The organism is Aquipseudomonas alcaligenes (assembly GCF_003205495.1).
GTDB lineage: Bacteria > Pseudomonadota > Gammaproteobacteria > Pseudomonadales > Pseudomonadaceae > Aquipseudomonas > Aquipseudomonas alcaligenes_B.
In genome coordinates, this window is sequence record NZ_QJRX01000010.1 from 54,487 (window position 1) to 109,287 (window position 54,801).

The following is a 54,801-nucleotide window of genomic DNA, read 5'->3' on the forward strand; positions in this document are numbered from 1 at the left end:
GCCATGCCCAGGCCGACACGGCGAATCACCGGCAGGTCGGGCAGGTCGTCGCCGAGGTAGGCGACCTGGTCGTAGGTGAGGCCCAGTTCGCCGAGCAGTTCGTCCAGAACGACAAGCTTGTCCTCGCGGCCCTGGTACAGGTGCTGGATGCCGAGGTTCTGTGCGCGGCGCTCGACCACCGGGGTCTTGCGCCCGCTGATGATGGCGGTGCGCACCCCGGAGTTGATCAGCATCTTGATGCCGTGGCCGTCCAGGGTGTTGAAGGTCTTGAATTCACTGCCGTCCGTGAGGAAGTACAGGCGGCCGTCGGTGAGTACGCCGTCGACGTCGAAGATGGCCAGCTTGATGGCCTTGGCGCGTTGCAGCAGGTCGGTGGTCATTTACATCACTCCGGCGCGCAGCAGGTCGTGCATGTTGAGGGCGCCGATCGGGCGGTCGTCGTCGTCGACGACGGTCAGGGCGTTGATCTTGTGATCCTCCATGATCTTCAGGGCTTCGGCCGCGAGCATCTCGGCGCGGGCGGTCTTGCCGTGGATGGTCATCACCTGGTCGATGCTGGCCTCGCGCACATCGATGCCCTTGTCCAGGGTGCGGCGCAGGTCGCCGTCGGTGAAGATGCCGGCCAGCTTGCCGTCGGCCTCGACGATCACGGTCATGCCCAGGCCCTTGCGGGTCATCTCCAGCAGCGCCTCGCGCAGCGGGGTGCCGCGCTTGACCAGGGGCAGGCGCTCGCCTGCGTGCATCACGTTCTCCACCTTGAGCAGCAGGCGTCGGCCGAGGGCGCCACCCGGGTGGGAGAAGGCAAAGTCTTCGGCAGTGAAACCGCGCGCCTCCAGCAGTGCGATGGCCAGGGCGTCGCCGAGCACCAGGGATACGGTGGTGGACGAGGTCGGTGCCAGGTTCAGCGGGCAGGCTTCCTGGGCGACGCGGGCATCCAGGTTGACTTCGGCGGCCTTGGCCAGCGGCGATTCGGGGTTGCCGGTCATGCTGATCAACTGGATGCCGAGGCGCTTGATCAGCGGCAGCAGGGTGACGATCTCGGCGGTGGAGCCGGAGTTGGACAGGGCCAGCACCACGTCGTCCTTGGTGATCATGCCCATGTCGCCATGGCTGGCTTCGGCCGGGTGGACGAAGAACGCCGGGGTGCCGGTGCTGGCCAGGGTGGCGGCGATCTTGTTGCCGATATGCCCGGACTTGCCCATGCCGACCACCACCACGCGGCCCTTGCAGGCCAGGATCATCTCGCAGGCGCGGAGGAAATCGGCGTCGATGCGGTTCAGCAGGCTCCCCACGGCTTCGGCTTCGAGGCGAATGGTGCGCTGTGCGGACTGGATCAGGTCGCTGGTCTGGCTCATGGCGAAAGGTGCGATGCTCGACATAAAAAGAGAGGAAGTATAACGACAAAGCGGCTCGGGCTCACCTCTGTGGGTGCGGGGATGACGCCAGTTGTGAGCAATTGTTGTGAAAAGGTTACGGTGTCTTGGGTCGCAAGCCCCGCCAATGCTATATTCCGCGCCCTGTTCGGCCTGACCGCGGGGCGAAGTGCCCCTGCCGCAGGAGCCTGCGTCTGTCCATGGAGAAGGGCCGCATCACAAGGAGTTTGGATGAGCGCCGAGAATGCCTATGCCGTCGAATTGAAGGGGCTGACCTTCAAGCGTGGCGCGCGCAACATCTTCGATAATGTCGACATTCGCATCCCGCGCGGCAAGGTCACCGGCATCATGGGGCCGTCCGGCTGCGGCAAGACCACCCTGCTGCGCCTGATCGCCGCCCAGCTCAAGCCGTCCGGCGGCGAAGTCTGGGTCAACGGGCAGAACCTGCCGAGCCTGTCGCGTAGCGAGCTGTTCGACATGCGCAAGCAGTTTGGCGTGCTGTTCCAGAGCGGCGCGCTGTTCACCGATCTCGACGTGTTCGAGAACGTGGCCTTTCCGCTGCGGGTACATACCCGTCTGCCCGACGAGATGATCCGCGACATCGTGCTGATGAAGTTGCAGGCCGTGGGCCTGCGCGGTGCCGTGGAATTGATGCCGGACGAGCTGTCGGGCGGCATGAAGCGCCGCGTGGCACTGGCCCGGGCGATCGCCCTGGATCCGCAGATCCTGATGTACGACGAGCCGTTCGTCGGCCAGGACCCCATCGCCATGGGTGTGCTGGTGCGCCTGATCCGCCTGCTCAACGACGCGCTCGGTATCACCAGCATCGTGGTCTCCCACGACCTGGCCGAGACCGCCAGCATCGCCGACTACCTCTATGTGGTGGGCGATGGCCAGGTACTGGGCCAGGGTACCCCGGACGAACTGATGCACTCGGATAATCCGCGCATCCAGCAATTCATGCAGGGCATCCCGGACGGCCCGGTGCCCTTCCACTATCCGGCGCCGGATTACCTCGACGATCTGCTGGGAGCGCGCTGATGCGTAGGAAGTCCCCTCTCGAACGCATCGCCCTGCTGGGGCGCGCCGGTATCGACGTGGTACAGGCCATGGGTCGCTCGACCCTGTTCCTGCTCAGCTCGCTGTTCGGCCGCAGCGGCCTGCGCAATGGCGGCCAGCTGCTGATTCGCCAGCTGTATTCGGTGGGCGTGCTATCGCTGCCGATCATCGTGGTGGCCGGCCTGTTCATCGGCATGGTGCTGGCCCTGCAGGGCTACAACATCCTGACCAGCTACGGTTCCGAGCAGGCGGTGGGGCAGATGGTCGCCCTGACCCTGCTGCGCGAGCTGGGGCCGGTGGTCACCGGCCTGCTGTTCGCCGGGCGTGCCGGCTCGGCGCTGACTGCCGAGATCGGCAACATGAAATCCACCGAGCAGCTGTCCAGCCTGGAAATGATCGGTGTCGACCCGCTCAAGTACATCATCGCCCCGCGCCTGTGGGCCGGCTTCATCTCCATGCCGCTGCTCGCCGCCATCTTCAGCGTGGTCGGCATCTGGGGCGGGGCCATGGTGGCGGTCGACTGGCTGGGGGTGTACGAAGGCTCGTTCTGGGCCAACATGCAGAACAGCGTGGAATTTCGCGAGGACGTGCTCAACGGCGTGATCAAGAGCATCGTCTTCGCCTTCGTGGTGACCTGGATCGCCGTGTTCCAGGGCTATGACTGCGAGCCGACCTCGGAAGGCATCAGTCGCGCCACCACCAAGACCGTGGTTTATGCCTCCCTGGCCGTGCTCGGCCTCGACTTTATTCTGACCGCCCTGATGTTTGGAGATCTCTGATGCAAAGCCGCTCCCTGGAAATCGGCGTCGGCCTGTTCCTGCTGGCCGGACTGCTGGCGCTGCTGCTGCTCGCCCTGCGGGTCAGCGGCCTCTCGGCTGCCAGCTCGGGCGATACTTACAAGCTGTATGCGAACTTCGACAATATTGCCGGTCTTACCGTCAGGGCCAAGGTGACCATGGCCGGGGTGACGATCGGCAAGGTCACCGCCATCGATCTGGATCGTGACAGCTACACCGGTCGCGTGACCATGGAGATCGAGAAGCGGGTGGACAACCTGCCGCTGGACTCCACCGCCTCGATCCTCACCGCCGGCCTGCTGGGCGAGAAGTACATCGGCATCAGCGTCGGTGGCGAGGAAGAGCTGCTGGCAGACGGCAGCACCATCCACGACACCCAGTCGGCCCTGGTGCTGGAAGACCTGATCGGCAAGTTCCTGATGAACTCGGTAAACAAGGAAAGCAAATGAGCCTGTTGCATACCCTGCGTCGCGGCCTGTTGATTGCGCTGGCGAGTTTGCCGCTGCTGGCGGTCGCCACGCCCAGTGCGCATGAGGTGGTGAAGAGCACCACCGACCAGTTGCTCGGTGACCTCAAGGCCAACAAGGCTGCCTACCAGCAGAACCCGCAGTCCTTCTACGACACCCTGGAGCGCATCCTCGGTCCGGTGGTGGACAGCGAGGGCATCTCGCGCAGCATCATGACCGTGAAATATTCGCGCGGCGCCAGCGATGCCCAGCTCAAGCGCTTCGAGGAAAACTTCAAGCGCAGTCTGATGCAGTTCTACGGCAATGCCCTGCTGGAGTACGACAACCAGGGCATTCGCGTGCTGCCGGCCAAGGCCGAGGGCGCCGAGCGTGCCAGCGTCGGCATGGAAGTGACCGACAACAAGGGCGTCGTCTACCCGGTGTCCTACACCATGGTGCAGCTGGACGGGCAGTGGAAGCTGCGCAACGTGATCATCAACGGCATCAACGTCGGCAAGCTGTTCCGCGATCAGTTCGCCGACAGCATGCAGCGCAACGGCAATAACCTGGACAAGACCATCGACGGCTGGGCCGAAGTGGTGGCCAAGGCCAAGGACAGCGCCGAAGGTCAGCAGGCGAGCGGCCAATGACGGATGGCGCCATTCGGGTCGGCCCGGCCGGCGAGCTGCTGCTCAGTGGCGTGCTCGACCATCGTAGCGGCCCGCCGCTGCGCGAGGCCGGGCGCAAGCTGATCCAGGACGCGGCCGGCAGCAGCCTGGTGCTGGATTGCGCGGGGGTGGAGAAGTCCAGCAGTGTCGGCCTGTCGCTGCTGCTGGCTTTCATGCGCGACGCCAGGGCGGCCGGCAAGGGCCTGGTCGTACGCGGGCTGCCGCAGGACATGCGCGAGATCGCCAAGGTCTCCGGCCTGTGCGAGCTGCTCGAAGCCCGGGCCTGAGTCCGCGCCGAGCCCTCCGTCCTGCCGGGCTTCGCAGGCGGGGGGCTTTTTTGTATGATTGCCGGCCCGCGAGCCCTGGCCCGCCATTGAATCCTATTTGCGCCGATCGAGGTTGAGCATGCAGGCCGTAGAAGTTAAGAACCTCCTGGAGGCCAAGCTGCCCAACACCCGCGTCGAGGTGGAGGGCGAAGGCTGCAACTTCCAGCTGAATCTGATCAGCGACGAGCTGGCCGCGCTGAGCCCGGTCAAGCGCCAGCAACAGATCTATGCCCACCTCAACGCCTGGATCGCCGATGGCAGCATCCACGCCGTGACCATGAAATTCTTCAGCCAGGCCGCCTGGGCCGAGCGTTCCTGAGCCTGCGGGCAGCGAGATTGCGAATGGACAAACTGATCATTACCGGCGGCGTGCGCCTCGATGGCGAAATCCGCATTTCCGGCGCGAAGAACTCGGCCCTGCCGATCCTCGCCGCCACCCTGCTGGCCGATACCCCGGTCACCGTGTGCAACCTGCCGCACCTGCACGACATCACCACCATGATCGAACTGTTCGGCCGCATGGGCGTGCAGCCGATCATCGACGAGAAACTCTCCGTCGAAGTGGATGCCAGCACCATCAAGACGCTGGTCGCACCCTACGAGCTGGTCAAGACCATGCGCGCCTCGATCCTGGTGCTCGGCCCGATGGTCGCCCGTTTCGGCGAGGCCGAGGTGGCGCTGCCCGGCGGCTGCGCCATCGGCTCGCGACCGGTCGACCTGCACATCCGCGGTCTCGAGGCGATGGGCGCCAAGATCGACGTCGAAGGTGGCTACATCAAGGCCAAGGCACCGGAAGGCGGCCTGCGCGGCGCGCACTTCTTCTTCGATATCGTCAGCGTGACCGGTACCGAGAACATCATGATGGCTGCCGCCCTGGCCAAGGGCCGCACCGTGCTGGAAAACGCCGCACGTGAGCCGGAAGTGGTCGACCTGGCCAACTTCATCAACGCCATGGGCGGCAAGGTCAGTGGCGCCGGCACCGATACCATCGTCATCGACGGCGTCGAGCGCCTCGGTGGTGGTCGCTACAGCGTGATGCCCGACCGCATCGAGACCGGCACTTACCTGGTGGCCGCGGCTGCCACCGGCGGCCGGGTCAAGCTGAAGGACACCGACCCGACCATCCTCGAGGCCGTGCTGGCCAAGCTGCAGGAGGCCGGCGCCGAGATCACCACCGGTCCGGACTGGATCGAGCTGGACATGAAGGGCAAGCGTCCCAAGGCGGTCAATGTGCGCACCGCGCCGTACCCGGCTTTCCCGACCGACATGCAGGCCCAGTTCATCTCCCTCAACGCCATCGCCGAGGGCACCGGCACCGTCATCGAGACAGTGTTCGAGAACCGCTTCATGCACGTCTACGAGATGAACCGCATGGGCGCGCAGATCCTGGTCGAAGGCAACACCGCCATCGTCACCGGCGTGCCGGCGCTCAAGGGCGCCCCGGTGATGGCCACCGACCTGCGTGCTTCTGCCAGCCTGGTGATCGCCGCGCTGGTGGCCGAGGGCGAGACCCTGATTGACCGCATCTACCACATCGACCGTGGTTACGAGTGCATCGAGGAGAAGCTCCAGCTGCTCGGCGCCAAGATCCGCCGCGTGCCGGGCTAGTAGGGGCATCGCATGCTGACCATCGCGCTGTCCAAGGGTCGCATCCTCGACGACACCCTGCCGCTGCTCGCCGCAGCCGGCATCGAGCCGACCGAGAATCCGGAGAAGAGCCGCAAGCTGATCATCCCCACCACCCAGGATGACGTGCAGCTGCTGATCGTGCGCGCCACCGACGTGCCGACCTACGTCGAGCACGGCGCCGCCGACCTCGGCGTGGCCGGCAAGGACGTGCTGATGGAGTACGGCGGCCAGGGCCTGTACGAGCCGCTGGACCTGCAGATCGCCAACTGCAAGCTGATGACCGCCGGCAAGGTCGGCGCGCCGGAGCCCAAGGGCCGCCTGCGCGTGGCCACCAAGTTCGTCAACGTGGCCAAGCGCTATTACGCCGAGCAGGGCCGTCAGGTCGATATCATCAAGCTGTACGGCTCCATGGAGCTGGCGCCGCTGGTCGGCCTGGCCGACAAGATCATCGACGTGGTCGACACCGGCAACACCCTGCGTGCCAACGGCCTGGAGCCCCAGGAGCTGATCGCCCACATCAGTTCGCGGCTGATCGTCAACAAGGCCTCGATGAAGATGCAGCACGGTCGCATCCAGGCGCTGATCGACACCCTGCGGGGCGCCGTCGAGGCGCGACACCGCAGCTGATACCACCTCGATGCGGTGTTACGCCGCATCTGCCTATCCGTGTCATAGCCAGAATTCTCAGGTGCCCGCGCGGAGCGGCTGGTACTCTACGGGCGCCTGAGCAATAGCCAAATATGAGGCCCGCTATGACCGCTCCCGTTGCCATCCGCCGACTCGATGCCGCTGACCAGGACTTCGCCAGGCACCTGGATCATCTGCTGAGCTGGGAAAGCGTGTCCGACGACGCGGTCAACCAGCGCGTGCTGGACATCATCCAGGCCGTGCGCGAGCGCGGCGATGCCGCCGTGGTGGAGTTCACCCAGCGTTTCGACGGCGTCGAGGCGCAGTCCATGGCCGAGCTGATCCTGCCGCGCGCGCGCCTGGAGCTGGCCCTGACCCGCATCAGCGTCGAGCAGCGCGCCGCCCTGGAAAAAGCCGCCGAGCGCGTGCGCCTGTACCACGAGCGGCAGAAGCAGGACTCTTGGAGCTACACCGAGGCCGACGGCACGGTGCTGGGGCAGAAGGTCACCCCGCTGGACCGCGCCGGCCTCTACGTGCCGGGCGGCAAGGCCTCGTACCCCTCGTCGGTATTGATGAACGCCATCCCGGCCAAGGTCGCCGGCGTGCCGGAAGTGGTGATGGTGGTGCCGACCCCGCGCGGCGAGATCAACGAGATCGTCCTCGCCGCCGCCTGCGTGGCCGGGGTCGACCGCGTGTTCACCATCGGCGGCGCCCAGGCCGTGGCCGCGCTGGCCTACGGTACCGAGAGCGTGCCGCCGGTGGACAAGATCGTCGGCCCGGGCAACATCTATGTCGCCACCGCCAAGCGCCACGTATTCGGCAAGGTCGGCATCGACATGATCGCCGGTCCTTCGGAAATCCTCGTGGTCTGCGACGGCCAGACCGACCCGGACTGGATCGCCATGGACCTGTTCTCCCAGGCCGAGCACGACGAGGACGCGCAGTCCATCCTGGTCAGCCCGGACGCCGCCTTCCTCGACCGCGTGGCCGAGAGCATCGCCCGTCTGCTGCCGACCCTGGAGCGTGAGACCATCGCGCGTACCTCGCTGGAGGGCCGTGGCGCGCTGATCCAGGTCGCCGACATGGCCCAGGCCATCGAAGTGGCCAACCGCATCGCGCCGGAGCACCTGGAGCTGTCGGTGGAAAACCCCGAGCAGTACCTGCCGCAGATTCGCCACGCCGGCGCCATCTTCATGGGCCGCTACACCGCGGAAGCGCTGGGCGACTACTGCGCCGGCCCCAACCACGTGCTGCCGACCTCCGGCACCGCGCGCTTCTCCTCGCCGCTGGGCGTGTACGACTTCCAGAAGCGCTCGTCGATCATCCACTGCTCGGCCGAAGGTGCTTCCGAGCTGGGCAAGGTCGCCTCCGTGCTGGCCCGTGGCGAGTCGCTGACCGCCCACGCGCGCAGCGCCGAGTATCGCATCAAGAACTGAGGGCTTTTGTAGGGTGGACAACGCTTTGCTTGTCCACCGCCAGGCCCGGTGGAAAACGCTTCGCGGTTTTCCACCCTACGCAAACCGAACGATTTCGAGGAGAGAAGGGCAGATGAGCAAGTTCTGGAGCCCCTTCGTCAAGGACCTGGTGCCCTACGTGCCGGGTGAGCAGCCGAAACTGGCCAAGCTGGTCAAGCTCAACACCAACGAGAACCCCTATGGTCCGTCGCCCAAGGCGATCGCTGCCATGCAGGCCGAACTGGGCGACAGCCTGCGCCTGTACCCGGACCCCAACAGCGATCGCCTCAAGCAGGCGGTGGCCGATTATTACGGTGTGAGCACTGCCGAGGTGTTCGTCGGCAACGGTTCCGACGAGGTGCTGGCGCACGCCTTCCACGGCCTGTTCCAGCACGGTAAGCCGCTGCTGTTCCCCGACGTGACCTACAGCTTCTACCCGGTCTACTGCGGCCTGTACGGCATCCAGCATGAAGCGCTGGCGCTGGACGAGCAGTTCCAGATCCGTGTCGAGGACTACGCGCGGCCCAATGGCGGCATCATCTTCCCCAACCCCAACGCGCCGACCGGCTGCCTGCTGGCGCTGGAAGCCATCGAGCAGATGCTCAAGGCCAGCCCGGACAGCGTGGTGGTGGTGGACGAGGCGTATGTCGACTTCGGCGGCGAGACGGCGATCAAGCTGGTGGATAAGTATCCGAACCTGCTGGTGACCCAGACCCTGTCCAAGTCTCGCTCGTTGGCCGGGCTGCGGGTCGGCATCGCGGTCGGCCATCCGGACCTGATCGAGGCGCTGGAGCGGATCAAGAACAGCTTCAACTCCTACCCGCTGGACCGCATGGCCATCGCCGGCGCGGCGGCGGCCTTCGAGGACGAGGACTATTTCCGCGCGACCTGCCAGAAGGTGATCGACAGCCGCGAGGCGGTGGTCGCCGGCCTGCAGCGCCTGGGTTTCGAGGTGCTGCCCTCGGCGGCCAACTTCGTCTTCGCCCGCCACCCGCAGAAGGATGCGGCGACCCTGGCCGCGGGCCTGCGCGAGCAGGGCGTGATCGTGCGCCACTTCAAGCAGGCGCGCATCGCCCAGTTCCTGCGCATCACCATCGGCGCGCCGGAGCAGAACCAGGCACTGCTGGACGCCCTGGGCTCGTTGCTCTGAGTCGGGCCGGAAACAAAAAAGGCGCCCCGCGGGGCGCCTTTTTCATTGTTCCTGTACTTCCGCAGGGGGCCTGAGGCCGATCTCGGTGGTCAGCTCCAGCAGCTCGCCGGCGCGTAGTACCTCGACCACCACCTGTTCGCCAGGCTGGGTGCGCGCCACCTGGTTCATCGAGCGCCGGCCATCGACGGCGGGCTCGCCGTCGATCCGCAGGATCAGGTCGCCGGGCTGCAGGCCGGCCTTCTGCGCCGGGCCGCCGCGGTAGATGCCGGCGACCAGGATGCCGGCACGCCCCTGCAGGCCGAAGGATTCGGCCAGTTCGGGGGTCAGCGGCTGTACTTCGATGCCCAGCCAGCCGCGGATCACCTGGCCGTGCTCGATGATCGCCTTCATCACCTCGCGGGCCAGCTTGACCGGGATGGCGAAGCCGATGCCCTGGGAGCCGCCGGACTTGGAGAAGATCGCCGTGTTGATGCCGATCAGGTTGCCGTGGGCATCGACCAGGGCGCCGCCGGAGTTGCCCGGGTTGATCGCCGCGTCGGTCTGGATGAAGTCCTCGTAGGTATTGAGGCCCAGCTGGTTGCGTCCGGTGGCGCTGATGATGCCCATGGTCACGGTCTGGCCGACGCCGAAGGGGTTGCCGATGGCCAGGGTGACGTCGCCGATCTGGATCTGGTCGGAGCGGCCCAGGGTCATGGCCGGCAGGTTCTGCAGATCGATCTTGAGTACCGCCAGGTCGGTTTCCGGGTCGCTGCCGATCAGGCGGGCCAGGGTTTCGCGGCCGTCCTTGAGCGCCACCACGATCTGGTCGGCGCCGGCCACCACATGGTTATTGGTCAGCAGGTAGCCTTCCGGGCTCATGATCACCGCCGACCCCAGGCTCGACTCCATGCGCCGCTGCTTGGGCAGGTTGTCGCCGAAGAAGCGGCGGAATACCGGGTCTTCCAGCAGCGGATGGCTGGACTTGCTGACCATCTTGGTGGTGTACAGGTTGGCCACTGCCGGTGCCGCGCGGCCGACGGCCTCGGCGTAGGACACCGGGCCCTCCTGGGCGATGCCGTACTGCGGCGCCTGCTGCAGGTTGACCTCGTTGGCCGGCAGGCCGACCCATTGCGGGTAGCGCTGGATCAGCAGCAGTGCCAGCAGCAGGCCGGCCAGCAGCGGCCAGCCAAGGAAGCGCAGGGCCTTGAGCATCGATGAGAAATCCTGAGGGTTGCGAGGGCCCGAGGCGGCCCTTAAGGTGGCGGCATTATAGAGGTGCGCCCGGCAGGAAGGGCAGCACCGGCAACAGTTTGACGAGGAATTCCCATGGCCATCGCCCTGAGCACCCTGGTGGAGGAAGCCGACCGCTTTCTCAATGCCGCCCGCATCGCTGACTACTGCCCCAATGGCCTGCAGGTCGAGGGGCGGCCGCAGGTGCGCCGCATCGTCAGCGGCGTGACCGCCAGCCAGGCGTTGCTGGACGCCGCGGTGGAGGCCGAGGCCGACGTGGTGCTGGTGCACCACGGCTACTTCTGGAAGGGCGAGGATGCGCGCGTCACCGGGATGAAGCGGCGCCGCCTGCAGACCCTGCTGGGTCACGACATCAGCCTGCTGGCCTACCACCTGCCGCTGGACCTGCACCCGGAAGTCGGCAACAACGTGCAGCTGGCGCGGCAGCTGGAGATTACCGTGGAAGGCCCGCTCGATCCGGAAAACCCCAAGGTGGTCGGCCTGCTCGGCTCGCTGGCCGAGCCCATGACCGCCCGCGATTTTGCCCGTCGGGTGCAGGAGGTGCTGGGGCGCGAGCCGCTGCTGGTGGAAGGGGCGAGCATGGTACGGCGCATCGGCTGGTGCACCGGGGGCGGTCAGGGCTATATCGACGATGCCATCGCCGCCGGGGTCGACCTGTTCCTCACCGGCGAGGCCTCCGAGCAGACCTTCCACAGCGCCCGCGAGAGCGGCGTCAGCTTCATCGCCGCCGGCCATCACGCCACCGAGCGCTACGGCGTGCAGGCCCTGGGTGACTACCTGGCGCGGCGCTTCGCTATCGAGCACCTGTTCATCGACTGCCCGAACCCCGTCTGAGGGATCTTGCGGGGCTCCGCTGCGGCGGTCCCTCAGGCCCGGAAGGCACTGATTTTTGGGCATAAATCTAGATCGTTTCGATCTAAAAGGCCTCCTCAATAGAATAGGGTGCTGTGCTAGAGTGCGCCCTCGTCCACGGCCCGCCGGCCGTCCATTCCTGATTCGTGAATAGCCATGCTCGACAAACTGACGCACCTGAAACAGCTCGAGGCGGAAAGTATCCACATCATTCGTGAAGTGGCCGCCGAGTTCGACAACCCGGTGATGCTGTATTCCATCGGCAAGGATTCCGCCGTGATGCTGCATCTGGCGCGCAAGGCGTTCTTCCCCGGCAAGCTGCCGTTCCCGGTGCTGCATGTGGATACCCGCTGGAAATTCCAGGAGATGTATCGCTTCCGCGAGAAGATGGTCAGCGAATACGGCCTCGACCTGCTCACCCACATCAACCCGGATGGCGTGGCGCAGGACATGAACCCCTTCACCTACGGCAGTGCCAAGCACACCGACGTGATGAAGACCGAGGGTCTCAAGCAGGCGCTGGACAAGTACGGCTTCGACGCCGCCTTCGGTGGCGCGCGCCGCGACGAAGAGAAATCCCGCGCCAAGGAGCGCGTGTATTCCTTCCGCGACAGCAAGCACCGCTGGGACCCGAAGAACCAGCGTCCCGAGCTGTGGAACGTGTACAACGGCAAGGTCAAGAAGGGCGAGTCGATCCGCGTCTTCCCGCTGTCCAACTGGACCGAGCTGGACATCTGGCAATACATCTACCTGGAACAGATCCCGATCGTGCCGCTGTACTTCGCCGCCGAGCGTGAAGTCATCGAGAAGAATGGCACGCTGATCATGATCGACGACGATCGTATCCTCGAGCACCTCTCGGACGAAGAAAAAGCCCGCATTACCAAGAAGATGGTGCGCTTCCGTACCCTCGGTTGCTACCCGCTGACCGGTGCGGTGGAGTCCACGGCGACCACGCTGACCGACATCATCCAGGAAATGCTCCTGACCAAGACCAGCGAGCGCCAAGGGCGGGTCATCGACCACGACCAGGCCGGCTCGATGGAAGAAAAGAAACGTCAGGGCTACTTCTAAGGATTCCGCATCATGAGCCATCAATCCGATCTGATCAGCCAGGACATCGTTGCCTACCTGGCTCAGCACGAACGCAAAGAGCTGCTGCGCTTTCTCACCTGCGGCAACGTCGACGACGGCAAGAGCACCCTGATCGGGCGCCTGCTGCACGACACCAAAATGATCTACGAAGACCATCTGGAAGCCATCACCAAGGACTCCAAGAAGGTCGGCACCACCGGCGATGAAGTCGACCTGGCTCTGCTGGTCGACGGCCTGCAGGCCGAGCGCGAGCAAGGCATCACCATCGACGTGGCGTACCGCTATTTCAGCACCGCCAAGCGCAAGTTCATCATCGCCGATACCCCCGGCCATGAGCAGTACACCCGCAACATGGCGACCGGTGCCTCCACCTGCGACCTGGCGATCATCCTGATCGACGCGCGTTATGGTGTGCAGACCCAGACCAAGCGCCACAGCTTCATCGCCTCGCTGCTGGGCATCAAGCACATCGTGGTCGCCATCAACAAGATGGACCTCAAGGGCTTCGACCAGGGCGTGTTCGAGCAGATCAAGGCTGACTACCTGGCCTTCGCCGACAAGATCAACCTCAAGCCCAGCTCGCTGCACTTCGTGCCGATGTCGGCGCTCAAGGGCGACAACGTGGTCAACCGTTCCGAGCGCTCGCCCTGGTACGACGGCCAGTCGCTGATGGAAATCCTCGAAAGCGTGGAGATTGCCGGCGACCGCAACCTCAACGACATGCGCTTCCCGGTGCAGTACGTCAACCGCCCGAACCTGAACTTCCGCGGCTTCGCCGGTACCCTGGCCAGCGGCGTGGTGCACAAGGGCGACGAAGTGATCGCCCTGCCGTCGGGCAAGGGCAGCAAGGTCAAATCCATCGTCACCTTCGAGGGTGAGCTGGAGCAGGCTGGTCCGGGCCAGGCCGTCACCCTGACGCTGGAAGACGAGATCGACGTGTCGCGCGGCGACATGCTGGTGCATGCCGACAACCGTCCGCTAGTCACCGACAGCTTCGACGCCATGCTGGTGTGGATGGCCGAAGAGCCGATGCTGCCGGGCAAGAAATACGACATCAAGCGCGCCACCAGCTATGTGCCGGGCTCGATCCCGAGCATCGTCCACCGCGTCGACGTCAACACCCTGGAACAGGGGCCGGCCAGCAGCCTGCAACTGAACGAGATCGGCCGGGTCAAGGTCGCTCTGGATGCGCCGATTGCCCTCGATGGCTACGAGCACAACCGCACCACCGGTGCCTTCATCGTCATCGACCGTCTGACCAATGGCACCGTCGGTGCCGGCATGATCATCGCCGCTCCGGTTGGTGCTCAGGGCGGCGGCCACCACGGCAAGCTGGCCCACGTTTCCACCGAGGAGCGTGCCACCCGCTTCGGTCAGCAGCCGGCCACCGTGCTGTTCTCGGGCCTGTCCGGCGCCGGCAAGAGCACCCTGGCCTATGCCGTGGAGCGCAAGCTGTTCGACATGGGCCGTGCCGTGTACGTGCTGGACGGCCAGAACCTGCGTCATGACCTGAACAAGGGCCTGCCGCAGGACCGCGCCGGGCGCACCGAAAACTGGCGCCGTGCGGCGCACGTGGCGCGTCAGTTCAACGAAGCAGGCCTGCTGACCCTGGCCGCCTTTGTGGCGCCGGATGCCGAAGGCCGCGAACAGGCCAAGGCGCTGATCGGCAACGAGCGTCTGCTCACCGTCTACGTCCAGGCCTCGCCGGCCGTGTGCCGCGAGCGCGATCCGCAGGGCCTGTATGCCGCCGGTGGCGACAACATCCCGGGCGAGTCCTTCCCCTACGACATCCCGCTGGATGCCGATCTGGTGATCGACACCCAGGCCGTGTCGGTGGAGGAGGGCGTCAAGCAGGTGCTCGATCTGCTGCGCAGCCGCGGTGCCATCTAAGCCTGACGGATCGAAAAAAGCCCCGCATTGGCGGGGCTTTTTTGTGCGCGGTCGAAGGCCGGCGCGCCCGCTGTCGATGCCCATAAAAAAGCCCCGCCAGTGCGGGGCTTTTTGGGGGCTGCCGGTCAGCGCTTGAGGCCGAAGCTCTCGTCCAGGGTGCCGGGCGCATCCGGCTCCTTGGGGGCGTAGTCCTTCGGCGCCTCGTTGGTCTTCGGCGGGGTCAGGCGCTCGCGCGGGGCCTTGCTCTCATCGGTGTTGAGCGCAGCCAGCAGGCGCTGGCGGGTCAGCTCGTCGGCGGCCAGGCGGTTGGCGCCCTGGGACAGGTGTTCCTGCACCTCCTGGTAGCTCTGGGTGAGCTTCTTCACCAGGCTGGCGGTGGTGTTGAAGTGGGTCACCACCTCGTTCTGGTAGCTGTCGAAGCGCTGCTGCAGGTCGTCCAGCTGGCGCTGGGTGCGGCCAGGGGCAGCGTTGGGCAGCAGGCGCGCGGCCAGGAAGCCGATGGCGATGCCGGCGAGCAGGGCCAAGGCGGGCAGCAGCCAGGGGGTGAGCGATTGTTCCACGAGTCCTTCCTCTGAAAGCGGCTTTGTTTTACGGTAGCGGCTCTCGCCGGCGCTGTATACCGCGGCAAAGCCCTGTTGTGCGATGTGCCTAACCAAGACGTGTCGACCCCGCCCGGGGTCACGGAGTTCCCGCTGTTGATCCGCGAAACCCCTCTTGCCATCGACGGCCCCTGCGGCCCGCTCGAAGCCCTGCTGTGTGAAGTGCCGGACGCCCGTGGCGTCGCTCTGATCTGCCATCCCAACCCGGTGCAGGGTGGCACCATGCTCAACAAGGTGGTCTCCACCCTGCAGCGTGCGGTGCGCGATATGGGCTACCACACCTTGCGCTTCAACTACCGCGGTGTCGGCGCCAGTGCCGGCAGCCATGACATGGGCAGCGGCGAAGTCGACGATGCCGAGGCCGTGGCGCACTGGCTGCGCGCGCAATATCCCGAGCTGCCGTTGACCCTGCTCGGCTTCTCCTTCGGTGGCTTCGTCGCCGGTGCGCTGGCCGGGCGTCTGGAAGACCAGGGTGTGGTCATTCCCAGGCTGTTCATAGTGGCGCCGGCCGTGCATCGCCTGCAGGCGCCCGAGCATCTGCCGCAGGGCGGCGAGCTGGTGGTAATTCAGCCGGAACAGGATGAAGTCATCGCGCCCGAGGACGTCCATATCTGGTCCGCGGGGCTGGTGCGTGCCCACGAGCTGCTGAAAGTGGCAGAATGCGGCCACTTTTTTCACGGCAAGCTGCCCGAGCTGAAAGACCTGGTGCAGCCCCGTATCCAATAAGTTGAAGCGAATACCCAGATGACCACCCGTATCCTCACCGGTATCACCACCACCGGCACCCCGCACCTGGGCAACTACGCCGGCGCCATTCGCCCGGCCATAGTCGCCAGCCGCGCCGCCGACGCCGATTCCTTCTATTTCCTCGCCGACTACCACGCGCTGATCAAGTGCGACGACCCGGCGCGCATCCAGCGTTCGCGTCTGGAGATCGCCGCGACCTGGCTGGCGCTGGGTCTGGATACCGACAAGGCGACCTTCTATCGCCAGTCCGACATTCCCGAGATCCCCGAGCTGTGCTGGCTGCTCACCTGTGTCGCCGGCAAGGGCCTGCTCAACCGCGCCCATGCCTACAAGGCGTCGGTGGACAAGAACGTCGAGGCCGGTGAAGACCCGGATGCCGGCGTGACCATGGGCCTGTTCAGCTACCCGGTGCTGATGGCGGCGGACATCCTGATGTTCAACGCGCACAAGGTGCCGGTCGGCCGCGACCAGATCCAGCACGTGGAAATGGCGCGCGACATCGGTCAGCGCTTCAACCACCTGTTCGGCCAGGGCCGTGAGCTGTTCACCCTGCCGGAAGCGGTGATCGAGGAAGAAGTGGCGACCCTGCCTGGCCTCGACGGGCGCAAGATGAGCAAGAGCTACGACAACACCATCCCGCTGTTCGGCACGGCCAAGCAGCTGAAGGACGCCATCGCCCGCATCGTCACCGACTCCAAGCTGCCGGGCGAGCCCAAGGATGTCAAGGGCTCGCACCTGTTCACCCTGTACCAGGCCTTCGCCAGCCAGGCGCAGCAGGCCGAGTTCCGCGCCGAGCTGGAAGGCGGCCTGGCCTGGGGCGAGGCGAAGAACCGCCTGTACCAGCTGCTGGAAAGCGAACTGGGCGAGGCGCGCGAGCGCTACAACGCGCTGATCGCCCGTCCTGCCGATCTGGAGGACATCCTCCTGGCGGGCGCGGCCAAGGCGCGCAGGATCGCCACGCCGTTCCTCGGCGAGCTGCGCGAGGCGGTCGGCCTGCGCTCGTTCCGTGAGCAGGTGCAGGTGGCTGGCGGCGAGAAGAAGAAAGCGGCCAAGAGCGCGCGCTTCGTCAGCTTCCGCGACGACGACGGCAGCTTCCGCTTCCGCCTGCTGGATGCCGCCGGCGAGCAGCTGCTGCTGTCGAAATCCTTCGCCGATGGCAAGGCCGCCGGCCAGGCCAGCAAGGCCCTGCAGTCCGGCGCCGAGCTGGATGTGCGCAGCGAGGGGCTGAGCTTCTCGGTGTGGCTGGGCGACGAGCAGATCGGCGACAGCCCGGCCTTCGTCGACGACGGCGCGCTGCAACAGGCCATCGCCCGCCTGCACGAGGCGCTCGCGCCGCAGGAATGATGCGCACGGCATGATTGCCAAGCACGGGGTGCGTCGCTAAAGTGACCGCCCCGTTTTTGTTACCGAAGTTCCCAGCATGACTCCTCTTGAGCGTTATCAGGCCGATCTGAAGCGGCCGGACTTCTTCCACGATGCCGCACAGGAAAACGCCGTGCGTCACCTGCAGCGTCTGTACGACGAGCTGGTGGCCGATTCCAAGGCGTCCGGCCTGCTCGGCAAGCTGTTCGGCAAGAAGCGCCAGGGGCCGATCAAGGGTATCTACTTCTGGGGCGGCGTCGGCCGCGGCAAGACCTATCTGGTCGACACCTTCTTCGATGCGCTGCCGTTCGAGCAGAAGATGCGCACCCACTTCCACCGCTTCATGAAGCGCGTGCACGAGGAAATGCGCACCCTCAAGGGCGAGAAGAACCCGCTGACCATCATCGGCAAGCGTTTCGCCGACGAGGCGCGGGTGATCTGCTTCGACGAGTTCTTCGTCAGCGACATCACCGATGCGATGATCCTCGCCACTCTGCTGGAAGAGCTGTTCAAGAACGGCGTGAGCCTGGTGGCCACCTCCAACATCGTGCCGGACGGCCTGTACCGCGACGGCCTGCAGCGCGCGCGCTTCCTGCCGGCCATTGCCCTGCTCAAGGAGCACACCGAGATCGTCAACGTCGACAGCGGCGTGGACTATCGCCTGCGTGCCCTGGAGCAGGCCGAGCTGTTCCACTTCCCGCTGGACGCCGAGGCCGAGACCAGCCTGGAGAAGAGCTTCCGCAGCCTGCTGCCGGAGCACTGCGTGGTGGAAGAGAACAAGACGCTGATGATCGAGAATCGCCCGATCGTCGCGCGCAAGGAGGGCGACGACATCGCCTGGTTCGACTTCCGCGAGCTGTGCGACGGCCCGCGCAGCCAGAACGACTACATCGAGCTGGGCAAGATCTACCACGCGGTGATCCTGTCCAATGTCGAGCAGATGAGCGTGGCCAAGGACGACATGGCGCGGCGCTTCATCAACCTGGTGGACGAGTTCTACGACCGCAACGTCAAGCTGATCATCTCCGCCGAGGTGGAGCTGAAGGATCTGTACAGCGGCGGCCGGCTGAACTTCGAGTTCCAGCGCACCCTCAGCCGCCTGCTGGAGATGCAGTCGCACGAGTTCCTCTCGCGTCCGCACAAACCCTGAGCCGGCAGGCTCGGACACGAAAAGGGCTGCCCAGGGGCAGCCCTTTTGCGTTTCAGGCGGCCTGCGCTCAGGTGGCCTGCACTCAGGCGCCGTCCTTGTGCTGGAACTGGCGGCGATACTGGTTCGGCGACAGCCCGGCGTGCTGGCGGAACAGGCGGGCGAAGAAGCTGGCGTCGTCGTAGCCGACTTCGTAGCTGATGGTCTTGATGCTCTTGCGGGTGGAGGAGAGTAGGCCCTTGGCCGTTTCGATGCGCAGGCGCTGCAGGTAGTGCAGCGGCTTGTCGCCGGTCGCCGCCTGGAAGCGCCGCATGAAATTGCGGATGCTCATGCCGTGTTGGCGCGCCACGTCCTCGATGCGGAACTTCTCGGCGAAGTGCTCCTCCAGCCACTGTTGTACCTGCAGGATGGCCACGTCCTGGTGCAGCTTCTGCCCGCCGAAGCCGATGCGCCCCGGGCTGTAGCTGCGCTGGGTCTCGTAGAGGATGTCGCGCGCCACGCCCTGGGCGATGCCGGCACCGCAATAGCGCTCGATCAGGTAGATGTAGAGGTCGCAAGCCGAGGTGACGCCGCCGGCGCAGTACAGGTTGTCGGCGTCCGACAGGTGTTTTTCCTGGTTGAGCAGCACCCTGGGGAAGCGCTCGGCGAACTCGCGGAAGAAGCGCCAGTAGGTGGTCGCCTCCTTGCCGTCGAGCAGTCCGGCCTGGGCCATCCAGAACACGCCGGTGGCCTCGCCGCAGATCGCGCTGCCGGCGGCATGGCGCTCACGCAGCCAGGGAATCACCTGCGGGTAGCGCTGACAGAGGACGTCGAAATCGCCCCAGAAGGCCGGCAGGATGATCACCTCGGCGTCGTCCAGGGCGCCGTCCACCGGGATCAGCGCCTCGCTGAAACTGGTCACCGCCAGGCCGTCCGGGCTGAGCACGCGGATCTGGAAGGCCGAGCCGGCGCCTAGGCCCTGCTGCTTGCCGTGGCGCATCCCGGCCATGTGGAAGAAGTCGCGGGCCTGCATCAGGGTGGCGGCGAACACGCCGTCGGTGGCGAGTATGGCGATGCGTGTGGGCGGCATGGTTGTTGTTCTTGTAGGTGGTTAAATGGTCATGGCGTGGCTGGATCGTCTTATTTTTTGTCGCATGTGTCCAGTGCCCCCGGCGCGAGCGCTGGCCTAGAGTGGGTCTCACCCAACGACCACTCAGATACAGGTGTAACAATGATTCCAAGAACCCTGTTCAGCTCCGAGCACGAGCTGTTCCGCGAGTCCGTGCGCAAGTTCTTCGAGCAGGAGGCCGTGCCCTTCCATGCGCAATGGGAGAAGGATGGTCATATCGACCGCGCGCTGTGGAACAAGGCGGGCGAGGCCGGCATGCTCTGCTCGCATATCCCGGAGGAGTACGGCGGCATGGCCGCGGACTTCCTCTACAGCGCCGTGGTGATCGAGGAACAGTCGCGCCTGGGCCTGTCCGGCGTGGGCTTCTCCCTGCATTCGGATATCGTCGCGCCCTACATCCTCCACTACGGCACCGAAGAGCAGAAGCTGCACTACCTGCCCAAGCTGGTCAGCGGTGAGCTGGTCACCGCCATCGCCATGACCGAGCCGGGCACCGGCTCCGACCTGCAGGGGGTGAAGACCACCGCCGTGCTGGATGGCGACGAGTACGTGATCAACGGCTCCAAGACCTTCATCACCAACGGCTGGCTGGCCGACCTGGTGATAGTGGTGGCCAAGACCGACCCCAAGGCCGGCGCCAAGGGCATCAGCCTGTTCCTGGTGGAGGCCAAGACCCCGGGCTTCTCCAAGGGCAAGCGTCTGGAGAAGGTCGGTATGAAGGCCCAGGACACTTCCGAGCTGTTCTTCCAGGATGTGCGCATTCCCAAGGCCAACCTGCTGGGCAAGGAGGGCATGGGCTTCGTCTACCTGATGCAGGAACTGCCGCAGGAGCGCCTGACCGTGGGCGTCGGCGCCATCGCCTCGGCCGAGGCGGCGCTGAAGTGGACCCTGGACTACACCCGCGAGCGCAAGGCCTTCGGCCGTCCGGTGGCGGACTTCCAGAACACCCGCTTCAAGCTGGCCGAGATGGCCACCGAGATCCAGGTCGGCCGCGTGTTCGTCGATCGCTGCCTGGAGCTGCACCTGAACAAGAGGCTCGATGTGCCGACCGCGGCGATGCTCAAGTACTGGGGCACCGACCTGCAGTGCAAGGTGATCGACGAGTGCGTGCAGCTGCACGGCGGCTACGGATACATGTGGGAATATCCGATCGCCCGCGCCTGGGCCGACTCGCGGGTGCAGCGCATCTACGCCGGCACCAACGAGATCATGAAGGAAATCATCAGCCGCGCCCTGTAAGGCTGGCAGATGCGAAAAGCCCGGCTCTGGCCGGGCTTTTTCGTTCAGGGTGCCGGGTTGGGCTGTTCGCGGTGGATCGCCTCGATGGCGGCCAGCAGTTCGTCGCTCAGCTCCAGGCTGAGGCTGCCCAGGTTGCTCTCCAGCTGCTCCAGGCTGGTGGCGCCGATGATGTTGCTGGTGACGAAGGGCTGCCGGGTGACGAAGGCCAGGGCCATCTGCGCCGGGTCCAGGCCATGCTCCTTGGCCAGCGTCACGTAGCGGCTGCAGGCGGCGATGGCCTGCGGGTTGGTGTAGCGGGCGAAGCGGCTGAACAGGGTGATGCGCGCGTTGGCCGGGCGGGCGCCGTTCTCGTACTTGCCGGTGAGCATGCCGAAGGCCAGTGGCGAGTAGGCAAGCAGGCCGCACTGTTCGCGCATCGCTACCTCGGCCAGGCCGACCTCGAAGCTGCGGTTGAGCAGGTTGTAGGGGTTCTGGATCGACACCGCGCGCGGCAGGCCCAGGCTGTCGGCCAGCTGCAGGTATTTCATCGCGCCCCAGGCCGTCTCGTTGGACAGACCGATGTGGCGGATCTTGCCGGTCTTCACCTGTTCGCCGAGTACCTCCAGGGTTTCCTGCAGCGGGGTGAAGTCCTGTTCCTGGTGGCGATAGCCGAGTTGGCCGAAGAAATTGGTGCTGCGCTCCGGCCAGTGCAGCTGGTAGAGGTCGATCCAGTCGGTCTGCAGACGCTTGAGGCTGTCGTCCAGTGCCGCGACTATGTGCCGGCGGTTGTGCTTGAGCTGGCCGCCGCGGATGTAGTCGATGCCGTTGCCGGGGCCGGCCACCTTGCTCGCCAGCACCCAGTCGGCGCGGTTGCCGCGGGCCTTGAAGTAGTTGCCGATGATGCGTTCGGTGGCGCCGTAGGTATCGCGGCGCGGCGGCACCGGGTACATCTCGGCGGTATCGAGGAAGTTGATGCCGCAGGCCCTGGCGCGGTCGATCTGGGCGAAGCCCTCGGCCTCGCTGTTCTGTTCGCCCCAGGTCATGCTGCCCAGGCACAGGGCGCTGACCTGCAGATCGCTGCGGCCCAGTTGGCGATATTCCATGTGCTGCTCCTTGGTTCAAGCGCAAAGGCCAAGCATAAAGCAGGTTGCTATTTCTGCAGCAATCGGCATAATTCCGCGGCTTTCTCGGCGGGGATGCCTAGCCTGTTCGAGAAGGAAGGTGGGGATGCCTAGCCCACCGAACCCCCGCCGTAGCGGACGCGCTGACCCGAGCCCCCGACAGCGTCTGTTTCCGGCTGTCTTTGACCTTGTCAAAGCAAGCACTATTCAGTAAGATCCGCCGTCTTATTTTCAGGGCGGCCCCTGAGGCTATAGCGAATGAAGACTTTTACTGCAAAACCGGAAACTGTTAAGCGCGACTGGTACGTCGTCGACGCTGCAGGTCAGACCCTGGGTCGTCTGGCCACCGAAATCGCCAGCCGTCTGCGCGGCAAGCACAAGCCGGAATACACCCCGCACGTTGACACCGGCGACTACATCGTCGTGATCAACGCCGAGCAAGTGCGTGTCACCGGCGCCAAGACCAGCGACAAGATGTACTACTCGCACTCCGGCTTCCCGGGCGGCATCAAGGAAATCAGCTTCGAGAAGCTGATCGCCAAGGCCCCCGAGCGCGTGATCGAGACCGCGGTCAAGGGCATGCTGCCGAAGAACCCGCTGGGTCGCGACATGTATCGCAAGCTGAAGGTGTACAAGGGTGCCAACCACCCGCACACCGCTCAGCAGCCCCAAGAACTGAAGATTTAACGGAATAGTTCATTATGTCGGCGACTCAAAACTACGGCACTGGCCGTCGCAAGACCGCAACCGCGCGCGTATTCCTGCGCCCGGGTACTGGCAAGATCTCCATCAACAACCGCAGCCTGGATAACTTCTTCGGCCGCGAGACCGCTCGCATGGTCGTGCGTCAGCCGCTGGAGCTGACCGAGACCACCGAGAAGTTCGACATCTACGTCACCGTGCTCGGTGGTGGTGTCAGCGGCCAGGCCGGTGCCATCCGTCACGGCATCACCCGCGCCCTGATCGAGTACGACGAGAGCCTGCGCAGCCCGCTGCGTAAAGCCGGTTACGTCACTCGTGATGCCCGTGAAGTCGAGCGTAAGAAAGTGGGTCTGCGCAAAGCGCGTAAGCGTCCGCAGTACTCCAAGCGTTAATTCGCTGCTACGTTCAAAGGCGCCCAGTTTCCTGTTGGAACTGGGCGTTTTTTATTGTGCCGGTTTTTCTCTGCGACAACCTGTCGCATTGGTGAAAAGCCCGATTTGCAAGGCCTGCGACCATTTTGTATCCGGTAATTACCTTGTCAGAAAAGGGGCTTTTCTTTACCATTCGGCAAATTTTGTGCGGCCCGATTTATTACTTAGTAGAGGCCTGACAACAGGCCACAAAGCTGATGGGAGACGACTGAATGAGCAATGACGGCGTGAATGCAGGCCGGCGTCGCTTCCTGGTGGCGGCCACCTCGGTGGTCGGCGCTGCCGGAGCGGTGGGTGCTGCGACTCCGTTCGTGGGGTCATGGTTCCCCAGTGCCAAGGCCAAGGCGGCTGGTGCACCGGTGAAAGTGAATATCGCCAAGGTCGAACCCGGCCAGCAGATGGTTGCCGAATGGCGCGGTCAGCCGGTGTTCATCGTGCGCCGCACCGAGGAAATCCTGGCCAACCTGGCCAAGATCGAGGGCAGCGTTGCCGATCCCGAGTCCGCCGCCTCCGTGCAGCCGGACTATGTCGACAAGAAGAACCGCTCGATCAAGCCGGAAATCCTGGTGCTGGTCGGCCTGTGCACCCACCTGGGTTGCTCGCCGTCCTTCCGTCCGGAAGTGGCGCCGGCGGATATGGGGCCGGACTGGGTCGGTGGTTACTTCTGCCCCTGCCACGGCTCGCGCTATGACATGGCCGGTCGTGTCTACAAGGCCCAGCCCGCGCCGCTGAACCTGCCGGTTCCGCCGCATTCCTACGAGTCCGATGACGTCATGATCATCGGCGTGGACCAGGAGAAAGCATGATGGAAAAATTCATGGCCTGGATCGATGCGCGCTTCCCCGCGACCAAGATGTGGGAAGACCATCTGAGCAAGTACTACGCTCCGAAGAACTTCAATTTCTTCTATTTCTTCGGTTCGCTGGCCCTGCTGGTGCTGGTTAACCAGATCCTCACCGGCATCTGGCTGACCATGAGCTTCACCCCGTCCGCCGAGGAGGCCTTCGCCTCTGTCGAGTACATCATGCGCGACGTGGAGTACGGCTGGATCATCCGCTACCTGCACTCCACTGGTGCCTCCGCGTTCTTCGTGGTGGTCTACCTGCACATGTTCCGCGGCCTGCTCTACGGCTCCTATCAGAAGCCGCGCGAGCTGGTGTGGATCTTCGGCATGCTGATCTACCTGTGCCTGATGGCCGAAGCCTTCATGGGCTACCTGCTGCCGTGGGGTCAGATGTCCTACTGGGGTGCCCAGGTGATCATCTCGCTGTTCGGTGCCATCCCGGTGATCGGCGATGACCTGACCCAGTGGATCCGTGGTGACTACCTGATTTCCGGCATCACCCTGAACCGCTTCTTCGCCCTGCACGTGATCGCCCTGCCGATCGTCCTGCTCGGCCTGGTCGTGCTGCACATCCTGGCACTGCACGAAGTAGGTTCGAACAACCCCGATGGTGTGGACATCAAGAAGAACAAGGACGCCAACGGCGTACCGGTCGACGGCATCGCCTTCCACCCGTACTACACCGTGAAGGACATCGTCGGTGTGGTGGTCTTCCTGTTCGTGTTCTGCGCCGTGGTGTTCTTCTTCCCGGAGATGGGCGGCTACTTCCTGGAGAAGCCGAACTTCGAGCAGGCCAACCCGTTCAAGACCCCGGCTCACATCGCCCCGGTTTGGTACTTCACCCCCTTCTACGCCATCCTGCGCGCCGTGCCGGACAAGCTGCTGGGTGTGATCGCCATGGGCGCGGCCATCGCCATCCTGTTCGTCCTGCCCTGGCTCGACCGTAGCCCGGTCAAATCCATGCGCTACAAGGGCTGGATGAGCAAGATCTGGCTGGTGATCTTCTGCGTGTCCTTCGTGATCCTCGGCGTGCTGGGCGTGCTGGCACCGACCCCGGGTCGTACCCTGCTGTCGCAGATCTGCACCGCGCTGTATTTCGCCTACTTCATCCTGATGCCGTTCTACACCCGGATGGAGAAGACTAAACCGGTTCCGGAAAGGGTGACTGGCTGATGAAGAAGCTATTTGCTGCATTTGTGTTCGCTGCTCTGCCGGCTTTCTCGCTGGCCGCAGGTGGGGTTGAATATCCGCTGGACAAGGTGGATATCGACCTGACCGACAAGGCCGCCATGCAGGATGGTGCGCGCACCTTCGCCAACTACTGCATGGGCTGCCACAGTGCCAAGTTCCAGCGCTACGAGCGCGTGGCCAAGGACCTGGGCATCCCGGAAGAGCTGATGCTGGAGAACCTGGTGTTCACCGGTGCCAAGATCGGTGATCACATGAAGATCGGCATGCAGCCCGAAGACGCCAAGGTCTGGTTCGGTGCCGCCCCGCCCGACCTGACCCTGGTGGCGCGCGTGCGTGGCACCGACTGGCTGTACACCTACCTGCGCACCTTCTACGAGGACCCGACTCGTCCGCTGGGTGCCAACAACAAGGTGTTCCCGAACGTCGGCATGCCCAACGTGCTGGTCGGCCTGCAGGGTCGCCAGGTCATCGGCTGCAAGCAGGTTCAGGTGGTCGAGGATGGCAAGAAGCAGTACGACCCGCTGACCGGTGCGCCTATCACCCATGAGGCCTGTGATCAGCTGACCGTGGTGCCGGAAACCGGCAAGCTGAGCGAGGCCGAGTTCGACGAGAAGATTCACAATCTGGTGACCTTCCTCGCCTACTCGGCCAACCCGGTCAAGCTGGAGAGCCAGCGCATCGGTACCTATGTGCTGCTGTACCTGGCCTTCTTCTTCGTGTTCGCCTACCTGCTGAAGCGCGAATACTGGAAGGACGTGCACTGATACCCCGCGTTACCGCTGTCGACGCACGCGCCCCATGGGCGCGTGCGTCTTTCTGTTTCTGCTATTCCGAAAGCGAGGAGGGCGCCATGGCCGCGACCAATAAGCTGGCCTGTTATTCCGACCCTGCCGATCACTATTCCCATCGCGTGCGCCTGGTGCTCGCCGAGAAGGGTGTCGCTGCCGAGATCATCGATGTCCAGGCCGGGCGCTGCCCGCCCAAGCTGGCCGAGGTGAACCCCTACGGCAGCCTGCCGACCCTGGTCGACCGCGACCTGGCGTTGTACGAGTCCACCGTGGTGATGGAGTACCTCGACGAGCGTTACCCCCATCCGCCGCTGCTGCCGGTCTATCCTGTGGCCAGGGCCAACAGCCGTCTGCTGATCCACCGCATCCAGCGCGACTGGTGCAAGCTGGTCGATCAGATTCTCGATTCGCGCACCAAGGAAGCCGACAAGGCACTCGCGCGCAAGGAGTTGCGCGAGAGCCTGACCGGCGTGTCGCCGCTGTTTGCCGACAAGCCATACTTCCTCAGCGAGGAGCTGAGCCTGGTGGACTGCTGTCTGCTGCCGATCCTCTGGCGCCTGCCGCGGCTGGGTATCGAGCTGCCGCGTCCGGCCAAGCCGCTGCTGGACTACATGGAGCGGATGTTCGCCCGCGAGGCCTTCCAGGCCAGTCTGTCCAGCGTCGAGCGCGATATGCGCTGAGTAGGAGGAGAGCCGAGATGAATTCCAGTCGTCCCTACCTGGTGCGTGCGCTCTACGAGTGGATAGTCGACAACGACTGCACGCCACACCTGCTGGTCAATGCCGAGTTCCCCGGGGTGCGGGTGCCGGCCGGCTATGCCAACGATGGCCAGATCGTCCTCAACGTGTCGCCCAGCGCCGTGCGCAACCTGCACATGGACAACCAGGCGGTCAGTTTCGAGGGGCGCTTCGGTGGCGTGGCCCATACCCTGTTCATTCCGGCCGGCGCCATGCTGGCGATCTATGCGCGGGAGAATGGCCAGGGCATGGTCTTCGAGCTGGAGCCGCCGGTGGATGACGAGGAGGCGCCGGAGCCGGATGACGATGGCCCGACCGGTGGCGAGCCGCCCAGGCCCAGTGGGCGGCCCAGCCTCAAGGTGGTCAAGTAGGCAACAAAAAAGGCGATCCGAGGATCGCCTTTTTCATGTCTGCCGCCGGATGGCCGGCCCCGGCTCAGTTGGTGTACTGGTACAGCTGCACGACCTTCTGTACGCCGGACACGCTCTGCACCACGCGCGTGGCGTTGGCGCCTTCGGCGCGGGTGACCAGGCCCATCAGATAGACGATGCCGTTCTCGGTCACCACCTTGACCCGGGCGCTCGGCACCTGGCTGTCGAACAGCATCTGGGTCTTGATCTTGGTGGTCAGCGCCGCGTCGTTGCTGCGTGCGGCCAGTGAGCTGGGCTGCAGGACCTGCAGCTCGTTGTGCACCTTGGTCACGCCCTGCACGGTGCGCGCCACCTGGGCGGCCTTGTCCTTCAGGTCGGCGCGCGGGGTCTGGCCGGCCAGCAGGATCACGCCGTTGTAGGCGGTCACCACGATGTGCGAGGTGGGGGCGGTGAGGTCGGCGTGGCTGCGGGAGATGCTGTTGGCCACATTGGGCTCGAGGAACTGATCGTCGATCTTGTTGCCGATGCTGCGGTTGCTGCAGCCGCCCAGTACCAGGCTCAGGGCAAGGGTGGCGAGGATCAGGGCATTGCGGGTCATTCTTCACTCCCGAACAGTTGACGGTCGATCAGGTCGCACAGGCAGTGGATCGCCAGCAGGTGCACTTCCTGAATGCGTGCGGTGACCTTGGAAGGCACGCGGATTTCCACATCCTCCGGCAGCAGCAGCGAGGCCATGCCGCCGCCGTCGCGGCCGGTCAGGGCGACCACCACCATCTCGCGATCATGGGCGGCCTGGATGGCCTGGATCACGTTGGCCGAGTTGCCGCTGGTGGAGATCGCCAGCAGCACGTCGCCGGGACGGCCGAGGGCGCGAATCTGCTTGGAGAACACCTCGTTGTAGCTGTAGTCGTTGGCGATCGAGGTGATGGTCGAGCTGTCGGTGGTCAGGGCAATGGCCGGCAGGCTGGGGCGCTCGCGCTCGAAGCGGTTGAGCAGCTCCGAGGAGAAGTGCTGCGAGTCGCCGGCCGAGCCGCCGTTGCCGCAGGCGAGGATCTTGCCCTCGCCCAGCAGCGAATGGACCATCACCTGGCTGGCGTGCTCGATGAAGGGCACCAGCACTTCCATGGCTTGCTGCTTGGTGTCGATGCTGGCCTGGAACATCTGGCGAATACGGGATTGCATATCCATGGAGGCGGAACCTTAGGTGTGCTGGCTGAGACAGCCGGGAAAAGGCGAAGTTGCAGCGGTTTTTACCCGAGCGGGGGCGGTGCGTCGACTAGAAATCCTCGATCGGGTCGATTCAGCTTTCGAAGGCGTTGCGCAGCCAGTTCAATGCGTCGCCGGGGGCCAGCGCTACCACGTCGAAGCGGCAGGGCTGTCGGCTCCAGCGGCTCTCGTGCTGCAGGAACTGCTCGGCGGCGAGGATCAGGCGCTGGCGTTTGCGTCCGTCGACGCTCTCCAGTGCGCCACCCCAGGCGGCATGCTTGCGATAGCGAACTTCGACGAATACTACTGTATCGCCGTCGAGCATGACCAGATCGAGCTCGCCACCACGGCAGCGCCAGTTCTGCGCGAGCAGGCGCAGGCCATGCCTTTGCAGGTGGTCGCGGGCCCGCGCCTCGGCCTCGCGACCACTGTCCTGGCTGCTTTTAATTGATGCTGTCCGGCAGGCGCTGCACCTGGCCGCCGCGGAATTCGGCCCAGGGTAGTTGGCGCTCTACGCGCTGGGCCTGGTTCAGGCTGAGATTGCCGGACAGGCCCTCGACGCGGCTTTCCGGCAGGGCCTTGAGCTGGCTCAGGCGCGGCGCCAGACGGAAGGCATCAACGCCCATGGCATAGAGGCGGCCGAGGCTGCCGGTGGCCTGCGGCCACTGCTGGCCGACCTGCTGGCGCAGCGGGTCGTTGGCGTCCAGCAGCCAGGGGGTCTCGCAGAAGCGAATACCCTCCAGGTCCTGGTACTGCGCCGGGTTCTGGCCGCCGCTGTAAAGGTGCGAGGTGGCATACACCGGCAGGTCGCCGGCGTACTGGAAGGCCAGGGTCGGCTTGATCTGCTGGGCCTGCTGCGGGGTGGCGGCGAGGAAAATGAAGTCGATGTCCTGGCGCCGCGCCGGTAGGGCGGCCAGCTGGGTGCCCAGAGTGTTCTGCAGGCGTTTGGCGCGGGCCTCGCTCTGGCGCAGTTGGAGCAGGTCGGCGATCTGCTGGGCCAGCTCCACCGGCTGGTCGACGTGCTCGGCGGCGATCAGGTTGCCGCCGGCGGCCTGCCAGCTCTGCTGGAAGGCGGCCAGTACGCGGTTGCCCCACTCGCCCTGCGGCACCAGTGCCACGGCGCTACGCATGCCGTCGGCCCAAGCGCGGCGTGCCACTTCGCGGGCCTCGTCCTCGGCGGCCAGGCCGAACTGGAACAACTGGGCCGGTGCCTCGCGACCGGCATCGCTGTAGTTCAGGGCCAGGGTGGTCAGCGGCAGCTGCGGGCGCTCGCTGAGCTGCTTGACCAGCGGTTTCTCCAGCGGGCCGACCACCAGCTGGGCGCCGTCGGCCTGGGCCTGGCGGTAGAAGTCGTCCAGCGAGGACAGGCGCGAGCTGTCGTAGAGCAGCACTTCCGGCGGGTTCAGGCCGGCCTGCTGAGCCTGGTAGTGGGCGGCCAGGAAGCCATCGCGCAGGGCGCGGGCCACCGAGGCCAGCTGGCCATCCTGCGGTAGCAGCAGGGCGATCTTCTGCAGCGGCTGGCCGGCCAGCTCCTTGAGTTTGATCAGCGCCTGCGGCAGCTGCTCGGCGGCCGGGTGACCGGCGTGCTGGTTTTTCCAGTCGTCGATGGCGGCCAGCTGCTGGTCCGGGGTGCCGGCGCTCTTGGTGGCGCGGGCCAGGCTCAGCCAGCCGTCCAGGTCGCTGTCGCCGGAGCCGATCAGCTGGCTCTGCGGCAGGCTGGAAACCAGTGTCCAGATGGCCTCGTGGTTGCTGCTGGCGGCCTCGCCGGAGAGCAGCGGGGCGATGAATACGCGCTCGCGGGCGGCAGCCAGGGTCTGACCATCGGCTTCCAGGGCGCGTGCACGGACCAGTTGGGTGCGGATCTGCTGCTCCACAGGCAGCTCGCCCAGGCGCTCCAGGCTCGGATGCTGCAGGGCCTTGAGTGCGCTCTTCGGCTTGTTGCGGGCCATGGCCAGTTCGGCGGCGAGGGTGTTGGCGAACACCTGCTGGGCCGGTTTCAGGCCTTCCAGGGCCACTTCGTCGAGGATGCGCGTGGCGCGGCCGATGTCCTGCTGGCGCCAGGCCTGGTCGGCGGCCGACAGACGCAGTAGGGCGGCCTGTTCGGGCTGGCTGGTGGCGGCCTGCTGCAGCAACTGGTCGATGCTGGCCTGCGGCGTGCGCGGCAGTTCGCCCAGGCTGGACGAGGGCGAGCTGGCGCAGGCGGCGAGCAGGCCGGCGAGGCAGAGGGCGGAGAGCGGGCGCAGGCAGGCGATCATCGAATACGTTCCCGGTACTGATCTGGAGAAAGGCGCGATTGTACCCAAGCCCCGTGGTGGGCGCGATGTCGCGGTCGTGAAACGGGCTACAATGCGCGCTTTCCGCAATCGAGGTGCGCCCGTGAGTGCTTCCCCTGTTCCTGCCTCCGGCACTCTGTACGTGGTTGCCACGCCGATCGGCAATCTGGACGACATCAGCGCGCGGGCGCTGCGTATCCTCGGCGAGGTGGCGCTGATCGCCGCGGAGGACACCCGGCATTCCGTGCGCCTGCTGCAGCACTTCGGTATCGCCACACCGCTGGCGGCCTGTCACGAGCATAACGAGCGCGATCAGGGTGGGCGCTTTCTCGCGCGCCTGCAGGCCGGCGAGGACGTGGCGCTGATCTCCGATGCCGGCACGCCGCTGATTTCCGATCCCGGCTTCCACCTGGTGCGTGCTGCACGTGCCGCCGGCATCCGTGTGGTGCCGGTGCCCGGTGCCTGTGCCCTGATCGCGGCGTTGTCGGCGGCCGGCCTGCCGTCGGATCGCTTCGCCTTCGAAGGCTTCCTGCCGGCCAAGACCGCCGGGCGTCGGGCCCGCCTGGAGCAGGTGCGAGAAGACGCGCGTACCCTCATTTATTACGAGGCGCCGCACCGCCTGCTCGAGTCGCTGGCCGACATGCGCGACATCTTCGGCGCGGATCGGCTGGCGGTGCTGGGGCGTGAGCTGACCAAGACCTTCGAGACTCTCAAGGGCCTGCCGCTCGGGGAGTTGCATGACTGGGTGGCGGCCGACAGCAACCAGCAGCGCGGCGAATGCGTGATCCTGGTCGCCGGCTGGCAGGCGCCGGAAGGTGACGAGGCGGTGAGTGGCGAGGCGCTGCGCGTGCTCGACCTGCTGCTCGCCGAGTTGCCGCTCAAGCGCGCGGCGGCACTGGCGGCGGAGATCACCGGGGTGCGCAAGAACCTGCTGTACCAGGCCGCCCTCGATCGGCAAAAGGACGCTTGAGCTTGTCCTGGCTCGCCGGGCTGGTTACCCTTGGCAGCGGAGAGTCGATCGGACAGTCGCTGCCTTCTTCATTGAAGGGGGAGGAAAGTCCGGGCTCCATAGGGCGGAGTGCCAGGTAACGCCTGGGAGGCGCGAGCCTACGGAAAGTGCCACAGAAAATAACCGCCTAAGCGCGTAAGCGCCGGTAAGGGTGAAAAGGTGCGGTAAGAGCGCACCGCACGGCTGGTAACAGTCCGTGGCTAGGCAAACCCCACTCGGAGCAAGACCAAATAGGGTTCCATTGGCGTGGCCCGCGCTGGAACCGGGTAGGTTGCTAGAGGCGTACAGCGATGTGCGTCGTAGAGGAATGACTGTCCTCGACAGAACCCGGCTTACAGATCGACTCTCCTCCTTTCTCTTCTATCCGCTTCATCTCGCAATACCGAAAAAATCTTACTCTTGAGAAATTACTTTAAGTTCGAAGTTTAGCTTCTTGAGCTCGCTGAAATTCGCCTCTCGAATCCCCTCGTTTTGCATCTAAAAAAGCCCCCCTTAGTTCGCTAAATCGCCGTCCCATAAGGATTTTTCCGAGTTGGCGCGCCTTGACGCTAGGGTCTGCGCATTCCTATAGTGTGCCGAAGTGGCACAAAGTGGAAAAAAGTGGGTCATAAGGGCATGGAAAGCTAATTACAGTGGGGAAGCGCAGCCTTGTTTCGTGGAGCTAACGCCATCAGTCTCGACGCCAAAGGGCGACTCGCGATGCCGAGCCGGTATCGTGACGAGCTCGTTTCGCGTTGTGGCGGCCAGCTCATCGTCACCATCGATGCCGTCGACCCCTGCCTGTGCGTCTATCCCCTGCCCGAGTGGGAGCTGATCGAGGCCAAGCTGCGCGACCTGCCGTCCCTGCGCGAAGAGACCCGCCGCCTGCAGCGCCTGCTGATCGGCAACGCCGTGGACATCGAGCTGGATGGCAGCGGCCGCTTCCTGGTGCCGCCGCGTCTGCGCGCCCATGCCGGCCTGGACAAGCACGCGATGCTGGTAGGCCAGCTGAACAAATTCCAACTGTGGAACGAGGACGCCTGGAACGCGTTGGCCGATGCCGACCTGGCTGCCATCAAACAACCCGGCGCCCTGCCGGACGACCTGCGCGACCTGATCCTGTGACCATGACCAGCAGCTTCCGCCACATCACCGTGCTACTCGACGAGGCCGTCGAGGCCCTCGCCGTGCGCGCTGATGGCTGCTACCTGGACGGTACCTTCGGGAGGGGCGGGCACAGCCGGCTGATCCTTGAAAGGCTCGGGCCAGAGGGGCGTCTGCTCGGGTTCGACAAGGACCCACTGGCGATCGCAAGCGGAAATGCACTGGCGGCCGAAGACGGCCGCTTCGTCGTTGTACAGCGCAGCTTCGCCGAGCTGGGCGAGGAGCTTGCCGCGCGCGGCCTGGTCGGTAAGGTCGACGGCCTGCTGCTCGACCTCGGCGTGTCCTCGCCGCAGCTGGACGATGCCGAGCGCGGCTTCAGCTTCCTCAACGACGGCCCGCTGGACATGCGCATGAACCCGGAGGTCGGTGTCAGCGCCGCCCAGTTCATCGCCACGGCGGACGAGGACGAGATCGCCCGGGTATTCAAGGAGTATGGCGAGGAGCGCTTCGCCAAGCGCATGGCGCGTGCCGTGGTACAGCGCCGCACGGTGAAGCCGTTCGAGCGCACCGCCGATCTGGCCCAGGTGCTGACCGACGCCAACCCGGCCTGGGAAAAAGGCAAGAATCCGGCGACCCGCGCCTTCCAGGGGCTGCGTATCCACGTCAACAACGAGCTGGGCGATCTCGAACGTGGCCTGGATGCCGCGCTGGAGGGCCTGGCGGTCGGCGGCCGGCTGGTGGTGATCAGCTTCCATTCGCTGGAAGATCGCATCGTCAAACAGTTCATGAAGCGCCAGGCCAAGGGCGAGGCGGACAAGCTGCCGCGCGACCTGCCGATCATTCCCAAGGCGTTCGAGCCGCGCCTCAAGTTGCTGGGCAAGCCGATTTACGCCGGTGAGGCCGAGGTCAAGGCCAACCCGCGCTCGCGCAGCGCGGTGATGCGCGTGGCGGAGAAGCTGCGATGAGCCGCCTGTACGCCAAGCCCCTGCCGCCCGGCAGCTTGCTGCTGGCCGTGCTGTTCGGCGCCGTGCTGCTGTCGGCCATCGCCGTGGCCTACAGCGCGCACTGGAATCGCCAGCTGCTCAATGCCCTCTACGCCGAGCTCAGCGTGCGCGACAAGGTGCAGGCTGAGTGGGGACGCCTGGTGCTGGAGCAGAGCACCTGGACCGCGCACAACCGCATCGAGGCCCTGGCCGCCGGTCAGTTGAAGATGCGCATTCCCGAACCGACCGAAGTGCAGATGGTGGCACCATGATCGGTCTCGAAGGCGCACTCTACCCCTGGCGCTTCCGCCTGGTGCTGGCCCTGCTGGCGCTGATGGTCGGAGCCATCGCCTGGCGCATCGTCGACCTGCATGTCTTCGACCACGATTTCCTCCAGGCCCATGGCGATGCGCGCAGCGTGCGGCACATCCCGATCCCGGCGCACCGCGGCCTGATCACCGACCGCAATGGCGAGCCACTGGCCGTCAGTACCCCGGTGACCACCCTGTGGGCCAACGGCAAGGAGCTGTACAAGGCCCAGGCGCAGTGGGGCGAGCTGGCGGCCGCCCTGGGCCAGGAACCGAAGTCCTTCGCCCAGCGCCTGAGCCAGGCCCGCGAGCGCGAGTTCATGTACCTGGTGCGTGGCCTGACGCCCGAGCAGGGCCAGCGCATCCTCGACCTCAAGGTGCCGGGCGTATACGGCCTGGAGGAGTTTCGCCGCTTCTACCCGGCCGGAGAAGTCACTGCTCATGTGGTCGGCTTCACCGACATCGACGACCGCGGTCGCGAGGGCGTAGAGCTGGCCTTCGAGGAATGGCTTGCTGGTATCCCGGGCAAGCGTCAGGTGCTCAAGGATCGCCGTGGCCGCCTGATCAAGGACGTGCAGGTGGCGCAGAATGCCAAGGCCGGCAAGGCCCTGGCCCTGTCCATCGACCTGCGCCTGCAGTACCTGGCTCACCGCGAGCTGCGCAACGCGCTGATCGAGCAGGGCGCCAAGGCCGGCAGCCTGGTGATGATCGATGTCAAGACCGGCGAGGTTCTCGCCATGGTCAACCAGCCCTCCTACAACCCGAACAACCGCCGCAACCTGCAGCCGGCTGCGATGCGCAACCGCGCCATGATCGACGTGTTCGAGCCGGGCTCCACCGTCAAGCCGATCTCCATGGCGGCAGCCCTGCAGACCGGGCGCTGGAAGCCGGAGGACAAGGTCGAGGTCTGGCCGGGTTCGCTGCAGATCGGTCGCTACACCATCAAGGACGTGTCCAAGACCCAGGGCCCGATCCTCGACCTGACCGGTATCCTGATCAACTCGTCCAACGTCGGTATGAGCAAGATCGCCTTCGATATCGGTGGCGAGACCATTCACGACATGATGGCCAAGGTCGGCTTCGGCCAGGACACCGGGCTGGGCTTCCCCGGTGAGCGCGTCGGCGAGCTGCCGAACCACCGCGAGTGGCGCAAGGCCGAGACGGCCACCCTGTCCTATGGCTACGGCGTTTCGGTGACCGCCATCCAGCTGGCCCATGCCTACGCCACCCTGGCCAACAACGGCCAGGTGCTGCCGCTGTCCATGACCCGTGTCGACCGCCAGCCGGTGGGGGCCCAGGTTGTTCCGCCAGAGGTGGCCAAGAGCCTGCAGGTCATGCTGCAGCAGGTGGTCGAGGCGCCGCGTGGCGTGTTTCGCGCCCAGGTGCCGGGTTACCACGTGTCCGGCAAGAGCGGCACGGCGCGCAAGGCCAGCGTTGGCAGCAAGGGTTATACCGAAAACGCCTATCGCTCGATGTTCGCCGGCTTCGCGCCGAGCACCAACCCGCGTATCGCCATGATGGTAGTGATCGACGAACCTAGCAAAGGCGGCTACTACGGCGGTCTGGTCTCGGCACCGGTGTTCAGCAAGGTGATGGCCGGTTCCCTGCGCCTGATGAACATCACCCCAGACAATCTGCCGCCGCCGGTCGATCCGGCCACGGCACAGCCGCAGACCGCCGCTGCGGCCGCGAATCCAGGAGGGCGAATCTGATGCCCATGCCCCTCAACCAATTGTTGCCGCAGGCGCAGAGCGCCACGCTGATCCGCGAGTTGACCCTGGACAGCCGCAAGGTGCGCCCGGGCGATCTGTTCCTTGCCGTGCCGGGCCTGGCCCAGGACGGCCGTACTCATATCGCCGATGCCATCGCCCGCGGCGCCGCCGCCGTGGCCTATGAAGCCGAGGGCGCCGCCGCCATGACCGCGCACAGCGCCGAGCTGGTGGCGATCAGGGGCCTGGCCGGCCAGCTGTCGGCCATTGCCGGGCGCTTCTACGGCGAGCCGAGCCGCGGCCTGCGTCTGATCGGCGTCACCGGCACCAACGGCAAGACCAGCGTCAGCCAGCTGCTGGCCCAGGCCCTGGACCTTCTCGGCGAGCGCTGCGGCATCGTCGGCACCCTCGGCACCGGCTTCTACGACGCCCTGCAGAGCGGCCGCCACACCACTCCGGACCCGGTCGCCGTGCAGGCCACCCTGGCCGACCTCAAGCAGGCCGGCGCCCGCGCCGTGGCCATGGAAGTGTCCTCCCATGGCCTGGACCAGGGGCGCGTGGCCGCGCTGGACTTCGACGTGGCGGTGTACACCAACCTGTCGCGCGACCACCTGGACTACCACGGCAGCATGGAAGCCTACGGCGCCGCCAAGGCCAAGCTGTTCGCCTGGCCAGACCTGAAGTGCCGGGTGATCAACCTGGACGACGATTTCGGGCGCCAGCTGGCCAGCGAAGAGCGCGAGTCGCGCCTGATCGGCTACAGCCTGAGCGACGCCGACGCCTACCTGTACTGCCGCGAGGCCAGCTTCGACGACCACGGCGTTCGTGCGCGTCTGGTCACCCCGCAGGGCGAGGGTCACCTGCGCAGCCCGCTGCTCGGCCGTTTCAACCTGAGCAACCTGCTGGCCGTGGTCGGCGCACTGCTCGGCCTGGATTACCCGCTGGACGAGATTCTGCGCGTGCTGCCGCAGCTGCAGGGGCCAGTCGGGCGCATGCAGCGCTTCGGTGGCCAGAACCAGCCGCTGGTGGTGGTCGACTATGCGCACACCCCTGATGCTCTGGAAAAGGTGCTGGAGGCCCTGCGCCCGCATGTCACCGGTCGCCTGCTGTGCCTGTTCGGCTGTGGCGGCGATCGCGACCGTGGCAAGCGCCCGCTGATGGCCGCCGTGGCCGAGCGCCTGGCCGATGCCGTGCTGGTCACCGATGACAACCCGCGTACGGAAGACCCGGCGCAGATCCTGGCCGATATCAGTGCCGGCTTCACCAAGCCCGAAGTCGTCGAGTTCGTCCATGGCCGGGGCGAGGCGATTGCCCGTCTGATCGCTGCTGCCCGGGTCGGCGATGTGGTGCTGCTGGCCGGCAAGGGGCATGAGGATTACCAGGAGATCGCCGGCGTGCGCCATGCCTTCTCCGACCTGATTGAGACCGCCAAGGCCCTGCAGGCCTGGGAGGTCGCCCATGCTTAAGCCGCTGCTGCTGAGCGAAGTGGCCCAGGCCCTGAGCGCCCGTGTGGTGGGCGCCGATGTGGCGTTTAACGCCGTGTCCACCGACAGCCGCAAGATCGAGGCCGGCCAGCTGTTCATCGCCCTGGTCGGGCCGAATTTCGATGGTCACAACTACCTGGTCGATGTCGCCGCCAAGGGCGCCGTCGCCGCCCTGGTGCAGCGCGAAGTGGCCAATGCGCCGCTGCCGCAGCTGGTGGTCGGCGATACCCGCATCGCCCTGGGCCAGCTCGGTGCGCTGAATCGCGCCGCCTTCGCCAAGCCGCTGGCCGCCGTCACCGGCTCCAGCGGCAAGACCACGGTCAAGGAGATGCTCGCCAGCATCCTGCGCGCCGGCCTGAACGGTCCGGTGCTGGCCACCCGCGGCAACCTGAACAACGACCTCGGTGCGCCGCTGACCCTGCTGGAACTGGCGTCCGAGCATGTCGGCGCGGTGATCGAACTGGGCGCCAACCATGTCGGCGAGATCGCCTACACGGTCGGCCTGACCCGCCCGGACGTGGCCATCATCACCAATGCCGGGCTGGCCCATGTCGGCGAGTTCGGCGGGCCGGAGAAGATCGTCCAGGCCAAGGGCGAGATCCTCGAAGGCCTGGGTGAGCAGGGCATTGCCGTGCTCAACCGCGACGACAAGGCCTTCGCCACCTGGCAGGCGCGCAACGGCAGCCGCCGGGTGCTGAGCTTCGCTCTGCTGGATCAGACGGCCGATGTACATGCCGCAGAACTCTGGCGCGATGCCCGTGGCTGCGTGGGCTTCGCCCTGGCGGGCGTGGCCGGACAGGCACGCATCCAGCTCAACCTGCTCGGCGAGCACAGCGTGGCCAATGCCCTGGCTGCCGCCGCCGCCGCGCATGCCCTCGGCGTGCCGCTGGTCGGGATCAAGGCTGGGCTGGAAAGCCTGCAGCCGGTCAAAGGCCGCGCCGTAGCGGCGCTGGCGACGAACGGCGTGCGGGTTATCGACGACAGCTACAACGCCAACCCGCTGTCCATGTGCGCGGCAGTGGATATACTCGCCGCCTTCTCCGGTCGCACCGTCCTGGTGCTGGGAGACATGGGCGAGTTGGGCGAATGGGCCGAGCAGGGCCATCGCGACGTCGGCGCCCATGCCGCCGGCAAGGTCGATGCGCTCTATGCCGTGGGCCCGCTGATGGCGCATGCCGTTGCGGCTTTCGGTGCCAGTGGCCGTCATTTCGCCGATCAAGCCAGCCTGATCGACGCGCTTCGCGCCGAATCGGGCGACACCACCATTCTAATTAAAGGCTCGCGCAGCGCAGCGATGGACAAGGTCGTCGATGCGTTGCTGGATCGGGCATCGGGGGAGGCTCACTAATCATGCTGCTGCTGCTGGCGGAGTACCTGCAAAAGTTCCACACCGGCTTCGGGGTCTTCCAGTACCTGACCCTGCGCGGCATCCTCGGCGTGCTTACCGCCCTGGCCCTGTCGCTGTGGCTCGGTCCGTGGATGATCCGTACCCTGCAGATCCGTCAGATCGGCCAGGCCGTGCGCAACGACGGCCCGCAGTCGCACCTGTCGAAGAAGGGCACGCCGACCATGGGTGGCGCGCTGATTCTCACCGCCATCGCCGTCAGCACCCTGCTCTGGGCCGACCTGAGCAACCGCTACGTGTGGACCGTGCTGGCCGTGACCCTGCTGTTCGGCGCCATCGGCTGGGTCGACGACTACCGCAAGGTGATCGAGAAGAATTCGCGCGGCCTGCCGAGCCGCTGGAAGTATTTCTGGCAGTCGGTGTTCGGCCTGGCCGCCGCCGTCTTCCTCTACATGACCGCGCAGAGCCCGGTGGAAACCACCCTGATCGTGCCGGTGCTGAAGGACGTGGCGATTCCGCTGGGCGTCGGTTTCGTGGTGCTGACCTACTTCGTCATCGTCGGGACCAGCAACGCGGTGAACCTGACCGACGGCCTCGACGGCCTGGCCATCCTGCCAACCGTGATGGTGGCCGGCGCGCTGGCGATCTTCTGCTACCTGTCGGGCAACATCAAATTCGCCGAGTACCTGCTGATTCCCTACGTGCCGGGCGCCGGTGAGCTGATCGTGTTCTGCGCCGCGCTGGTCGGCGCCGGCCTCGGCTTCCTCTGGTTCAACACCTACCCGGCCCAGGTCTTCATGGGCGACGTCGGTGCGCTGGCGCTGGGCGCCGCGCTGGGCACCATCGCCGTGATCGTCCGCCAGGAAATCGTGCTGTTCATCATGGGCGGCGTGTTCGTCATGGAAACCCTGTCGGTGATGATTCAGGTCGCCAGCTTCAAGCTGACCGGCAAGCGCGTGTTCCGCATGGCGCCGATCCACCACCACTTCGAACTCAAAGGCTGGCCGGAGCCGCGCGTGATCGTGCGCTTCTGGATCATCACCGTGATCCTGGTGCTGGTCGGCCTGGCCACCCTGAAGCTGAGGTAACAGAGAGTGTCGCTGATCGCTTCCGACCAGTTCCGCATCGTTGTCGGCCTCGGCAAGAGCGGCATGTCCCTGGTGCGCTTCCTCGCGCAGCAGGGCGTGCGCTTCGCCGTGGCCGACACCCGTGCGAACCCGCCGGAGCTGGCGACCCTGCAGCGCGACTATCCCGAAGTGGAAGTACGCTGCGGAGAGCTGGATGTCGACTTCCTCTGCCGCGCCTCGGAGCTCTACGTGAGCCCCGGCCTGGCCCTGGCCACCCCGGCGCTGCGCGAGGCGGCCGCCCGCGGGGTGAAGATGTCCGGCGATATCGACCTGTTTACCCGTTATGCCAAGGCGCCGATCGTCGCCATTACCGGTTCCAACGCCAAGAGCACCGTTACCACCCTGGTCGGCGAGATGGCGGCGGCGGCCGGCAGGAAGGTCGCCGTCGGCGGCAATATCGGTACCCCGGCGCTGGACCTGCTCAGCGACGAGGTCGAGCTGTACGTGCTGGAGCTGTCCAGCTTCCAGCTGGAGACCACCGAGCGCCTCAATGCCGAAGTGGCCACCTGCCTGAACCTGTCCGAAGACCATATGGACCGCTACGGCGGCATGGCCCAGTACCACCTGGCCAAGCACCGCATCTTCCGCGGAGCCCGCCAGGTGGTGGTCAATCGCGACGACGCCCTGTCGCGCCCGCTGATCGCCGACCAGGTGCCTTGCTGGACCTTCGGTCTGGGCAAGCCGGACTTCAAGGCATTCGGTCTGGTCGAGGAGGGCGGCGAGAAGCAGCTGGCCTTCCAATTCGAGACCCTGATGCCCACCGCCGAGCTGAAGATCCGCGGCGCGCACAACCAGTCCAACGCCCTGGCGGCCCTGGCCCTGGGGCATGCCGTCGGCCTGCCGTTCGCCGCTATGCTCGACACCCTGCGCCGCTTCGCCGGCCTGCCGCATCGCTGCCAGTGGGTGCGCGAGCTGCGCGGCGTGGGCTACTACGACGATTCCAAGGCCACCAACGTTGGTGCCGCCCTGGCCGCCATCGAGGGCCTGGGTGCCGATATCGCCGGCAAGCTGGTGCTGATCGCCGGTGGCGACGGCAAGGGCGCCGACTTCTCCGCCCTCAAGGCCCCGGTGGCCCGCTTCTGCCGCGCCGTGGTGCTGCTCGGTCGCGATGCCGAGCTGCTCGCCGCCGCCCTGAGTGACGCCGCGCCGCTGCTGCGGGTGAAGACCCTGGACGAGGCCGTGCAGCGCTGTGCCGAGCTGGCCCAGAGCGGCGATGCCGTGCTGCTGTCGCCGGCCTGCGCCAGCCTGGACATGTTCAAGAACTTCGAAGAACGCGGGCGCCTGTTCGCCCAGGCGGCGGAGGCCCTGCAATGAGCCTGCTGGCCCGCCTGTTCGCCGCTCCGTCGCCGCTGCGCACCCGCCGCGGCGTCGACATCGACTTCCCGCTGCTGGCCGGTTGCCTGGCCCTGCTCGGCCTGGGCCTGGTGATGATCACCTCGGCCAGCTCGGAAGTCGCCGCGGCGCTGTCGGGCAACCCGCTGTACCACATGATCCGCCACCTGATTTACCTGGGGCTGGGCATCTCCGCCGCGCTGGTCACCCTGCTGATTCCCATGACCTTCTGGCAGCGCTACGGCGCCAGCCTGCTGCTGATCGCCTTCGCCCTGCTGGTGCTGGTGCTGATCCCCGGCATCGGCCGCGAGGTCAACGGCGCCAAGCGCTGGATCGGCTTCGGCCTGTTCAACCTGCAGCCGTCCGAGCTGGCCAAGCTGTTCACCGTGGTGTTCCTCGCCGGCTACCTGGTGCGCCGCCAGGAAGAGGTGCGCGAGAAGCTCTCCGGCTTCCTCAAGCCGATGCTGGTGCTCGGCCCGATGGCCGTGCTGCTGCTGGCCGAGCCGGACTTCGGCGCCACCGTGGTGCTGGTCGGCTCCTGCATCGCCATGCTGTTCCTCGGCGGCATCAACCTGTTGCGCTTCATTCCGCTGGCCGCCTGCGTGCTGGTGCTTGGCGCGCTGGTGATGACCAGCCAGGCCTACCGCCTGGAGCGCCTGACCAACTTCGTCGACCCCTGGGCCGACCAGTACGGCGCCGGCTACCAGCTGAGCCAGGCGCTGATCGCCTTCGGCCGCGGCGAGTGGTTCGGCGTCGGCCTGGGCAACAGCATCCAGAAACAGTTCTACCTGCCCGAGGCGCACACCGACTTCGTCTTCGCCGTGCTGGCCGAAGAGCTGGGCATGATCGGCGCGCTGATCACCGTCGCGCTGTTCGTCTTCGTCGCCGTGCGCGCCCTGTACATCGGCCTGTGGGCCGAGAAGGCCAAGCAGTTGTTCGCCGCCTACGTGGCCTACGGCATCGCCATCCAGTGGATCGGTCAGGTGCTTATCAACATCGGCGTGAACGTCGGCCTGCTGCCGACCAAGGGCCTGACCCTGCCGTTCCTCAGCTACGGCGGCAGCTCGCTGATCGTCTGCTGCGTCAGCCTGGCCATGCTCCTGCGCATCGAGTGGGAGCGCCGCACCGCGCTGGGCACCGAGGAAATCGAATTCAGCGGGTCGGACTTCTTCGACGCCGAGGAGGTCAAGCATGCGCGGTAACGTCCTGATCATGGCCGGCGGCACCGGTGGCCACGTGTTCCCGGCCCTGGCCTGTGCCCGCGAGTTCAAGGCGCGCGGCTACGCCGTGCACTGGCTGGGCACCCCGCGCGGCATCGAGAACGAGCTGGTGCCGGCCGCCGGGTTGCCGCTGCACCTGATTCAGGTCTCCGGCCTGCGCGGCAAGGGCAAGCTGTCGCTGCTCAGGGCGCCCTTCCAGCTGGTGCGTGCCCTGCTGCAGGCGCGCAAGGTGGTGCGCGAGTTGCAGCCGGTCTGCGTGCTGGGCATGGGCGGCTATGTCACCGGTCCGGGCGGCCTGGCCGCGCGGCTGAATGGCGCGCCGCTGGTGATCCATGAGCAGAACGCCGTGGCCGGCACCGCCAACCGCAGCCTGGCGCCCTTCGCCAAGCGCGTCTGCGAGGCCTTCCCGAATACCTTCGGCAAGTCCGACAAGCTGCGTACCACCGGCAACCCGGTGCGCGAGGAACTGTTCCTCGAGACCCCGCGCGACGCCCTGGCCGGCCGCAAGCCGCGCCTGCTGGTGCTGGGCGGCAGCCTGGGCGCCGAGCCGCTGAACAAGCTGCTGCCTGCCGCCCTGGCCAAGCTGCCGGCCGAGCTGCGCCCGCAGGTGTTTCATCAGGCCGGCAAGCAGCACGACCAGATCACCGCGGAGCGTTATCGCGAAGCCGCGGTCGAAGCCGAGGTTGCGCCCTTCATCAAGGACATGGCCCGCGCCTACGCCTGGGCCGATCTGGTGATCTGCCGTGCCGGCGCGCTGACCGTCAGCGAGCTGGCCGCCGCCGGCCTGCCGTCCTTCCTGGTGCCGCTGCCGCACGCAATCGACGATCACCAGACCCGCAATGCCGATTATCTGGCGAAGGAGGGCGCCGCCATCCTTCTGCCGCAACATGCCACTGACGCGGACCAGCTCGCCGCGCAGTTGACCGAGGTTCTGATGCACCCTGAAAAACTCGAGGCCATGGGCCGCACCGCGCGTAGCCTGGCCAAACCGGATGCCACCCGTACGGTGGTCGATATCTGCCTGGAGGTGGCCCGTGGCTAAGTCTCCCGCCGCTGCCCGTTCGGAAATCCGCCGCATGCGCCGCATCCGCCGCATCCACTTCGTCGGCATCGGCGGCGCCGGCATGTGCGGCATCGCCGAGGTGCTGCTGAACCTGGGCTACGAAGTGTCCGGCTCCGACCTCAAGGCTTCGGCCGTGACCGAGCGCCTGGAAAGCTTCGGCGCCACCGTGTACATCGGCCACCGCGCGGAGAACGCCGAGCAGGCCGATGTGCTGGTGGTGTCCAGCGCCATCAACACTGCCAACCCGGAAGTCGCCACCGCCCTGGAGCGCCGTATTCCGGTGGTGCCGCGTGCCGAGATGCTCGCCGAGCTGATGCGCTACCGCCACGGCGTGGCCGTGGCCGGCACCCACGGCAAGACCACCACCACCAGCCTGCTGGCCTCGGTATTCGCCGCCGGCGGCCTGGACCCGACCTTCGTCATCGGTGGTCGCCTGAACGCCGCCGGCACCAATGCCCAGCTCGGCAGCAGCCGCTACCTGATCGCCGAGGCGGACGAGAGCGACGCCAGCTTCCTGCACCTGCAGCCGATGGTCTCGGTGGTCACCAATATCGACGCCGACCACATGAGCACCTACGGCGGCGATTTCAATGTCCTGAAGAAGACCTTCGTCGAGTTCCTCCACAACCTGCCGTTCTACGGCCTGGCCGTGCTCTGCGTGGACGACCCGGTGGTGCGCGAGCTGCTGCCGCAGGTGGCCCGCCCGACCGTGACCTACGGCTTCGCCGAGGACGCCGACGTGCGCGCCATCAACGTGCGCCAGGAAGGCATGCGTACCTTCTTCACCGCCCTGCGCCCCGGCCGCGAGCCGCTGGACGTGTCGGTGAACATGCCGGGCAACCACAACGTATTGAACGCGCTGGCGACCATCGCCATCGCCACCGACGAGGGCATCGAGGATGCCGCCATCATCCAGGGCCTGTCGGGCTTCCAGGGCGTCGGCCGGCGCTTCCAGGTGTATGGCGAGCTGCCGGTCGACGGCGGCAGCGTGATGCTGGTCGATGACTACGGCCACCACCCGCGCGAAGTCGCCGCGGTGATCAAGGCCGTGCGTGGCGGCTGGCCGGAGCGCCGCCTGGTGATCCTGTACCAGCCGCACCGCTACAGCCGCACCCGTGACCTGTACGACGATTTCGTCCAGGTGCTGGGCGAGGTCAACGTGCTGCTGCTGATGGAGGTCTACCCGGCCGGCGAGGAGCCGATTCCCGGTGCCGACAGCCGTCACCTGTGCCACAGCATCCGCCAGCGCGGCCAGCTCGACCCGATCTACGTCGAACGCGGCGCCGACCTGGCGCCGATCATCAAGCCGCTGCTGCGCGCTGGCGACATCCTGCTGTGCCAGGGCGCCGGCGATATCGGCGGCGTGGCCCCGCAACTGATCAAGCACCCGCTGTTCGCTGTCCAAGGTGAGTCGAAATGAGCCTGCATTCCACCCTCGATCCCAAGGCCTTCGGCCGCGTTGCCGTGCTGTTCGGTGGCAAGAGCGCCGAGCGGGCGGTGTCGCTGAAGTCCGGCGCCGCCGTGCTGGCAGCCCTGCAGGCGGCCGGTGTGGATGCCTTCGGCATCGACGTTGGCGACGATTTCCTGCAGCGCCTGAGCGCCGAGAAGATCGATCGCGCCTTCATCGTGCTGCACGGCCGTGGCGGCGAGGACGGCTCCATGCAGGGCCTGCTGGAGTGCGCCGGCATCCCCTACACCGGCAGCGGCATCCTCGCTTCCGCCCTGGCCATGGACAAGCTGCGCACCAAGCGCGTGTGGCTGAGCCTGGGCCTGCCGACGCCGAACCACGCGGTGCTGGCCTCCGAGGCCGATTGCCGCGCGGCCGCCGCTGAGCTGGGTTTCCCGCTGATCGTCAAGCCGGCCCACGAAGGCTCCAGCATCGGCATGGCCAAGGTCGCCGACGTCGACGCGCTGGTCAAAGCCTGGAAGGACGCCAGCCAGTACGACTCGCAGGTGCTGGTCGAGCAGTGGATCGCCGGCCCGGAATTTACCGTGGCCATGCTGCGCGGCCAGGTGCTGCCGCCGATCGGCCTGGGCACCCCGCACACCTTCTACGACTACGACGCCAAGTACCTGGCTAATGACACCCAGTACCGCATTCCCTGCGGCCTGTCGGCCGAGAAAGAGGCGGAGCTGAAGGAACTGACCGCACGCGCCTGCGAGGCCGTGGGCACCAAGGGTTGGGCGCGCGCCGACGTGATGCAGGACGCCAGCGGCCAGTTCTGGCTGCTGGAAGTGAACACCGTGCCGGGCATGACCGATCACAGCCTGGTACCGATGGCCGCGCGCGCCGCCGGCCTGGATTTCCAGCAGCTGGTGCTGGCGATCCTGGCCGACAGCGTCGAGGCGAGGGGCTGAGCCATGGTCGCCACCGTCCGTCACCACTCGCAGCCGATAGGGGGCGCCAGCCGGCGTCAGCCCATCGCTGCGCGTGGCGCCAGCCGGATGGTGGCCAAGGAGCCGCTGGCCGCGCGCCTGCCCAAGCCGGATTTCGGCGGCCTGCTGGGCGCCTGCAAGCGCCTGGGCTGGCCGCTGCTGCTGGTGGCCCTGGGCCTGGGCACCTACGAGGGCGCCCAGCGCCTGCTGCCCTACGCCGACCGGCCGATCGCCCGGGTCAGCGTCCAGGGCGAGCTGAGCTACATCAGCCAGCAGGCGGTGCAGGAGCGCATCGCGCCGTTCGTCTCGGCCAGCTTCTTCACCGTCGACCTGGCTGGCATGCGTGCCGAACTGGAGCAGATGCCCTGGATCGCCCATGCCGAAGTGCGCCGGGTGTGGCCGGACCAGGTGTCGATCACCCTCGAGGAGCAGCTGCCGGTTGCCCGCTGGGGCGATGGCGCGCTGCTCAACAACCAGGGCCAGGCCTTCGCCCCGCGCGAGGCGGCCAACTACGAACACCTGCCGCTGCTGTCCGGGCCGCAGCGCGCCCAGCAGCAGGTGATGCAGCAGTACCAGGTGCTCAGCCAGCTGCTGCGGCCGCTGGGCTTCACCATCAGCAGCCTGGAGCTGCGCGAGCATGGCAGCTGGTTCATCAGTACCGCCCAGGGCGTGGAGATCCTCCTGGGCCGGGATCACCTGGTCGACAAGATGCGCCGGTTCGCCAGCATCCACGACAAGGTGCTCAAGCAGCAGATCGCGAATATCGCGCGCATCGACCTGCGCTACGCCAACGGCCTGGCCGTGGCCTGGCGCGAGCCGGTGGCGCCAACGGCGGCAGAAGCCGCCGCCGTGCAGAATTGAGGAGAAGGTAGAACCATGGCAAGCGTGCAGAGCGGCAAGATGATCGTCGGCCTGGACATCGGCACCTCCAAGGTGGTGGCGCTGGTGGGCGAGGTGACGGCCGATGGCGAGCTGGACATAGTCGGCATCGGCACCAGTCCGTCGCGCGGCCTGAAGAAGGGCGTGGTGGTCAACATCGAGTCCACCGTGCAGTCGATCCAGCGCGCCATCGAGGAGGCGCAGCTGATGGCCGGCTGCCGCATCCACTCGGCTTTCGTCGGCATCGCCGGTAATCACATCCGCAGCCTGAACAGCCACGGCATCGTCGCCATCCGCGACCGCGAGGTGAGCCCGGCCGACCTGGAGCGGGTGCTCGACGCCGCCCAGGCGGTGGCCATCCCGGCCGACCAGCGGGTGCTACATACCCTGCCGCAGGACTACGTGATCGATAACCAGGAGGGCGTGCGCGAGCCGCTGGGCATGTCCGGCGTGCGTCTGGAGGCCAAGGTGCATGTGGTCACCTGCGCCACCAACGCCGCGCAGAACGTCGAGAAGTGCGTGCGCCGCTGCGGCCTGGAAGTGGACGACATCATTCTCGAACAGCTGGCTTCCGCCTACTCGGTGCTGACCGAGGACGAGAAGGAGCTGGGCGTGTGCCTGGTCGACATCGGTGGCGGTACCACCGACATCGCCATCTTCGCCGACGGTGCGATCCGCCACACGGCGGTGATCCCGATCGCCGGCGACCAGGTCACCAACGATATTGCAATGGCATTACGCACCCCGACCCAGTATGCCGAGGAAATCAAGATTCGGTATGCTTGCGCCCTAGCCAAACTGGCCGGTGCAGGGGAAACCATCAAGGTCCCCAGCGTGGGAGACCGGCCACCGCGGGAGCTGTCCCGTCAAGCTCTGGCCGAGGTAGTCGAGCCCCGTTACGACGAGCTCTTCACCCTCATCCAGGCCGAGCTGCGGCGCAGCGGCTACGAGGACATGATCCCGGCCGGGATCGTCCTCACCGGCGGCACCGCCAAGATGGAAGGCGCCGTCGAGCTGGCCGAAGAGATCTTTCACATGCCGGTGCGTTTGGGCGTACCCCACAGCGTCAAGGGACTGACCGACGTCGTGCGTAATCCAATCTATTCCACAGGCGTGGGCCTGCTGATGTACGGGCTGCAGAAACAGTCCGACGGCTACCACGTGCCTGGAATTCAGTATGGCGATGAGCCCAAAACACCGGTGCTGGAGCGGCTGAAACGCTGGGTCCAGGGCAATTTCTGATGTGAAACCGCGGTAGCTGTAGGCGATAACTAAAAAGGAAGGAGAGGGGAAATGTTCGAGCTCGTAGATAACGTGCCGCAAAGTGCAGTGATCAAGGTGATCGGCGTGGGTGGCGGTGGTGGTAACGCCGTCAACCACATGATCAAGAACAACATCGAAGGCGTGGAGTTCATCTGCGCCAACACCGACGCGCAGGCGTTGAAGAACGTCGGCGCGCGTACCGTGCTGCAGCTCGGCCCGGGCGTGACCAAGGGCCTGGGTGCCGGCACCAACCCGGAAATCGGCCGTCAGGCCGCCATGGAGGATCGCGAGCGCATCGCCGAGGTGCTGAACGGCGCCGACATGGTCTTCATCACCACCGGCATGGGTGGCGGCACCGGTACCGGTGCGGCGCCGATCATCGCTGAAGTGGCCAAGGAGATGGGCATCCTCACCGTCGCGGTGGTGACCCGTCCGTTCCCGTTCGAAGGCCGCAAGCGCATGCAGGTCGCCGACGAGGGCATCCGTGCCCTGTCCGAATGCGTCGACTCGCTGATCACCATCCCCAACGAGAAGCTGCTGACCATCCTCGGCAAGGACGCCAGCCTGCTGTCTGCCTTCGCCAAGGCCGACGACGTGCTGTCCGGCGCCGTGCGCGGCATCTCCGACATCATGCAGCGTCCGGGCCTGATGAACGTCGACTTCGCCGACGTGAAGACCGTGATGGGCGAAATGGGCATGGCCATGATGGGTACCGGCTGCGCCAGCGGCCCGAACCGTGCCCGCGAGGCCACCGAGGCGGCCATCCGCAACCCGCTGCTGGAAGACGTCAACCTGCAGGGCGCCCGCGGCATCCTGGTCAATATCACCGCCGGTCTGGATCTGTCCCTCGGCGAGTACGCCGCGGTGGGCGAGATCATCGAGGCCTTCGCCTCCGAGCACGCCACCGTCAAGGTCGGCGCGGTGATCGATCCGGACATGCGCGACGAGCTGCACGTGACCGTGGTCGCCACCGGCCTGGGCGCGCGCATCGAGAAGCCGGTCAAGGTGGTCGACAACACCATCGCGGCTGCTGCCGTGGCCACTCCGGCTGCCTCGATCAGTGCCGCGCCGCGCGCTGCCGAGCAACCGGCCGTCAACTACAAGGACTACGAGCGCCCGACCGTTCAGCGCCAGAGCCTCGCCGGCAGTGCCGCCGCGGCCAAGCTGAACACTCAGGACGACCTGGATTATCTGGACATCCCGGCCTTCCTGCGTCGTCAGGCTGATTGATGTCGTCTATCAGGAGTATATCGGTGATTGGTGTTCAGCAAAGGGCGGTTCTGCTATCATCGCCGCCCATTGTTGAAAACAGTTCGCAACACGCGCACAAGCAGCCAATATGATCAGACAACGCACCCTGAAGAACATCATCCGAGCTACCGGCGTCGGCCTGCACTCGGGGGAGAAGGTTTACCTGACCCTCAAGCCGGCCCCGGTGGACACCGGTATCGTGTTCCGTCGCACCGATCTGGATCCGGTCGTGGAAATCCCCGCCCGCGCCGAGAATGTCGGTGAGACCACCATGTCGACCACGCTGGTCAATGGTGAGGTCAAGGTGGACACCGTCGAGCACCTGCTTTCGGCCATGGCAGGCCTGGGCATCGACAACGCCTACGTCGAGCTGTCGGCGTCCGAAGTCCCGATCATGGATGGCAGTGCCGGTCCCTTTGTATTCCTGATTCAGTCGGCTGGCCTGGAAGAGCAGGAAGCACCGAAGAAGTTCATCCGCGTGCTGCGCGAAGTGACGGTGGAGGAGGGCGACAAGCGCGCCACCTTCCTGCCCTTCGACGGCTTCAAGGTGAGCTTCGAGATCGATTTCGATCACCCGGTGTTCCGTGGTCGCACCCAGACCGCCAGCGTCGACTTCTCTAGCACTTCCTTCGTCAAGGAAGTGAGCCGCGCGCGGACCTTCGGGTTCATGCGCGACATCGAGTTCCTGCGTTCGCAGAACCTGGCACTCGGCGGCAGCGTGGAAAACGCCATCGTGGTGGACGAGTTCCGCGTGCTCAACGAAGACGGCCTGCGTTACGAGGACGAATTCGTCAAGCACAAGATCCTCGACGCCATTGGCGACCTCTACCTGCTGGGCAACAGCCTGATCGGCGAGTTCCGTGGCTTCAAGTCGGGCCACGCGCTGAACAATCGTCTGCTGCGCACCCTGATCGAGCAGAAGGATGCTTGGGAAGTGGTGATCTTCGACGACGCCAGCACCGCGCCGATCTCCTACATGCGCCCGGTCGCGGCCGTGTAAGCAATACCCCTCCCTTCTGTTGTATTCAGGCCACCCTCGGGTGGCCTGTTTTTTTCTGGCTGCCGCCTGATCGCGGCGCGGGTTCAGTCGCGCTTGGCATTGCGCGCCAGGCGCTCCAGGGCGGCGCGTAGCTTGGGGTCGTCGATGCCCTCGGCGGCGCTGTTGAGGCTGTCGGCGGCGGCCGGCGACAACTCGACCTGGCGCTTGGCGGTGGCGACCTGCTGGCTCGGCGGGCGCACCTTGACCTGGATCTTCTGCAGCCCGGCGAACTCCGGCAGGGCCTGTAGCAGGCGCTGCAGGCGGCGTTGCTGGTAGTGCAGGCGGGTGGCCCAGTGGCCGTTGCTGGTCAGCAGCAGCAGGCAGCCGTCGTGCCAGCTGGCCACCTGGCAGTGCTCGCGCGCCGCCGGCTCCAGTTGCTCCTCCACCAGCGCCTGCAGCCTGCCCAGGCGCTGGGCGGCGCTGAACAGCGCCTGCAGCGGCTTGTGCTCGCGCAGCAGGGCGTTGGGCGTCTTGGCGGGGAGGGGGCGAAAGCTCATGGCGGTCTACCGGAAGGCGATGCACGCATGTTAGCAAAGGGCCTTGCAGCTGTCGGCGCTCGCCCCCATATAGCGAGGCGGGCCTGCTTGGCATATCCGGCGGGCTCGTGGGAGTTCGCCCTTTTCTCGCCAACGTTTCCGAGTAGAATGCCCCCTTTGCACGCAGCCGAGCCGGCTGCCGGGTCGCCTTCTGCGCCGCCCTCCATCCCCCAGAGTGGAAGAATCTGCCGATATGTTTGCGCCACTGTTGAAGAAACTCTTTGGAAGCAAGAACGAGCGTGAAGTCAAGCGCATGCTCAAGACAGTGGCCGCGATCAATGCCCTGGAAGAACAGCTGCTAGGCCTGTCCGACGAGCAGCTCAAGGCCAAGACCGAAGAGTTCAAGGCGCGCCTGGCCAAGGGCGAGACCCTCGACCAGATCCTCCCGGAAGCCTTCGCCGTGGCCCGCGAGGCCGGCAAGCGGGTGATGGGCATGCGCCACTTCGACGTGCAGCTGATCGGCGGCATGACCCTGCACGAGGGCAAGATCGCCGAGATGCGTACCGGCGAGGGCAAGACCCTGGTGGGCACCCTGGCGGTGTATCTCAACGCCCTGGCCGGCAAGGGCGTGCACGTGGTCACGGTGAACGACTACCTGGCTCGCCGCGACGCTAACTGGATGCGCCCGCTGTATGAATTCCTCGGCCTGTCGGTCGGCGTGGTCACCCCCTTCCAGCCGCCGGAGGAGAAGCGCGCCGCCTACGCCGCCGACATCACCTACGGCACCAACAACGAATTCGGCTTCGACTACCTGCGCGACAACATGGCCTTCAGCCTGGAAGACAAGTTCCAGCGCGAGCTGAACTTCGCCGTGGTCGACGAGGTGGACTCCATCCTCATCGACGAAGCGCGCACCCCGCTGATCATCTCCGGCCAGGCCGAGGACAGCTCCAAGCTGTACATCGAGATCAACAAGCTGATCCCGCGCCTCAAGCAGCACATCGAGGAAGAGGAAGGCGTGGTCACCCAGGAAGGCCACTACAAGGTCGACGAGAAGAGCCGCCAGGTCGAACTCAACGAGGCCGGCCACCAGTACGTCGAGGAGATGCTCACCGCCGCCGGCCTGCTCGGCGAGGGCGAGAGCCTCTACTCCGCGCACAACCTCAGCCTGCTGACCCACGTCTACGCCGGCCTGCGTGCGCACAAGCTGTTCCACCGCAACGTCGAGTACATCGTGCAGAACGGCCAGGTGATCCTGATCGACGAGCACACAGGCCGCACCATGCCCGGCCGCCGCCTGTCCGAGGGTCTGCACCAGGCCATCGAGGCCAAGGAGGGGGTGAACATCCAGGCCGAGAGCCAGACCCTGGCCTCGACCACCTTCCAGAACTACTTCCGCCTGTACAAGAAGCTGTCCGGCATGACCGGTACCGCCGACACCGAGGCCTTCGAGTTCCGCCAGATCTACGGCCTCGACGTGGTGGTGATCCCCACCCACCGCGCGGTGGCGCGCAAGGACTACAACGACTTGGTCTACCTGACCCAGGACGAGAAGTACCAGGCGATCATCACCGACATCAAGGAATGCCAGGCCCAGGGCCGCCCGGTGCTGGTCGGCACCGCCTCGATCGAAACCTCCGAGTACGTTTCCAAGCTGCTCGAGCAGGCCGGCATCGAGCACAAGGTGCTCAACGCCAAGTACCACGAGAAGGAAGCCGAGATCATCGCCCAGGCCGGCCGCCCGGGCGCCGTGACCCTGGCCACCAACATGGCCGGTCGTGGTACCGACATCCTCCTGGGCGGCAACTGGGAGGCCGAGGTGGCCGCCCTGGAAGCGCCGAGCGAAGAACAGATCGCGCAGATCAAGGCCGACTGGCAGAAGCGCCACCAGCAGGTGATCGAGGCCGGCGGCCTGCACGTGATCGCCTCCGAGCGCCACGAATCGCGCCGCATCGACAACCAGCTGCGTGGCCGCGCCGGTCGCCAGGGCGACCCGGGCTCCAGCCGCTTCTACCTGTCGCTGGAAGACAACCTGATGCGCATCTTCGCCTCCGACCGGGTGAAGAACTTCATGAAGGCCCTCGGCATGCAGTCCGGCGAGGCCATCGAGCACCGCATGGTGACCAACGCCATCGAGAAGGCCCAGCGCAAGGTCGAGGGGCGCAACTTCGACATGCGCAAGCAGCTGCTCGAGTACGACGACGTGGCCAACGAGCAGCGCAAGGTGATCTACCACATGCGCAACAGCCTGCTGGCCGCGGACAACATCGGCGAAACCATCGCCGAGTTCCGCCAGGAAGTGCTCAACGCCGCCATCGACGCGCACCTCCCGCCGCAGTCGCTGCCCGAGCAGTGGGACATCGCCGGCCTGGAAGCCGCGCTGTACAGCGACTTCGGCCTCAAGCTGCCGATCCAGCAGTGGCTGGACGAAGACGACAAGCTGTACGAAGAGACCCTGCGCGAGAGAATCCTCGCCGAGCTGCTCGCCGCCTACCACGAGAAGGAAGATCTGGCTGGCGCCGAGGCCCTGCGCACCTTCGAGAAGCAGATGCTGCTGCGCGTGCTGGACGACCTGTGGAAGGACCACCTGGCCACCATGGACCACCTGCGCCACGGCATCCACCTGCGTGGCTATGCGCAGAAGAACCCCAAGCAGGAATACAAGCGCGAGTCCTTCACCCTGTTCCAGGAGCTGCTCGACTCGATCAAGCGCGACACCATCCGCGTGCTGTCGCATGTCCAGGTGCGCCGCGAGGACCCGGTCGAGGAAGAGGCACGCCTGCGTCGCGAGGCCGAGGCCCTGGCCGAGCGCATGCAGTTCCAGCATGCCGAAGCCTCGGCCATGCCGATGGCCGAAGCCGCCGAGGCCGAAGGCGACCTGGCGGTGGCCGCCCCGGTGCGCAGCGAGCCGAAGATCGGCCGCAACGAGCCATGCCCCTGCGGTTCCGGCAAGAAGTACAAGCACTGCCACGGCCAGCTGAGCTGACCGGCGCCGCGCCTGCTATATAGACAACGCCGCGACCGGCTCTGCCGCTCGCGGCGTTTTTCCACCTCCCGCTTCACTGCCCACGAAGGAGCGTTTCCTATGGCCGTCGGTCTCGGTCCCCTGCCCAAGCTGCACCCCGTTCCCGGTTTCGAACTCGGTATCGCCTCCGCCGGCATCAAGCGCCCGGGGCGCAAGGACGTGGTGGTGATGCGCTGCGCCGAGGGCTCGCGGGTGGCCGGAGTGACCACCACCAACGCCTTCTGTGCCGCGCCGGTGCTGGTCACCCGCGAGCGCATGGCCGGCGACGTACGCTTTCTGCTGACCAACACCGGCAACGCCAACGCCGGTACCGGCCCGGATGGCCTGGCCAATGCCCGTCGCACCTGCGCTGCGCTGGCCGCGCTGACCGGCGTGGACGAGAGCGCGGTGCTGCCGTTCTCCACCGGGGTGATCGGCGAGCCGCTGCCGGTGGCCAAGATCGAGGGCGCTCTGCAGGCCGCCCTGGACGATCTCGACGAAGACCACTGGGCCGAGGCCGCCACCGGCATCATGACCACCGACACCCTGCCCAAGGGCGCTAGCCGCCAGTTCCAGCACGACGGCGTGACCGTCACCGTCACCGGCATCAGCAAGGGCGCCGGGATGATCCGCCCGAACATGGCCACCATGCTCGGCTACATCGCCACCGACGCCAAGGTGGCGCGCGCCGTGCTGCAGGACCTGGTGCGCGACGCGGCGAACAAGTCGTTCAACCGCATCACCATCGACGGCGATACCTCGACCAACGACTGCTGCATGCTGATCGCCACCGGCCGGGCCGCCCTGCCGGAGATCAGCGAGGCCTCCGGCGAACTGTTCGCCAAGCTCAAGCAGGCGGTGCTGGAGGTGTTCATGGAAGTGGCGCAGGCCATCGTCCGCGACGGCGAGGGCGCCACCAAGTTCGTCACCGTCCAGGTCAACGGCGGCGGCAACCACCAGGAGTGCCTGGACGTGGCCTACGCCGTGGCCCACTCGCCGCTAATCAAGACCGCGCTGTTCGCCTCCGATCCCAACTGGGGGCGCATCCTCGCCGCCGTCGGCTATGCCGGCGTGCCCAACCTGGACGTGAGCAAGATCGACGTGTTCCTCGGCGACACACGCCAGGGCGAGGTGCGCATCGCCAGCCAGGGCGGCCGTGACGCCAGCTACACCGAGGCCCAGGGCGCGGCCGTGATGGCCCGCGAGGAGATTGGCATCCGCATCGAGCTGGGCCGTGGCTCCTGCAGCGAAACCATCTGGACCACCGACCTGTCCCACGAATACGTCAAGATCAACGCCGAGTACCGTACCTGAGCGGCCGGGCCGGGGTATCCCCGGCCCATATCTCGCCGGCATTCCGCAGATTCATGGGCCCATGCGCAGGTGGAATTGTCCGCATGCGCCCGGCG

At 66.1% G+C, this 54,801-nt stretch carries 54 protein-coding genes and 1 other RNA gene (1 of these 55 only partly in view); 44 read left to right on the forward strand and 11 right to left on the reverse strand.

All coding sequences use genetic code 11. The features are described from left to right. Both kdsC and DMO17_RS17810 read right to left on the reverse strand, forming a co-directional pair. Nucleotides 1–380 carry the 5' portion of a 3-deoxy-manno-octulosonate-8-phosphatase KdsC gene (gene kdsC / locus DMO17_RS17805; RefSeq protein ID WP_110683816.1) on the reverse strand. 145 nt of this gene lie to the left of the window's left edge, so only the first 380 of its 525 coding nucleotides appear in the window; it begins with the start codon at nucleotides 378–380; the stop codon falls past the left edge of the window. Beyond that, nucleotides 381–1,355, reverse strand: a complete 975-nt coding sequence (locus tag DMO17_RS17810; protein WP_110683891.1) for a KpsF/GutQ family sugar-phosphate isomerase — start codon at nucleotides 1,353–1,355, stop codon at nucleotides 381–383. It lies immediately after the preceding gene. 249 nt (nucleotides 1,356–1,604) lie between these two features. On the opposite strand from DMO17_RS17810, the gene DMO17_RS17815 reads away from it, so the two are divergent. The 10 genes from DMO17_RS17815 to hisC all read left to right on the forward strand — a co-directional run bounded on the left by DMO17_RS17815 (nucleotide 1,605) and on the right by hisC (nucleotide 9,529). Beyond that, nucleotides 1,605–2,414, forward strand: coding sequence for an ATP-binding cassette domain-containing protein (locus DMO17_RS17815; RefSeq protein ID WP_110683817.1), 810 nt, complete (start codon nucleotides 1,605–1,607; stop codon nucleotides 2,412–2,414). Further along, a complete protein-coding gene (mlaE, locus tag DMO17_RS17820; protein WP_110683818.1) occupies nucleotides 2,414–3,211 on the forward strand; it encodes a lipid asymmetry maintenance ABC transporter permease subunit MlaE in 798 nt (265 codons plus the stop codon). Before DMO17_RS17815 ends, mlaE begins: the two co-directional genes overlap by 1 nt. Next, nucleotides 3,211–3,678 carry an outer membrane lipid asymmetry maintenance protein MlaD gene (gene mlaD / locus DMO17_RS17825; RefSeq protein WP_110683819.1) on the forward strand — a complete coding sequence of 156 codons (468 nt, stop codon included), beginning with the start codon at nucleotides 3,211–3,213 and terminating at the stop codon, nucleotides 3,676–3,678. The genes mlaE and mlaD overlap by 1 nt, the downstream gene beginning before the upstream one ends. Before the next feature lie 2 nt (nucleotides 3,679–3,680). Then, complete coding sequence (locus tag DMO17_RS17830; RefSeq protein ID WP_110683892.1) at nucleotides 3,681–4,325, forward strand: MlaC/ttg2D family ABC transporter substrate-binding protein; 645 nt, start codon at nucleotides 3,681–3,683, stop codon at nucleotides 4,323–4,325. Then, the gene (locus DMO17_RS17835; RefSeq protein WP_110683820.1) at nucleotides 4,322–4,630 is read left to right on the forward strand and encodes an STAS domain-containing protein; all 309 of its coding nucleotides are present in this window, start codon (nucleotides 4,322–4,324) and stop codon (nucleotides 4,628–4,630) included. Before DMO17_RS17830 ends, DMO17_RS17835 begins: the two co-directional genes overlap by 4 nt. Nucleotides 4,631–4,748: 118 nt before the next feature. Continuing rightward, complete coding sequence (locus tag DMO17_RS17840; RefSeq protein ID WP_110683821.1) at nucleotides 4,749–4,988, forward strand: BolA family protein; 240 nt, start codon at nucleotides 4,749–4,751, stop codon at nucleotides 4,986–4,988. 23 nt (nucleotides 4,989–5,011) lie between these two features. Beyond that, complete coding sequence (gene murA / locus DMO17_RS17845) at nucleotides 5,012–6,277, forward strand: UDP-N-acetylglucosamine 1-carboxyvinyltransferase (RefSeq protein WP_110683822.1); 1,266 nt, start codon at nucleotides 5,012–5,014, stop codon at nucleotides 6,275–6,277. A gap of 12 nt (nucleotides 6,278–6,289) precedes the next feature. Beyond that, nucleotides 6,290–6,925 carry an ATP phosphoribosyltransferase gene (gene hisG / locus DMO17_RS17850; RefSeq protein ID WP_110683823.1) on the forward strand — a complete coding sequence of 212 codons (636 nt, stop codon included), beginning with the start codon at nucleotides 6,290–6,292 and terminating at the stop codon, nucleotides 6,923–6,925. A gap of 125 nt (nucleotides 6,926–7,050) precedes the next feature. After that, a complete protein-coding gene (gene hisD, locus DMO17_RS17855; protein WP_110683824.1) occupies nucleotides 7,051–8,361 on the forward strand; it encodes a histidinol dehydrogenase in 1,311 nt (436 codons plus the stop codon). A 112-nt stretch (nucleotides 8,362–8,473) separates the two neighbouring features. Then, nucleotides 8,474–9,529: a histidinol-phosphate transaminase gene (gene hisC / locus DMO17_RS17860; RefSeq protein WP_110683825.1), complete on the forward strand. Its 1,056-nt coding sequence runs from the start codon at nucleotides 8,474–8,476 to the stop codon at nucleotides 9,527–9,529. Nucleotides 9,530–9,571: 42 nt separating this feature from the next. Here hisC and algW read toward each other — a convergent pair whose 3' ends face one another. Continuing rightward, nucleotides 9,572–10,720, reverse strand: a complete 1,149-nt coding sequence (gene algW, locus DMO17_RS17865) for a Do family serine endopeptidase AlgW (RefSeq protein WP_110683826.1) — start codon at nucleotides 10,718–10,720, stop codon at nucleotides 9,572–9,574. A 114-nt stretch (nucleotides 10,721–10,834) separates the two neighbouring features. Here algW and DMO17_RS17870 point away from each other — a divergent pair, with 114 nt between their 5' ends. The 3 genes from DMO17_RS17870 to cysN all read left to right on the forward strand — a co-directional run bounded on the left by DMO17_RS17870 (nucleotide 10,835) and on the right by cysN (nucleotide 14,596). Then, entirely contained in the window at nucleotides 10,835–11,593 is a 759-nt protein-coding gene (locus tag DMO17_RS17870; RefSeq protein WP_110683827.1) for a Nif3-like dinuclear metal center hexameric protein, read from the forward strand. A gap of 174 nt (nucleotides 11,594–11,767) precedes the next feature. After that, nucleotides 11,768–12,685: a sulfate adenylyltransferase subunit CysD gene (cysD, locus tag DMO17_RS17875; RefSeq protein WP_021701324.1), complete on the forward strand. Its 918-nt coding sequence runs from the start codon at nucleotides 11,768–11,770 to the stop codon at nucleotides 12,683–12,685. Between the two features lie 12 nt (nucleotides 12,686–12,697). After that, the gene (cysN, locus tag DMO17_RS17880; protein ID WP_110683828.1) at nucleotides 12,698–14,596 is read left to right on the forward strand and encodes a sulfate adenylyltransferase subunit CysN; all 1,899 of its coding nucleotides are present in this window, start codon (nucleotides 12,698–12,700) and stop codon (nucleotides 14,594–14,596) included. A gap of 125 nt (nucleotides 14,597–14,721) precedes the next feature. On the opposite strand, the gene DMO17_RS17885 is transcribed toward cysN, so the two are convergent. Continuing rightward, a complete protein-coding gene (locus DMO17_RS17885) occupies nucleotides 14,722–15,156 on the reverse strand; it encodes a Z-ring associated ZapG family protein (protein WP_021701326.1) in 435 nt (144 codons plus the stop codon). A 138-nt stretch (nucleotides 15,157–15,294) separates the two neighbouring features. Between DMO17_RS17885 and DMO17_RS17890 the strand changes: the two genes are divergently transcribed. The 3 genes from DMO17_RS17890 (at nucleotide 15,295) to zapE (ending at nucleotide 18,454) form a co-directional block, all read left to right on the forward strand. Next, nucleotides 15,295–15,921 carry an alpha/beta hydrolase gene (locus DMO17_RS17890; protein ID WP_110683893.1) on the forward strand — a complete coding sequence of 209 codons (627 nt, stop codon included), beginning with the start codon at nucleotides 15,295–15,297 and terminating at the stop codon, nucleotides 15,919–15,921. Nucleotides 15,922–15,939: 18 nt separating this feature from the next. Then, nucleotides 15,940–17,286, forward strand: coding sequence for a tryptophan--tRNA ligase (locus tag DMO17_RS17895; RefSeq protein WP_110683829.1), 1,347 nt, complete (start codon nucleotides 15,940–15,942; stop codon nucleotides 17,284–17,286). 76 nt (nucleotides 17,287–17,362) lie between these two features. After that, on the forward strand, nucleotides 17,363–18,454 hold the full coding sequence (gene zapE, locus DMO17_RS17900) for a cell division protein ZapE (RefSeq protein ID WP_021701329.1): 1,092 nt from the start codon (nucleotides 17,363–17,365) through the stop codon (nucleotides 18,452–18,454). Nucleotides 18,455–18,536: 82 nt separating this feature from the next. On the opposite strand, the gene DMO17_RS17905 is transcribed toward zapE, so the two are convergent. Further along, a complete protein-coding gene (locus DMO17_RS17905) occupies nucleotides 18,537–19,520 on the reverse strand; it encodes a GlxA family transcriptional regulator (protein ID WP_110683830.1) in 984 nt (327 codons plus the stop codon). Between the two features lie 141 nt (nucleotides 19,521–19,661). Between DMO17_RS17905 and DMO17_RS17910 the strand changes: the two genes are divergently transcribed. Continuing rightward, nucleotides 19,662–20,798, forward strand: coding sequence for an acyl-CoA dehydrogenase family protein (locus tag DMO17_RS17910; protein ID WP_110683831.1), 1,137 nt, complete (start codon nucleotides 19,662–19,664; stop codon nucleotides 20,796–20,798). A gap of 44 nt (nucleotides 20,799–20,842) precedes the next feature. Here the strand turns inward: DMO17_RS17910 and DMO17_RS17915 are convergent, their stop codons facing one another. After that, nucleotides 20,843–21,880: an NADP(H)-dependent aldo-keto reductase gene (locus tag DMO17_RS17915; protein ID WP_110683832.1), complete on the reverse strand. Its 1,038-nt coding sequence runs from the start codon at nucleotides 21,878–21,880 to the stop codon at nucleotides 20,843–20,845. A 276-nt stretch (nucleotides 21,881–22,156) separates the two neighbouring features. Between DMO17_RS17915 and rplM the strand changes: the two genes are divergently transcribed. The 7 genes from rplM to DMO17_RS17950 all read left to right on the forward strand — a co-directional run bounded on the left by rplM (nucleotide 22,157) and on the right by DMO17_RS17950 (nucleotide 26,962). Then, nucleotides 22,157–22,585 (forward strand): 50S ribosomal protein L13, encoded by a 429-nt coding sequence (gene rplM / locus DMO17_RS17920; protein WP_021701333.1) that lies wholly within the window; start codon nucleotides 22,157–22,159, stop codon nucleotides 22,583–22,585. A gap of 14 nt (nucleotides 22,586–22,599) precedes the next feature. After that, a complete protein-coding gene (gene rpsI / locus DMO17_RS17925; RefSeq protein WP_021701334.1) occupies nucleotides 22,600–22,992 on the forward strand; it encodes a 30S ribosomal protein S9 in 393 nt (130 codons plus the stop codon). Between the two features lie 251 nt (nucleotides 22,993–23,243). Next, nucleotides 23,244–23,837, forward strand: a complete 594-nt coding sequence (gene petA, locus DMO17_RS17930; protein WP_110683833.1) for a ubiquinol-cytochrome c reductase iron-sulfur subunit — start codon at nucleotides 23,244–23,246, stop codon at nucleotides 23,835–23,837. Continuing rightward, entirely contained in the window at nucleotides 23,837–25,048 is a 1,212-nt protein-coding gene (locus DMO17_RS17935) for a cytochrome b (RefSeq protein WP_061903413.1), read from the forward strand. Before petA ends, DMO17_RS17935 begins: the two co-directional genes overlap by 1 nt. Continuing rightward, nucleotides 25,048–25,830, forward strand: coding sequence for a cytochrome c1 (locus DMO17_RS17940; RefSeq protein WP_110683834.1), 783 nt, complete (start codon nucleotides 25,048–25,050; stop codon nucleotides 25,828–25,830). Before DMO17_RS17935 ends, DMO17_RS17940 begins: the two co-directional genes overlap by 1 nt. An 86-nt stretch (nucleotides 25,831–25,916) precedes the next feature. Then, complete coding sequence (locus tag DMO17_RS17945; protein WP_110683835.1) at nucleotides 25,917–26,534, forward strand: glutathione S-transferase N-terminal domain-containing protein; 618 nt, start codon at nucleotides 25,917–25,919, stop codon at nucleotides 26,532–26,534. Between the two features lie 17 nt (nucleotides 26,535–26,551). Next, nucleotides 26,552–26,962 carry a ClpXP protease specificity-enhancing factor gene (locus DMO17_RS17950; RefSeq protein ID WP_110683836.1) on the forward strand — a complete coding sequence of 137 codons (411 nt, stop codon included), beginning with the start codon at nucleotides 26,552–26,554 and terminating at the stop codon, nucleotides 26,960–26,962. Between the two features lie 64 nt (nucleotides 26,963–27,026). Here DMO17_RS17950 and DMO17_RS17955 read toward each other — a convergent pair whose 3' ends face one another. From DMO17_RS17955 to DMO17_RS17970, 4 genes are all read right to left on the reverse strand, one after another. Continuing rightward, nucleotides 27,027–27,560 (reverse strand): BON domain-containing protein, encoded by a 534-nt coding sequence (locus DMO17_RS17955; RefSeq protein WP_110683837.1) that lies wholly within the window; start codon nucleotides 27,558–27,560, stop codon nucleotides 27,027–27,029. Next, nucleotides 27,557–28,150, reverse strand: coding sequence for a phosphoheptose isomerase (locus DMO17_RS17960; RefSeq protein ID WP_110683838.1), 594 nt, complete (start codon nucleotides 28,148–28,150; stop codon nucleotides 27,557–27,559). Before DMO17_RS17960 ends, DMO17_RS17955 begins: the two co-directional genes overlap by 4 nt. Nucleotides 28,151–28,262: 112 nt before the next feature. Beyond that, complete coding sequence (locus DMO17_RS17965; protein WP_110683839.1) at nucleotides 28,263–28,616, reverse strand: YraN family protein; 354 nt, start codon at nucleotides 28,614–28,616, stop codon at nucleotides 28,263–28,265. Then, complete coding sequence (locus DMO17_RS17970; protein ID WP_110683840.1) at nucleotides 28,612–30,423, reverse strand: penicillin-binding protein activator; 1,812 nt, start codon at nucleotides 30,421–30,423, stop codon at nucleotides 28,612–28,614. Before DMO17_RS17970 ends, DMO17_RS17965 begins: the two co-directional genes overlap by 5 nt. 91 nt (nucleotides 30,424–30,514) lie before the next feature. Here DMO17_RS17970 and rsmI point away from each other — a divergent pair, with 91 nt between their 5' ends. The 18 genes from rsmI (at nucleotide 30,515) to lpxC (ending at nucleotide 49,873) form a co-directional block, all read left to right on the forward strand. Continuing rightward, entirely contained in the window at nucleotides 30,515–31,411 is an 897-nt protein-coding gene (gene rsmI, locus DMO17_RS17975; protein ID WP_110683841.1) for a 16S rRNA (cytidine(1402)-2'-O)-methyltransferase, read from the forward strand. A gap of 40 nt (nucleotides 31,412–31,451) precedes the next feature. Further along, nucleotides 31,452–31,801, forward strand: an RNA gene (rnpB, locus tag DMO17_RS17980) — RNase P RNA component class A. Between the two features lie 297 nt (nucleotides 31,802–32,098). Next, nucleotides 32,099–32,554: a division/cell wall cluster transcriptional repressor MraZ gene (gene mraZ / locus DMO17_RS17985; protein WP_110683842.1), complete on the forward strand. Its 456-nt coding sequence runs from the start codon at nucleotides 32,099–32,101 to the stop codon at nucleotides 32,552–32,554. A 2-nt stretch (nucleotides 32,555–32,556) separates the two neighbouring features. Next, nucleotides 32,557–33,498: a 16S rRNA (cytosine(1402)-N(4))-methyltransferase RsmH gene (gene rsmH, locus DMO17_RS17990; RefSeq protein ID WP_181418814.1), complete on the forward strand. Its 942-nt coding sequence runs from the start codon at nucleotides 32,557–32,559 to the stop codon at nucleotides 33,496–33,498. Further along, nucleotides 33,495–33,788 carry a cell division protein FtsL gene (gene ftsL, locus DMO17_RS17995; RefSeq protein WP_110683844.1) on the forward strand — a complete coding sequence of 98 codons (294 nt, stop codon included), beginning with the start codon at nucleotides 33,495–33,497 and terminating at the stop codon, nucleotides 33,786–33,788. Before rsmH ends, ftsL begins: the two co-directional genes overlap by 4 nt. Next, entirely contained in the window at nucleotides 33,785–35,536 is a 1,752-nt protein-coding gene (locus tag DMO17_RS18000; protein WP_110683845.1) for a peptidoglycan D,D-transpeptidase FtsI family protein, read from the forward strand. The genes ftsL and DMO17_RS18000 overlap by 4 nt, the downstream gene beginning before the upstream one ends. Then, nucleotides 35,536–36,999, forward strand: coding sequence for a UDP-N-acetylmuramoyl-L-alanyl-D-glutamate--2,6-diaminopimelate ligase (murE, locus tag DMO17_RS18005; protein ID WP_110683846.1), 1,464 nt, complete (start codon nucleotides 35,536–35,538; stop codon nucleotides 36,997–36,999). The genes DMO17_RS18000 and murE overlap by 1 nt, the downstream gene beginning before the upstream one ends. Continuing rightward, entirely contained in the window at nucleotides 36,992–38,365 is a 1,374-nt protein-coding gene (locus DMO17_RS18010; protein WP_110683847.1) for a UDP-N-acetylmuramoyl-tripeptide--D-alanyl-D-alanine ligase, read from the forward strand. The genes murE and DMO17_RS18010 overlap by 8 nt, the downstream gene beginning before the upstream one ends. Nucleotides 38,366–38,367: 2 nt before the next feature. Beyond that, a complete protein-coding gene (gene mraY / locus DMO17_RS18015; protein ID WP_110683848.1) occupies nucleotides 38,368–39,450 on the forward strand; it encodes a phospho-N-acetylmuramoyl-pentapeptide-transferase in 1,083 nt (360 codons plus the stop codon). A 6-nt stretch (nucleotides 39,451–39,456) separates the two neighbouring features. Next, nucleotides 39,457–40,803, forward strand: coding sequence for a UDP-N-acetylmuramoyl-L-alanine--D-glutamate ligase (gene murD / locus DMO17_RS18020; RefSeq protein WP_110683849.1), 1,347 nt, complete (start codon nucleotides 39,457–39,459; stop codon nucleotides 40,801–40,803). Further along, a complete protein-coding gene (ftsW, locus tag DMO17_RS18025) occupies nucleotides 40,800–42,023 on the forward strand; it encodes a putative lipid II flippase FtsW (RefSeq protein WP_181418815.1) in 1,224 nt (407 codons plus the stop codon). The genes murD and ftsW overlap by 4 nt, the downstream gene beginning before the upstream one ends. After that, nucleotides 42,013–43,083: an undecaprenyldiphospho-muramoylpentapeptide beta-N-acetylglucosaminyltransferase gene (gene murG, locus DMO17_RS18030; RefSeq protein ID WP_110683850.1), complete on the forward strand. Its 1,071-nt coding sequence runs from the start codon at nucleotides 42,013–42,015 to the stop codon at nucleotides 43,081–43,083. The genes ftsW and murG overlap by 11 nt, the downstream gene beginning before the upstream one ends. A 34-nt stretch (nucleotides 43,084–43,117) precedes the next feature. Beyond that, the gene (gene murC / locus DMO17_RS18035; protein WP_220034086.1) at nucleotides 43,118–44,524 is read left to right on the forward strand and encodes a UDP-N-acetylmuramate--L-alanine ligase; all 1,407 of its coding nucleotides are present in this window, start codon (nucleotides 43,118–43,120) and stop codon (nucleotides 44,522–44,524) included. Continuing rightward, nucleotides 44,521–45,462, forward strand: a complete 942-nt coding sequence (locus DMO17_RS18040; RefSeq protein WP_110683852.1) for a D-alanine--D-alanine ligase — start codon at nucleotides 44,521–44,523, stop codon at nucleotides 45,460–45,462. The genes murC and DMO17_RS18040 overlap by 4 nt, the downstream gene beginning before the upstream one ends. A gap of 3 nt (nucleotides 45,463–45,465) precedes the next feature. Beyond that, the gene (locus DMO17_RS18045; RefSeq protein ID WP_110683853.1) at nucleotides 45,466–46,341 is read left to right on the forward strand and encodes a cell division protein FtsQ/DivIB; all 876 of its coding nucleotides are present in this window, start codon (nucleotides 45,466–45,468) and stop codon (nucleotides 46,339–46,341) included. A 15-nt stretch (nucleotides 46,342–46,356) separates the two neighbouring features. Continuing rightward, nucleotides 46,357–47,601 (forward strand): cell division protein FtsA, encoded by a 1,245-nt coding sequence (ftsA, locus tag DMO17_RS18050; protein ID WP_110683854.1) that lies wholly within the window; start codon nucleotides 46,357–46,359, stop codon nucleotides 47,599–47,601. A 51-nt stretch (nucleotides 47,602–47,652) separates the two neighbouring features. Then, nucleotides 47,653–48,852 (forward strand): cell division protein FtsZ, encoded by a 1,200-nt coding sequence (ftsZ, locus tag DMO17_RS18055; protein WP_110683855.1) that lies wholly within the window; start codon nucleotides 47,653–47,655, stop codon nucleotides 48,850–48,852. Between the two features lie 109 nt (nucleotides 48,853–48,961). After that, on the forward strand, nucleotides 48,962–49,873 hold the full coding sequence (lpxC, locus tag DMO17_RS18060; protein ID WP_110683856.1) for a UDP-3-O-acyl-N-acetylglucosamine deacetylase: 912 nt from the start codon (nucleotides 48,962–48,964) through the stop codon (nucleotides 49,871–49,873). Between the two features lie 83 nt (nucleotides 49,874–49,956). On the opposite strand, the gene DMO17_RS18065 is transcribed toward lpxC, so the two are convergent. Then, nucleotides 49,957–50,409: a DUF721 domain-containing protein gene (locus tag DMO17_RS18065; RefSeq protein WP_110683857.1), complete on the reverse strand. Its 453-nt coding sequence runs from the start codon at nucleotides 50,407–50,409 to the stop codon at nucleotides 49,957–49,959. Between the two features lie 232 nt (nucleotides 50,410–50,641). On the opposite strand from DMO17_RS18065, the gene secA reads away from it, so the two are divergent. Together secA and argJ are read left to right on the forward strand one after the other, a co-directional pair. Then, on the forward strand, nucleotides 50,642–53,374 hold the full coding sequence (secA, locus tag DMO17_RS18070; RefSeq protein WP_110683858.1) for a preprotein translocase subunit SecA: 2,733 nt from the start codon (nucleotides 50,642–50,644) through the stop codon (nucleotides 53,372–53,374). A gap of 99 nt (nucleotides 53,375–53,473) precedes the next feature. Further along, nucleotides 53,474–54,706 carry a bifunctional glutamate N-acetyltransferase/amino-acid acetyltransferase ArgJ gene (gene argJ / locus DMO17_RS18075; RefSeq protein ID WP_110683859.1) on the forward strand — a complete coding sequence of 411 codons (1,233 nt, stop codon included), beginning with the start codon at nucleotides 53,474–53,476 and terminating at the stop codon, nucleotides 54,704–54,706. Nucleotides 54,707–54,801 lie beyond the last annotated feature (95 nt).

What these genes read in the sequence shown, in the direction of transcription:
- DMO17_RS17815 (WP_110683817.1), top strand. Translation starts at nt 1,605, where the DNA reads ATGAGCGCCGAGAATGCCTATGCCGTCGAATTGAAGGGGCTGACCTTC.
- murE (WP_110683846.1), top strand. Translation starts at nt 35,536, where the DNA reads ATGCCCATGCCCCTCAACCAATTGTTGCCGCAGGCGCAGAGCGCCACG.
- murA (WP_110683822.1), top strand. Translation starts at nt 5,012, where the DNA reads ATGGACAAACTGATCATTACCGGCGGCGTGCGCCTCGATGGCGAAATC.
- cysN (WP_110683828.1), top strand. Translation starts at nt 12,698, where the DNA reads ATGAGCCATCAATCCGATCTGATCAGCCAGGACATCGTTGCCTACCTG.
- DMO17_RS17810 (WP_110683891.1), bottom strand. Translation starts at nt 1,355, where the DNA reads ATGAGCCAGACCAGCGACCTGATCCAGTCCGCACAGCGCACCATTCGC.
- DMO17_RS17905 (WP_110683830.1), bottom strand. Translation starts at nt 19,520, where the DNA reads ATGCCGCCCACACGCATCGCCATACTCGCCACCGACGGCGTGTTCGCC.
- DMO17_RS17915 (WP_110683832.1), bottom strand. Translation starts at nt 21,880, where the DNA reads ATGGAATATCGCCAACTGGGCCGCAGCGATCTGCAGGTCAGCGCCCTG.
- murC (WP_220034086.1), top strand. Translation starts at nt 43,118, where the DNA reads ATGCGCCGCATCCGCCGCATCCACTTCGTCGGCATCGGCGGCGCCGGC.
- DMO17_RS18040 (WP_110683852.1), top strand. Translation starts at nt 44,521, where the DNA reads ATGAGCCTGCATTCCACCCTCGATCCCAAGGCCTTCGGCCGCGTTGCC.
- hisD (WP_110683824.1), top strand. Translation starts at nt 7,051, where the DNA reads ATGACCGCTCCCGTTGCCATCCGCCGACTCGATGCCGCTGACCAGGAC.
- rsmH (WP_181418814.1), top strand. Translation starts at nt 32,557, where the DNA reads ATGACCAGCAGCTTCCGCCACATCACCGTGCTACTCGACGAGGCCGTC.
- murG (WP_110683850.1), top strand. Translation starts at nt 42,013, where the DNA reads ATGCGCGGTAACGTCCTGATCATGGCCGGCGGCACCGGTGGCCACGTG.
- mlaE (WP_110683818.1), top strand. Translation starts at nt 2,414, where the DNA reads ATGCGTAGGAAGTCCCCTCTCGAACGCATCGCCCTGCTGGGGCGCGCC.
- DMO17_RS17970 (WP_110683840.1), bottom strand. Translation starts at nt 30,423, where the DNA reads ATGATCGCCTGCCTGCGCCCGCTCTCCGCCCTCTGCCTCGCCGGCCTG.
- argJ (WP_110683859.1), top strand. Translation starts at nt 53,474, where the DNA reads ATGGCCGTCGGTCTCGGTCCCCTGCCCAAGCTGCACCCCGTTCCCGGT.
- ftsZ (WP_110683855.1), top strand. Translation starts at nt 47,653, where the DNA reads ATGTTCGAGCTCGTAGATAACGTGCCGCAAAGTGCAGTGATCAAGGTG.
- ftsA (WP_110683854.1), top strand. Translation starts at nt 46,357, where the DNA reads ATGGCAAGCGTGCAGAGCGGCAAGATGATCGTCGGCCTGGACATCGGC.
- DMO17_RS17910 (WP_110683831.1), top strand. Translation starts at nt 19,662, where the DNA reads ATGATTCCAAGAACCCTGTTCAGCTCCGAGCACGAGCTGTTCCGCGAG.
- DMO17_RS18045 (WP_110683853.1), top strand. Translation starts at nt 45,466, where the DNA reads ATGGTCGCCACCGTCCGTCACCACTCGCAGCCGATAGGGGGCGCCAGC.
- mlaD (WP_110683819.1), top strand. Translation starts at nt 3,211, where the DNA reads ATGCAAAGCCGCTCCCTGGAAATCGGCGTCGGCCTGTTCCTGCTGGCC.
- rpsI (WP_021701334.1), top strand. Translation starts at nt 22,600, where the DNA reads ATGTCGGCGACTCAAAACTACGGCACTGGCCGTCGCAAGACCGCAACC.
- hisC (WP_110683825.1), top strand. Translation starts at nt 8,474, where the DNA reads ATGAGCAAGTTCTGGAGCCCCTTCGTCAAGGACCTGGTGCCCTACGTG.
- ftsL (WP_110683844.1), top strand. Translation starts at nt 33,495, where the DNA reads ATGAGCCGCCTGTACGCCAAGCCCCTGCCGCCCGGCAGCTTGCTGCTG.
- petA (WP_110683833.1), top strand. Translation starts at nt 23,244, where the DNA reads ATGAGCAATGACGGCGTGAATGCAGGCCGGCGTCGCTTCCTGGTGGCG.
- DMO17_RS18010 (WP_110683847.1), top strand. Translation starts at nt 36,992, where the DNA reads ATGCTTAAGCCGCTGCTGCTGAGCGAAGTGGCCCAGGCCCTGAGCGCC.
- ftsW (WP_181418815.1), top strand. Translation starts at nt 40,800, where the DNA reads ATGAGCCTGCTGGCCCGCCTGTTCGCCGCTCCGTCGCCGCTGCGCACC.
- rplM (WP_021701333.1), top strand. Translation starts at nt 22,157, where the DNA reads ATGAAGACTTTTACTGCAAAACCGGAAACTGTTAAGCGCGACTGGTAC.
- zapE (WP_021701329.1), top strand. Translation starts at nt 17,363, where the DNA reads ATGACTCCTCTTGAGCGTTATCAGGCCGATCTGAAGCGGCCGGACTTC.
- DMO17_RS17950 (WP_110683836.1), top strand. Translation starts at nt 26,552, where the DNA reads ATGAATTCCAGTCGTCCCTACCTGGTGCGTGCGCTCTACGAGTGGATA.
- DMO17_RS18065 (WP_110683857.1), bottom strand. Translation starts at nt 50,409, where the DNA reads ATGAGCTTTCGCCCCCTCCCCGCCAAGACGCCCAACGCCCTGCTGCGC.
- DMO17_RS17840 (WP_110683821.1), top strand. Translation starts at nt 4,749, where the DNA reads ATGCAGGCCGTAGAAGTTAAGAACCTCCTGGAGGCCAAGCTGCCCAAC.
- cysD (WP_021701324.1), top strand. Translation starts at nt 11,768, where the DNA reads ATGCTCGACAAACTGACGCACCTGAAACAGCTCGAGGCGGAAAGTATC.
- DMO17_RS17945 (WP_110683835.1), top strand. Translation starts at nt 25,917, where the DNA reads ATGGCCGCGACCAATAAGCTGGCCTGTTATTCCGACCCTGCCGATCAC.
- lpxC (WP_110683856.1), top strand. Translation starts at nt 48,962, where the DNA reads ATGATCAGACAACGCACCCTGAAGAACATCATCCGAGCTACCGGCGTC.
- DMO17_RS17940 (WP_110683834.1), top strand. Translation starts at nt 25,048, where the DNA reads ATGAAGAAGCTATTTGCTGCATTTGTGTTCGCTGCTCTGCCGGCTTTC.
- DMO17_RS17870 (WP_110683827.1), top strand. Translation starts at nt 10,835, where the DNA reads ATGGCCATCGCCCTGAGCACCCTGGTGGAGGAAGCCGACCGCTTTCTC.
- DMO17_RS17835 (WP_110683820.1), top strand. Translation starts at nt 4,322, where the DNA reads ATGACGGATGGCGCCATTCGGGTCGGCCCGGCCGGCGAGCTGCTGCTC.
- DMO17_RS18000 (WP_110683845.1), top strand. Translation starts at nt 33,785, where the DNA reads ATGATCGGTCTCGAAGGCGCACTCTACCCCTGGCGCTTCCGCCTGGTG.
- DMO17_RS17960 (WP_110683838.1), bottom strand. Translation starts at nt 28,150, where the DNA reads ATGGATATGCAATCCCGTATTCGCCAGATGTTCCAGGCCAGCATCGAC.
- hisG (WP_110683823.1), top strand. Translation starts at nt 6,290, where the DNA reads ATGCTGACCATCGCGCTGTCCAAGGGTCGCATCCTCGACGACACCCTG.
- rsmI (WP_110683841.1), top strand. Translation starts at nt 30,515, where the DNA reads ATGCGCGCTTTCCGCAATCGAGGTGCGCCCGTGAGTGCTTCCCCTGTT.
- DMO17_RS17895 (WP_110683829.1), top strand. Translation starts at nt 15,940, where the DNA reads ATGACCACCCGTATCCTCACCGGTATCACCACCACCGGCACCCCGCAC.
- DMO17_RS17955 (WP_110683837.1), bottom strand. Translation starts at nt 27,560, where the DNA reads ATGACCCGCAATGCCCTGATCCTCGCCACCCTTGCCCTGAGCCTGGTA.
- algW (WP_110683826.1), bottom strand. Translation starts at nt 10,720, where the DNA reads ATGCTCAAGGCCCTGCGCTTCCTTGGCTGGCCGCTGCTGGCCGGCCTG.
- mraY (WP_110683848.1), top strand. Translation starts at nt 38,368, where the DNA reads ATGCTGCTGCTGCTGGCGGAGTACCTGCAAAAGTTCCACACCGGCTTC.
- DMO17_RS17935 (WP_061903413.1), top strand. Translation starts at nt 23,837, where the DNA reads ATGGAAAAATTCATGGCCTGGATCGATGCGCGCTTCCCCGCGACCAAG.
- secA (WP_110683858.1), top strand. Translation starts at nt 50,642, where the DNA reads ATGTTTGCGCCACTGTTGAAGAAACTCTTTGGAAGCAAGAACGAGCGT.